Source organism: Methyloversatilis sp. XJ19-49 (assembly GCF_024580145.1).
GTDB lineage: Bacteria > Pseudomonadota > Gammaproteobacteria > Burkholderiales > Rhodocyclaceae > Methyloversatilis.
Genome location: NZ_JANINI010000006.1, coordinates 1 through 49537, shown reverse-complemented (window position 1 = coordinate 49537; position 49537 = coordinate 1). Strand labels below are relative to the sequence as shown.

Below are 49537 nucleotides of genomic sequence, written 5' to 3'. Positions count from 1 at the left end.
CTCGTGGTCCCCCGGCCCGTCGGGGGGCGCCACGTCGATCGGGCCGCCCAGCGCTGCTTCCCACGGCGTGACAGGTACGGTTTCATGCACGTCCCGGCCATCGATGCGATAGCGGGCGTCCGGTGTGAAGTGTATTTCGAGGTAAAGATCGCCCGCCGGTTCGCCGCCTTCGCCGGGCGCTCCCTGCCCGCTCAGGCGGATGTGCTGGCCTTGCTTCACGCCCTTCGGGATGCGCACTTCAAGCGTGTGGTCATCGAGCACGACCTGACCGTGTTCGTTCACACGCGGGCGGCGAAGGCTTATGGTTCTGATAGCACCCCGATAGGCGTCCTGCAAGTCGATGTCGACCTTCGCGTGGTGATCCTCGCCGCGCATCCGGTACGCGCCGGAACGGCGAGCCCCCCCGGCGCGCCCGAACAGGCTGGCGAAGAAATCGCTGCTGTCTGCCGCGTCGGCACCGGAGAACTCGAAATTGCTGTCCCAGCCCGGCTGCGGCTGGAACGGCTGTCCCGGTTGATGCCCGCTGCCCATCTGGTCGTAGAGCGCTCGCTTTTCCGGGTCCGACAGCACCGCGTTGGCCTCGTTGATCTCCTTCATGCGCGCTTCCGCACCGGGTTCCTTGCTGACATCTGGGTGGTACTTGCGCGCCAGCTTGCGGAAGGCCTTCTTGATGTCATCCGCGCTGGCGTCACGCGCGACGCCCAGTGTCTGGTAGTAGTCCTTGAAGTCCACGTACGCGCTCCCCTTTTGACGACTGCGCCGGCCCACGATTCAAGTACGTTGCGACAGAGGGTCGCAGACCAATGATGGTCCGTCGGTACGCCCGGATACATGACGCGGATCAATGAGGCGATGCACTGCCCGATGGCCGCAGGCGAATCACAGGCAGCCCGGTGACAAGGAAGAAACAGCCTGGCTGCGGAGCCAGCGCCCGGAGCGGCATCGGCCGCGCCGGTGAGCCGTGCGCCCGCGAACAGGCACGGTGTCTCATTTGTTACTGCGTGTGCTGGCGCACCGTCGCCGGGCGTCGCGTCTGCCAGACTGGCTTGTCGCACGCGGCTTGAGACATGCAGCCGCGGCCGGTCCTGAACGCATCAGGCAGGTGTCTGAATGGTCGTCACCCCGACGATCTCGAGAACACGGCGATTCACCCGGAAACAACATCATGAAGAAAACCCTCGCACTCATTTCGATCGGTGCCCTCGTGGCCACCGGTTGCGCCAACCTGTCGGAAACTCAGCAGCGCACGGCCATCGGCACCGGTGTCGGCGCCGCCGCGGGCGCCGCGCTCGGCAGCTCGGTCGGCGGAAGCGGTGGTGCAACACGCACCGGCGCCTTGCTCGGCGCCGCGGTCGGCGGCATCGGCACCTACATCTGGTCGAACCGGATGGAAGAACAGAAGCGGACAATGGAGCAGGCTACGGCCGGCACCGGCGTCGCCGTCGTGCAAACCGCCGACAACCAGCTGAAGCTGGAAATCCCGAGCGACATCTCGTTCGACGTCGGCCGTGCCGACATCAAGCCGAACTTCCGCCCGGTGCTCGAACGATTCGCGCAGACGCTGAACGCCAATCCGAATACCGAAATCCGCATCATCGGCCACACCGACAGCACCGGCAGCGACGCGGTGAACAATCCGCTGTCGGTGAACCGCGCGGCCAGCACCCGCCAGTACCTGACCGACCGCGGTGTCGCGCCGAACCGCATCGTCATCGATGGTCGCGGCTCGCACGAACCGGTAGCCGACAACGGCAGCGAACAGGGCCGCGCGCAGAACCGTCGGGTCGAAATCTTTGTCGCCGAACCGCGCACCTGAACGTCGCAGGCGGGTTGCCTACCCGCTTGCAACGGTGGCTTGAACGGAGCGACCGCATCGTCGCCCAGGGCCTGTTGATGCTCAATCGTGCGGACCTGATTGAATTTCGACAGGCCCTATCCGTTCCCGCCCCGCGCCCATCGACCAACGCAGAGGTGACCCGCGTGCCCGCCTTCCTTTCCCCGTTCATGCTGCCCCGCCTTGCTCCCGGCCTTGCGCCGCACCTGATCATCGTCATGTTCGGCGTCGCGCTGCTGTGCGCGCTGACCGGCTGCGCCGGTCTGGCCGCGCGCGATCCGGTCCGGGTCAATCTGGTCGGCGTCGAGCCGCTGCAGGGCGAAGGCTTCGAATTGCGCTTTGCCGTCAAGCTGCGGGTGCAGAACCCGAACGACAGCGTGATCGACTACGACGGCCTCGCACTCGAACTCGACGTAAACAACCGCTCATTCGCAACTGGCGTCAGCGACGCCAAGGGCAGCGTGCCGCGCTTCGGTGAAACGGTCATCAGCGTGCCGGTCACGGTATCGGCCCTGTCGGCCCTGCGCCAGGCACTCGGCATGACCGAGGGCAGCACACTTGAAAACCTGCCCTTCGCGCTGCGCGGCAAACTCGCCGGCGGCGCCTTCGGCACCGTGCGTTTCAGCGAGGAAGGCCGGCTCAGTCTGCCGGGGATGACTCAGGGTAACGGCAGCGCGCGCTGAAACCGACGGCTGATCATTCAGCCGACTGCGCGGTCCAGCAGCATGTCGAAGCCGGGATATCCCTCTGCCGTGAGCGCAAACTTGCTTGTCGCCCTGCGCCCCTTCCGGTTGTCCTTTTCACCCGACGTGAGCCCTTCGATGAAGGCCGCACTATCCTCGACCCAGCTGCCGCCGAGCAGGGTGACGCCGCGCGCGAACAGGGCGTCGGGCAGGCAGCCGGCGCTGGGGCCGACCATGGCGAACCAGCGGGCGGCGCGGCAGTGGGCGAGCATGCGGTCGAACGTGTCGTTGAGCAGCAGCGTGCTGGTGGACAGCACCTTGCCGCAGGACTCCAGTGCTGTGGCGTCGGTGGTGACCCGCCAGCCTTCGCGATCGCCGACGGCGCTCTCGTCCAGTTCGATCACGGTGAGCCGGGCGCCGGCGGCGACGATGCGCTCCACCAGCGGACCGAACAGGCCGATCATGCCGATGGCTTCTTCCGGCTGCGGATCCATCCGGCCGATGGAATCGCTGCTGCCGTCGGGCCGGTAGCCGGCACGGTCGTACAGGCAGCGCGTGATGGCGTTGGCGCAGACGAAACCCAGGGTGCGGTCCACGCCCTGCCCGCTCACGTAGCGACGCGCCAGCGCGAGTGCGTCGGCGCCTTTCAGGTCGGTGAGGCCGGGGCCGTTGCGCAGGCGCTCCAGCGTATCGTCGAGCAGCACATACGACAGGCCGATGCTGCCGTCGTCCAGTTCGAGCGCGCAGAACTCGCCGCGGGCGTGGCCGCTCGCGCCGTCGCGGCACGGTTCGTCGGCACGCGCCGGCGGCAGGTGCAGCGCGCGCACGCGCGGCAGTCGCATGCGTGCGGCGATGGTTTCGATCTGTGCGAGGTAGTCGGTGGCGAAGCTCATGGTGTGTCGGCCGGGTCGGGTTTCGGGAAGTGTCCGGGCTGCACCTGATCGCGGCGCAGCCCGGCGCGCACCGCGGACGATGCCGCTTCGCCGCTGACCGTGGCATCGCGGTTTTCCGGCGTGCGCAGGGCGCCCGGGAAATACAGTGCGGTGAGGCGGTGGGTGTGCAGCGGCGAGCCGCCACCGCCGTGGGCGTGGGCGTGGGCGTCGTCGCCATAGCGGCGCCAGTCGCGCACCGGATGGATGTCGTCGGCCACTTCGAGAAAGCCGATGGTTTCGCGATCGGCGATCAGCACGCCCTGCGCGCGCAGGCCGAGCGCCGCCTTCATCGCATCGAGCCGGGCGACCAGTCCGGGTGTGGCGCCGAATTCGCCGTCGGACGCGATCAGCAGGTCGGCGCGCTGCCAGGCCTGCTGTTCCAGCCGGGCGATGGCGCGCTCAAGTGGCCCGCAGATGTCGGTGCCACCGCGAAAGCCCTGTCCGAGAAAATGGATCAGCCGCTCGATGCCCGACGCATCGACGGCGACGTCCAGCTCAACCACCTCGTCCGGACCGCCGAAGGCGAACACGTGGCAGGCGCGACCCTGATCGTGCGCGGTGCGCACGGCTTCGAGCACCACCGCCTTGGCGACCTGACCGGCGCCGCCCTGCATCGAACCGGAGGTGTCGACGCACACCAGCAGCGGGCCCATTTCCAGCCGGCGATCGGATTGCAGGTCGGGGCGCGGCTGCAGTGCCGGCGCATCGAGCGGGCGCACCTCGTGCAGCCGGTCGTCGTCTTCGTAACAGAGCAGCGTGCGCTCGGCGAGACGCGCGTGCCACACGAGGCGCAGCACCGGGTGGCCAAGCAGCACGGCTTCGGCCGGCAGCATGCGGGCGATGCGATCGGCGCGATGAATGCCGCGTGTTTCGCCCGGCATGTCGGGCACGCGCACGCTGCGTGATTCGGTGCGACGCGCGACGGCGTCCTCGAGCACCGTCACCGGGTCACGCTGCGCGGCGTCGGTCTCGTCCGCCGGACGGGCACGCCCGAGCCGGCGGATGCAACGCGCCAGTTCAGGCAACCGTTGCAGCAGACGACGGATGCGCACCACCTCGCGCCAGCCCTCGCTGCGCAGCAGACCAGGAATCAGGTCCCAGCGCGCGTTCTTGCCGTCGTCCGGCAACTTGCCGAAGACATCGATCAGCTCGTCCATCTGGCCGCGCCGGTCCTGCCAGTCGGACTCGAAGGCCTCGACGGCCATCCGGATGGCGCGCGCCGCCGTGGCGCCGCGGTCGCGATAGTCGTCGATGAAATCGAGATGGAACAGCAGGCTCAGCACGACGGTGTCGGTGAGCTCCCGGCGCGCGCTGCAATACGCCGCAAGATCCAGCGTGCAGAACGTGTCGCACAGCGCGGCGACGATGTCGGGTGACGGCCAGCCCCAGGCATCGGCCGGCGGTACGCGGCCATCGAACAGTGCGTCGCGCAGCGCGACCAGCGCGGCCAGTCGCGGCTCGAGCGTGCCCTGCGCATGCGTCAGCCCGGACAGCCACAGCGTGCGCGGCAGCGCGTCGAGCGCCGCCAGACGCGCCTCGCGCGCTGCGAACAGGCGCTGTGGCTGTTCATTCATGTCAGCGGCTCGTGCAGCACCGGCTCGGGTACCGCATCGCCGACCGCGGTCGCGACATCGGCCGGCAGGCGTGGCAGGTTTTCGAAGCCGCGCCGCGCATCGCGGGCGCGGGCGACGAGATCGGCGAGCGCGGACGCGGTCGCCGCGAGATGGCGCTCGACCTGTGCCAGTTCCGCGTCGTCCAGCCATAGCGTGGTACGCCGGCAGTCCGCCAGGCTGGCACGTTCCGCCTCCAGCTCTGTCCGATAGCCGGCGATGCGCGCGAGCAGGTCATCGATCTGCGCTGTCCGCGCACCGATGTGGGCCGGTCCGTAGCGGCGCTGCCGGCTGTAACTCATGCGCAGCGCGCCGGCGCCCCCCTTGGCGTCGCCGATCTGCTCCGCGAGGTCGATGGCCAGCTCGGTGCCCGAGCCGGCCGACAGGTCCGACGCCGAAAAGCGCAGCCGGCCGGCGTCGTCGTAGTCGAGATCGTTCGCTTTCCGTTCGGCTTCCAGCTGTGCTTCGAACGCCTGCACCACGCGCGCGAGGCGCGCCGGTGCGCACGATTCGCCTACCCCGAGGTGCCGGGTCAGCCAATCGCCCACAGCGGCCTGGCGCGTCGCGTCCGGCGCGACGCAGGCGGGCAGCAGCAGCAGGTCCCACGCGCGCAGCGCGCTGCGACCTTCACTTGCCGCGGCCACGCGCAGCAACCACAGCGTTTTCACCCAGCGCCGGTCGGACACGTAGCCGCCTTCCGCAGCAAGATGCGTGCGCAGCGCGGACAGCACCGCCACGACGCCGGCCGGCAGCACCACCTGGCGCGCCGCGGCCGCCAGCGCGGCAAGGTCTGCGTCGGCCAGCGCCAGCGCTTCATCCGCCAGCGACCACGGGTCGGTGCAACCGGTGTCGAGCAGCGCGGCAAACCCGTCGGCACTGACCGGTGCAACCGGCAGGCGGGTCAGGAAGCGGTCGAAGAAGGCTTCGCCCACCTCGTCTTCCGGCACGTCGTTGGTCGCGCCGATGACGCTGACCAGCGGGCAGCGCTGGCGGCCGGCGCCATTGTCGAATTCGCGTTCGTTGAGCAGCGTCAGCAAGGCATTCAGGATGGCGCTGTTCGCCTTGAACACCTCGTCGATGAAGGCGATCGACGCATCGGGCAGGAAGCCCGCGGTGTGCCGCTCATAGCGGTCTTCTTCCAGCGCGCGGATCGACAGCGGGCCGAACAGCTCTTCCGGCACGGTGAAGCGGGTCAGCAGGCGTTCGAAATAGCGTGCATCGCGAAACGCCGCGCGCAGCCGGCGCGCCAGTTCGCTCTTGGCCGTGCCGGGCGGGCCGATCAGCAAGGTGTGCTCGCCGGCCAGCGCGGTGAGCAGGCAGCGGCGAACGACCACACGACGCTCGACCAGCCCGTGTTCCAGTTGCACGGCCAGCCCGCGCAGACGGTCGGGCAACGCCACAGATTCGATAGTGTTCATGACAACCAATCGCTATTCAGCAGAAAAACGTTCGTCGAAGAGGGCCTGCGCACGGTGCGCACATTCAGCGGTATCGATGCGTTCGAGTCCACCGGTGCCGACGCTGTGGATACCGGCTTCGGTGACGATGAAATCCATCGCAACATCGTGCGGTTGCGGATGGATGGTCTGTATGCGCGACAGTTCGAAGCCGATGCCGATCCGGAGTGGCTGGACGGTCTGCGCCGCCAGCGTACGATCGAAATAGCCGCCGCCATAGCCAAGCCTGAAGCCGCGTTCATCGAACCCGACCAGCGGAATCAGCAGCGCCTGCGGCTGCACGACCGCCGTGCCGTCCGGCACCGGAAGGTCGAACACCCGCTTCGTCATGGCCACGCCGGGCCACCACTCGCGGAACACCAGCGGCGTGGCGCGCGCCGCCACATCGGGCAGCGCGGCGCGTGCGCCAGCGATGCGCAAGGTACGGATCACGAAGCGCGCATCGAATTCGCCGCGGTAGGGCCAGCAGAAACCGACGATCAGCCGGCGCAGCGCCGGAAAGCCCTGGTCCAGCAAAGCGGTGATCACCCCGTTGCGCGCGGTACGCTGCCCGGCCGGCACGCCCTCGCGCGCGGCGATCAGTCGCTGCCGTTCGGTGCGCCGCCAGTCCGGCAGATCGGTATGCGCCTCCATGTTCAACGCCCGGGCAGATCCGGTCTCACGCCAGCCCGTGCAACAGCCCAAGCGGATGGTGCGCGCGGGCCACACCCAGCATGAAGGCGAAGGTCAGCAGTGCGGCGATGAAGCACACGAGGCGCGCCCGCGCGCTGCGCGCGCGTTTCAGCGCAAGACTGCCCAGCATGATATAGACCAAAAGCATTACGAGCTTGGTCGCCAGCCAGGGTACGGCGAACGGATTCAGCTGCAGCAGGGCGAGCAGCGACATCGCGGCGATCAGCAGGCCGGCATCGATGATCTGGCTCGCGATGCGCACGCTGCGCTGCATGCTCCAGCGCGCGCCCGACAGCACGCCGATGCCGCGCAGCGCGAACAGCGCTCCGCTGGCGATGACCAGTCCGATGTGGACCTGTCGCGCCAGCGGATACAGGTCGATCAGCTTCATGCGTCCGGCGTGTCGGCATGTCGCTCAGCCGACATCGACGGCTTCACCCGTGCGGTCGAAGGCGATCAGCTTGTCGAGGCGGCCGTTACGGATAGCGGTGATCATGCTTTCCAGCGGAGCGTCCGCATCCGCACTGGCGGGCGCCCGGCCGTCGCGCCCGGCCAGCGCGGCCACGAACACGATGGCCCACTGCGTATCGAAGGCGGCCGTCTCTTCGAGCAGGGCCGCGAAGCTCGGCAACTCGTCGATCGTCTTGTCCACACAGACATAGGGCACCAGCGCACCGCCCTGCCCGGCTTCGAAGCGCGCGCGCTCCTCGGCCGAGGCGTCGTCGGGCAGTTCGGCCACGGTGAACACCATCAGCAGTCGCTGCGGTTCGGATTCTTCGCGCATGGCCGCGATCAGGCCGTCGAAAGTCGCTGTCAAGAGAGGTCTCCGCAAGGTGGAGTGAGCACGGGAACAGCAAGAGGAACGAAGGGGACACGCCCGGACTGCATCATGACAGTTTGCGCCGGACCGCTGCGACCATCACGGCGCCGAACAGTACGATGGCCAGCGCATGTCCGACGCCGGTCAGTGCCAGCGCAGACAGATCGCCGGACGGGCTGGCGCCGAGGCGCAGCAGTGCCGGCAGCATGATGGGTGCGTGGCCGAACACCGTTGCGAGCACGAAGCCGAGCAGTACGGCGTGCAACCCGGCCGATGGCAGCGGGCCCGGCGACAGCACGCCGTGCAGCCCGAGCAGCGCACCCACCCGCAGCCACACACGGCCGACCGTCAGGCACTGCGCGACATGGCCGGGCCAGCCGGGCACCGACCCCTTGCGCGGCGCCATGTCCCAGCGCAGCAGCGATGCGAGGCCCGCCCGCACCGGTGACAGGACGACCGACAGCAGCAACATGACCACCGCCAGCACGAACGGCACGCGGGCAGACGGCGCGCAGCGCCGACGTCGCGTCTTCGATGAACAGCTCGGCCTTCGGGCAGGTCGCGCTGGTTGGAATCAGCACCACGTCGACGCGGGCCTCACCGATGGCAATAGACTTGACGAGTCCCAGTTCGACGATGCTTTCGACAAGTTCCGGGTCTGCCACCGTGTGCAGCGCGGCGCGCAGCGTGCCTTCGGTGGGCATCACGACACCTTCTGCAGGGTCGGCAGGGCAAACCCGGGTACGCCCGACGGCAGGATGTCGGCCAGCGTATGGCGGTCCAGGCGGGCCAGGAAGTCCTGCAGGGCGTCACTGAATATCCCGGCCAGACGGCAACCGCCCTGCAGGCGGCAGTGACCACCCCCATCGAGGCATTCAACCAGTCTGAAATCGGGTTCGACGCTGCGCACCACCGCACCGAGACCGATCGCTTCCGGCGCGTGCGCGAGCCGCATGCCGCCGCCCTTGCCGCGGACGGTTTCGATCCAGCCGGCCAGGCCGAGCTGGTGGGTCACCTTCATCAGGTGCGCCACCGACACCTGATGCGCGTGCGCGACTTCGGCAATCGTGCACAGGCGGTCCGGATGCTGGCCCACGTACATCAACAGGCGCAGCGCGTAATCGGTCATGGTCGTCAGACGCATGATTCAGTGCCACGGGCGGACGATGGTCACAGGCGTGGCCACCGGTGCGGCGGCCGGCGCCGGACGATCTGCACGCGGCCGGATCATCATCGGCACGAAGCGCCACAGATAGAGCGCGAACGCCGCCACCCAGAGCAGCGCGGCAACATGCAGCAGGTGGAGGGCGGCGGCGGATGGCTGCAGCGCGAGCAGCCTGAGCACGGTGGCCGCGATCACCAGCCCGTAGCTGGCGACCATGCTGCGATCGGCGTCCAGCGGACGCCCCAGATGACCCAGTGCGGTGCGTGTGATCATGCCGATGATGAGCAGCGAAAAACCGCCCATGGCAATCACGTGAATGTGCAGCGCCGGGCGCGCACCGAAGCCTGCAACGGATGCCGCAGCAAGCAGCAGGCCGACGCCGAGCGACAGGTAGCCCAGATACAGGATCCACAGCAGCGGCTTGCGCAGCACGGCCTGCGGCTTCCAGCTGACCCAGTGCTGCAGCGACAGGACGCCAGCCACCGCGAGGGCCAGCGCCTGCGCGATCGGCAGATCGGCCAGCAGGCACACCACGGCGATGCCGCTGGCGCCGAGCTGGATGTGGCCGCTGCGCAGCTGCATCGGAATCTGCAGGCCCGGCACGGCACGCGTGGCGAAGAACGGAATGACCCGGCGCGCCACCAGCAGCGCGATCAGCGTCATGATGAGCAGACCGGCGTTGAACTGGCGCATCAGCAGTGCGTAGTCGCCGTCATGCGCGGCCAGCAGGAACAGGGCGTCGGACACGCCCAGTGCCAGCAGCAGCACCGGGACGCCATAGTTGCGGGCATTGCGCGACACGACGACGGCGCGCAGCAGTGCTGCGGCGGCCAGTGCGAAGAACAGCAGCTCGGCGAGGGTGGCGATCAGGAATGGTGTCCCGTCACCGGCGAGAAAGCCGAGCCGCGCCACCAGCCACAGTGCGCACAGGATCGCCAGCGCGCGACCCTGCACCGGATTGATGCCGGTCCAGGCGGCGCCGGCCGTCATCAGGAAGCCGACCGCGATGGTGGCCACGAAGCCCCAAAGCATTTCATGTGCGTGCCAGGCCACGCCGGCGAGCGGGCCGTCAAGCCAGTGCGGCGCGAAGATCCACAGCCCGACCGCGATCAGCGCCCACAGCGCGCCGGCCAGATAGACCGGGCGAAAACCGAGTTCAAGAAAGGCGGACCACGAAGGCGCATGCGGCAGCGGCGGTTCCGCTTCCTGTATGGACAGCAGGGTGGCCATGATCGGGCTCCGGAGGTTGGATGCTGAAGACCAGATTGAACATATATTTTATATGTATCTTAAACCCCGTCTTCAAATATCGCTTGATCCGGATCAAGCCCGTGCAGCGTCCGGCGTCGGCGGCTCCAGATCGACATGCAGCGTCTGCGTCGGGAAAGCGATCTGCGCGCCGTGCCGCGCAACGATGTCGGCAATCTTCAGCAGCACATCCTGCTTGACCATGTGGTACTCGACCCAAACGGTGGTGCGGGTGAAGGTGTAGATCAGGATGTCGAGCGACGACGCGGCGAATGAGTTGAAATTGACGATCAGCGTCTGCTCGGTGTCGATGTCGGGATGCGCTTGCAGCATGGCCCGGATGTCGTTCACGATGGCGGCCACTTTCGGCAGGTCGTCGTAGCGCAGGCCGACGACCTCGCGGATGCGCCGGTTGGTCATGCGCGAGGGATTTTCCACCACGATGGTGGTAAATAGCGCGTTCGGCACATAGATCGGGTTCTTGTTGAAGGCGCGTACGCGCGTGTGGCGCCAGCTGATGTACTCCACGGTGCCTTCGATCGCCTTGTCGGGCGAGCGTATCCATTCGCCGACGCTGAACGGCCGATCGAGATAGATGGTGAGCCCGCCGAAGAAATTGGCGAGCAGATCCTTTGCGGCAAAACCCACCGCAATGCCGCCGATGCCGCCCAGCGTCAGCACCCCCGCGATACTCACCCCGAGCGTCTGCAGGCACAGCAGCAGCGCCGACACCACCACCACCAGCCGGCCGAGCTTGCTCAGCGCGTCGACCGTGGTGCGATCGATCTCGTCGCCGCGCACCAGTCGCACGGCGACGATGTTTTCGCTGACGCGTCCGATGAAGCGCAGCAGGAACCAGGCAAGGCAGATGACGATGCCGATGTTGCGCAACGGCACCACGTATTCGAGAAAGGGTTCGTCGACGTGGCGTCGCAGGATGTCAACGGCCAGTGACAACCCGATGAGCCAGATCACGACCAGCGTTGGCCGGCTGGCGCAGCCCACCAGCGCGTCATCCCAGACGTTGACCGTACGTACCGTGACACGACGGACGTGACGCAGCAGGAATTCGGCCAGCAGATTGGCCACTGCCGTAACCGCAAGAATGATGACGATGCGGGTGATCCAGGGCTCGGCGAGAAAACCCAGGCCGACGCGATGGACGAACTCTGTCATGAACTGTTCCGGACGGACGTTTAAGAAAAAAGAGCGCCGGGGCAGGCACTCCAGGTTGGCAGGGTGTGCAGTCAGCGCTCCGGCGGCGGTGGGGTATCGTCAGCGCGGATGACCTCACCCTCGATCACGCGTCCGCGGGGTTGCGGTCCTTCACTGTCGGAATACTGCGCCGAAGCGCCCTCACCGGCCGCCATGCGGGCTTCCATCTGTTCACGCATCTGCTGGCGCAGCGCACGCGTCTTCCACCACATCCAGCCCCAGATGACGAGGCCGAAGGCGATCGCGACGGCAATGATCACCACGGAAAACATCAGTCCGAGCACCAGCAGGGCAGCGCCGATCAGCGCGGCGAATATCTTGCCCAACGGCCCCGCCTGCTGAATGCCGGCGGACGCGTCATGCGCGCGGGGATTGTGCCTGTTACGTTCCATGACTGCGATTCCTGTTGTCTTCAACAGACAGGACAGTACATCGCAAGCGCGGTTCTCGCCTATCGGCGCCCGCTGACGCCGGCCGTCATGCGCCCGGCACCGGCCACGCGGGTCACAGGCGCTTGTGCGGCTGCTCCACCAGATTCTGGTAGACGAAGCTCTTCAGGAAGATATTGGTTTGCGCATTGACGTCGGAAAACTCGACACCGTACGCCGGCTCGCCGGTGTCGACGATGTCGTGCGTATTGCGGATGATCGCATTGACCACCACGCGGGTCCGCACCTTGTGGATGTCGAGAATCAGTTCCAGGGAAATCGTTTCCCCGATGGCGCGTGGTGGTTCCCACGCGCGCACTTCGGCACCGGTGGCACTGAGGTTGGTCACCGTGGTCGATACCGGATCGGCGCCATCCAGAACACGCGCGCTGATGGTTGTGGCAATCCGCTCCGCATTGCGGATCTGGCGCATCGTGATGCGGCGCGGAAACTGCAGGTGCAGGTATTCAAAAGGGTTGACGGAGCGCTTGCCCACGGTGGTCGAAAAACCATAAGCATGGCGGCCGGAAAACGCGCGTACCGCAAACTCGTCGCCTTCGATCGGCGGCCCGGCCCAGGCACGGGTGTCGGGCATCGTGACCAGCACACTCACGTCATTGACGTAACCGATCAGCTTGACCATTCCAAGCTGTTCGCCGAGTTTCGGTGGCGGTTCAAGAATGAGGCGGTCGCCGATCTTGAGACCGATGTCCTTGAACAGCACGTCCTTGACGACACCGGGCGCACTGACGCCCTGCGCCACCGCCTCGATCATGCCCGCTTCGCTGTTGTTCATCGTTTTGCCGGAATCAGTGGTCGATGCTGCGCGGCATCGGAGGTTCGGAACCAAAGCGCGGCTCACACCGCACCCGCTCAGGTCAGCACAACAAATTCTTCATCCATAACGGTCCGGATTGTGGATTCCTTTGGGAACTGCTCCTCAGAATGCAAGCTGACCCGAAAAATACCAGCCACGCTGGTTCGGCTTGTTTGCAACGTTCCCCAGATCGACCCGTGCCGCGGTCAAGGAAAAGCTCTTGAACGGAAACCAGGCCAGAAACACGTCTGTCGCAGCATCTTCACGGAAGGCGGACAGGTTGTTCGGCTTGTCGCGATACTCGGCGCCGAGCGCGAGGTTGTCGCGCAGCAGCACTGCCACGGAAGCGCCAGGCATCAGCTTGTAGGAATCCGAGCGGTCGCCACCGAAGCCCAGAATGCCGAACTGGTTGGCCCGGGTCGCCTGCAGCGTGACGTTGGTCAGTACGTTGAAGCCGGCTGCAAGCCCCAGATACACCTTGGTTGCGGCCACATAGCCTTCGATGTCCGATCGGCGCTTCGCACCCAGCAGACTGGGCACCAGACCGAAGTCGCTGTTGTGCTTCCAGCTCAGGCCGACCGACACCTGTGGCCACCACCGGTCCTGGTCATACACGGCGTCACCGAACAGGCGCACCTTGGCACCGATCACATCGACGTTGATCGATTCGCCGGGTACGGTATCCGAGAGGTCGAATCGCTGCGCCGCCGCCGACAGTTCGACCCGGTTGTAGAAGCCGACCGCAACGCCGGTCGATTCGAGTTCGAAGTCGCCTCGCGTGCGCACACGAGTGCGAAAGGCGGTCGCACCGATCTGTTCGCGCGTGCCATAGCCGGCGATCACCGCCCACGGATTCAGGCCGCCACCGGCTGCTCCCTCGATCTGCGTCACGCCACCCGTGGCGATCAGGCGGTCGCCAAGGCGCAGCCCGCCCGGCGCCGTCGGCTTCACGCGGGCATCGGTCGCCGCTTCACCCGACGCGGTCGTCGGAAGATCGATGCCGACGGACACGGGCAGGGGGTCGAGGCTGGCAAGGCGCGGCGACAGCTTGAGCCACGGCGCGGCCTCATCCGCCGCCAGCGCGTGCGACTCGCCGGACAGGAGCGGGAGCATCGCCAGCGCGGACAACAGAAAACGTGAAAGCGTCATGATCAAGCAGCGACATCCATCAAGGCATGCAATCGATATCGACTCAAGCTGGGCGAGCTTGAATCCGATACAGGACAGGACTGGACAACGGATGTCGCCATGAAAAGCCTTCGCCTCCTGCCGACCGGGTTCTGCCTGGCTCTATTGCTTTCCGGCTGCGTCCATACCGGGCCCGAACTCACGCTCTACCAGCGGCTAGGCGGCGAGCCGGGCATCGAGCGCATCGTCGGCGATTTTGTGGACAGGGCGACGACCGACCCGCGCACCCGCGAAGCGTTCGATGGCATCAGCACCAAGCACCTGAAGCACAGCATCACGCAGTTCATCTGCCTGGTGGCGGACGGGCCGAATGGCTACGAAGGCCTCGACATGAAGAAGACGCACGAAGACGCGCCGGTGACCGAGGCGCAGTTCGATTCGGTGGTGGAGTTGATGCGCGGCGCGCTGGACAACCATGTGTCCACGGCCGAGAAAAACGAATTGCTGCGTCGCCTTGCGTCGATGAAGCGTGACATCGTCGCAAGCTACTAGGGGCCTTCGTCGTCGATTGGAAGACCCTGATGTTCAGCGCCCGCGGAACACCGGCGCGCGCTTGTCGGCAAATGCCGTCACCCCTTCGACAAAATCCATCGTCGCCGCGCAACGCGCGAAAGCCAGCGCCTCGGCTGCGAGCTGCGCTTCAAGTGATGGACCTGCAGCCACCAGCAGCCGCTTGATTTCCGCCAGTGCGTGACGCGGTCCGTTGGCGAAGTGCGCGATGCGTGCCTGCGCTGCGCCATTCAGCCCGGCAACGGGCACCACCTGTTCGACCAGGCCGAGCGCCAGCGCTTCCGGCGCCGCGACGCGACGCGCAGACCACATCAGTTCGCGCGCGCGCCGCTCGCCCAGCGCCCGCATCAGGAACAAGGACTGGCCACCGTCGCAGGGCAGTGCAAGCCCGGTGTAGGCGGTGCTGAACACCGCATCATCGGCGGCGATCACGCAGTCGGACGCCAGCGCGAGCGACAGACCGTAGCCGGCGCAGGCGCCCTGCACCACCGACAGCACCGGCTGGTGCGCACGGCGCAGCGCGAGAATGACCGGATTGACCCAGTTTTCGATCAGCGCCCGGAAGGCATCAAGCCGCGCCGGCGCCTCCAGGTAAAGGGTGGCGCGAAAATCGTTGATGTCGCCGCCGGCGCTGAAGCTGCCACCGGCGCCACGCAGCACCAGCACTCGGCAGTCCGGATCGGCCAGACTCGCCTCGACTGCCTTGCGCATGGCCTGCAGCATGGCCACCGAAAACGCATTGCGTCGCACCGGGTTCGCAATGGTGATCGTCGCTACACCGTGTTCGCACGCGCTGAGAATGTGGCCGTCCGCCTGATCGTTCATCCAACCCTCCCTGTCATCCCGCCGCTTACGGCGGCGTGACGCCGACCGGCAGCAGCACCCACATGCGGCCCTGCTGGCGCATGCGGCCTGCCAGCGCACCGGCGTCGGGACCGAAGCCCCAGAAGAAATCGGCGCGCACGCCTCCCTTGATCGCGCCACCGGTGTCCTGCGCCATCATCAGGCGACGCAGCGGGTCGGCGCTGTTCGGACGTGTCGTGTCCAGCCACACCGGCGCACCCAGCGGCACGCTGCGCGGATCGACCGCGATCACCCGCTCGCCAGCGATCGGCACGCCGAGCGCACCGAGCGGCCCTTCCGGCAGCCCCGGGCCCTGCTTGCCGATCGGCAGTTCGCGAAAGAACACATAGCTCGGGTTGGCCGCCATCATTGTCGGCACACGCGAGGGGTTGGTGCGCGCCCATTGCCGGATGCCCTGCATGGACGCCTGTTCGAGCTTCAACTCGCCCTGATCGACCAGCCAGCGGCCGATCGACTGATAAGTGTGGCCGTTCTGGTCGGCGTAGCCCACGCGTACCCGGCTGCCATCCGGCAGCTCCACCTGGCCGGAACCCTGAACCTGCAGGAAGAACACATCCAGCGCGTCGGCCGCCCAGAACAGCGCCTTGCGGTCGAGTTCGGCGGCACGTGCATCCAGTTCGCTGCGCGACCAGTAAGGCACCACCTTGCGCCCCTCGACGCGGCCGCGCAGTCGCAGATGCTTCAGATCCGGATGCAGGCCGGCGACGTCGATCACCAGCAGATCGTCCGGTACGCCATGTATCGGGTGCATATACATACCGCCGCGCGAGCGGCTCGCCCGCAGCAGCGGTTCGTAATAGCCGGTCACCAGCCCCTGGTCGGTGCCGTCGCCATTGAGCAACTGCCACGGGCGAAAGGCGGATTCGAAGAACGCCCTCACCGCAATGCTGTCTTCCTGGGCGAGCGACGCGAGCGCGGCGCACGGCGCGCGCCAATCGGCGCGACTGGCCAGTGCGCTGCAGCTGGCGCGCAGTGCCGGCAAGGCCTCGCGCAGATCGTCGTCGGGCCAGCCTTCGAGCGCGGACCACTCGGCGGCGACCAGGCGCGGTGGCAGCTTTGCCTCGGGCACCGGTACAGCCGGCGGGCAGACCGGGCAGGCAGCGCATGCCGGGCAGATCGGGCAGACCTGCGGCGTCACGACGGCAGGTTGCACATCGGGGCACGACGGCACGACGGGAGGACTCGCCGGCCCTGGCCGCGGAGCCGTGCTGCAGGCGGCGAACAACGCGCTGGCCGAAGCGAGCGCGGCGAGCCGGACGCCGCGGCGGATTTGCTGGAACATCGTAATGTGCTTTAGATTGGCGCGCCCGCAGACGCTGAGGGTGCAATGATAACGAGCAGCGGTCCTGCCGGACCGCTGCATTGAAGACGGACGTTTCGCAGACACTTCACCCATGTGGATATTCCTCCTCGAAGCCGGCGTCGCGCTGGCCCTGCTGCTGTTCATCCTGTGGTGGACGCTGCCGCGCAAGGAAAAGGACGCCTCCGACACCGAGCCGCCGAAGGCGCTCACCGACAACAAGGATGACCATGACAGACCGTGACGGTTTCGAAAGCCTGATCGCCCGCGCGCATGCGCTGTTCGATCGCCTCGAGCACATGATCCCGGCGCCGCCGGCGCCACCCGACTGGAAGGCGACCGCCTACCGCTGGCGACGCAGCAACGGTCGCGGCCGGCTGGAACCGGTCGCCCACCCGCACAAGCTGCGCCTGTCCGACCTCAAGGACATCGACGTGCAGAAGGCGCGCATCACCACCAACACCAGGCAGTTCGTCGAAGGCAAGCCGGCCAACAATGTGCTGCTCACCGGTGCGCGCGGTACCGGCAAGAGCTCGCTGGTGAAGGCGTTGCTGAATGATTTTTCGAAGAAAGGCCTGCGCCTGATCGAGGTCGACCGCGACGATCTGGTCGACCTGCCGGACATCACCGACCTGATCGCCAACCGGCCCGAGCGCTTCATCATCTATTGCGACGACCTGTCGTTCGAATCCGGCGAGCCCGGCTACAAGGCGCTGAAGAGCATTCTCGACGGCTCGGTGTCGGCGGTGCTCGACAACGTGCTCATCTACGCGACGTCGAACCGGCGTCACCTGATGCCGGAATACTTCTCCGAGAACAGCGAAGCGAAACATGTCGACGGCGAAGTGCATCCGGGCGAAGCGACCGAGGAAAAGATTTCGCTGTCCGAGCGCTTCGGCCTGTGGCTGTCCTTCTACCCCTTCGATCAGGAGGCGTATCTGGACATCGTGCGGCACTGGCTGAAAAAGCTCGGCGTTCCGCCGGACCAGATAGAAGCCTGCCGCGCCGATGCGCTGCGCTGGACGCTGGAACGCGGCTCGCGCAGTGGCCGCGTCGCGTGGCAATTCGCGCGCGACTGGGCGGGGCAGCATGCTCAGCAGTGAATGTCCGGCTGCGGATTGAAAGTCGGCGCCTGACGGCGCCGTCGCCATCCGTTGGTCCAATGTTCATCCGCGGCAACAGGTTTTTTCGGACACCACAACCTTCATGACCGAACGCAAACAGGTCGCCGTCGCGGCGGCCGTCATTTTCCGGGACAGCGCACGCGGGCGCGAATTCCTGCTCGGCCAGCGCGCACCAGGCACCTTCTACCCTGGTTACTGGGAGTTTCCCGGCGGCAAGGTCGAACCGGGCGAATCGCCGGTCGATGCACTCAAGCGCGAACTGGACGAGGAACTGGGCATCCGCGTGCTCGAATGTTCGCCCTGGCTGACGCTGTCGCACGCGTATGAACACGCGCATGTGCGGCTGCATTTCTTCCGCGTCGAATCGTGGAGCGGCGAGTTGCGCGACCATGTGCACAGCGCGCTGAGCTGGCAACAGGCAGATGTGCTGACGGTCGGACCGATGCTGCCGGCCAACGGTCCGGTGCTCAAATCGCTGCGCCTGCCCGGTTTCATGGCCGTCAGCCACGCCTGGCAGATCGGTCATGCGGCGCAGCTCGACGCCATCGGCCGCGCCTGCGCACGGCAGAGGCTGATGCTGCAGATCCGCGAACCGGTCATGGATGACGCGACGCAGGCCTTCGCCGCCGAAGCGATCCGGCTGGCGCACGCCGGCGGCTCGCCGGCCATTCTCAACGGCGAGCCGGCGCTCGCGTGCACGCTCGGGGCCGATGGCGTGCATCTGAAGTCGTCGCAGCTTGCGGCGCTGAAGGCCCGCCCCGACTTCGAATGGGTGGGCGCGTCCTGCCACACGGCCGACGAGCTCGCGCAGGCTGCGCGGCTCGGCCTCGACTATGCAGTGGTCGGCCCCGTGCTGCCGACCGCCACCCACCCCGACGCAGCCGGTCTGGGCTGGGCTGCACTGACGGCGCTGGTTGCCGAATGCGGCATTCCGGTATTTGCCATCGGCGGACTCGACGCATCGCACAGGCAGGCTGCGCACGCCTGCGGTGCGCACGGCATCGCCGCGATCCGCGGCGCCTGGACGACATGACAGCGCGCCGCCTGTTCCTGCGTCAGTGCGGTGCCATGGCTCTGGCAAGCGCGCTGCCGACTGCACTGCGCGCCGCACCGAGCGGCCCCTACGATCACGGCCTGCTGTGGAAGATCACGCTCGGTGACGCGCTGGTGAGCCATCTGTTCGGCACGCTGCACAGCGGTGAGCCACGCGTGATCGACCGTGCGGCGCCGCTGTATACATATATAGACGCGGCACGCGTATTCATGCCGGAACTGGTGGCCGACGCCGATGCCGTGAATGCCTTCATGGCCGCCAGCACCTCGGACACCGACGATCTGCCGAAAAGGGTTGGCAGGAAGCACTGGCCGCAGGTGTCGCAGAGGTTGGCGCTGCACGGCGTCGACGAACGCGTGCAGACGCGGTTGCGGCCGTGGGCGGCGCTGGTGACGCTACTGCAGCCGGTCGGCGGTGCACAGCCCACGCTCGACGAAGTGCTGGTGCGCCGCGCACGTGCCGCCGGCCGGAAGATCCTGCCGATCGAGAACGTGCAGGAACAGATCGATGCGATCGCGCGCCTGCCCGACGCGACAGTCATGGCGCTGCTGATCGACAGCGCGCGCCGGCATGACGAAATCCAGGCCGGTGTGGCACCGATGACCGACGCCTGGCTGGCCGGCGACACCGGCGAACTGGCACGCATCAACAGCCGGTTGATCGGCGATGACCCGGCGCTGCGGCGTCATGCCGACCTGTTCATGCAGTCGCTGCTCGCCCAACGCAATGCACGCTTCGTCGAACGCCTGCTGCCGCAGATCCGCGAGGGCGGCGTATTTGCCGCTTTTGGCGCCTCCCACCTGACCGGACCGGACGGCGTGCTCGCACGCCTGCTGCAGGCCGGCTGCTCCACCGACCGAATCGCCTGACTCCAGTTTTCCGCGCCAGTGCCGTGAATCTCTTGGCGAATCGCCTCGCACGGCCACTCAAGGCACTGCGGGGCCCTACAGGAGACCTCTCATGAACGCATTCAACCGCCTTTCGGTGGTACATCAGCTTTCGATTTCGATCGGTCTGCTATGCGCAGTCATCTTTGCGTCGCTGATCCTCATCGTATCGATGTCCACCCAGCGTTCCACGCTGCAGCAGACAGAAGCCCATCTTGGTGAGCAGGCCGATGCCACCGTGAAACTGCTCGACCTGAGCTATCACAATGCAATGGCCAGTGCCGAAAAGGGCATGAGCGCACTGAAACGCGGGCTCGGCGGTGACGTCGTGGTCGGCGAGGACACGGTGCCAATGGGCAGCTACGGCGCGGTACGCATCGCGCGGGTCAATGGCGCGGTACTCAATGGAGACGCCGACCGCGTCAGCGGGCTGCGCGACCTGATCGGTGCCGATCCGGCCATCATGGTGCGCGTCGGTGACGAGTTCGTCCGTGTGGCAACGCTGCTGAAGGACAAGGACGGCAAGTCGATGGCCGGCAAGGCCATCAACAAGAGCAAGGAAACCGACACCCTGCTCGCCGGCAAGCCGTATTCGGGCGTCGTGGTCCGCAACGGCCGCTTCTACATTTCCTCGCTGGAACCGATCAAGGACGCCTCGGGCAACGTGGTCGGCGCGCTGTCGGCACGGGTTGACGTTCAACAGGGCATCGACCAGCTGTTCGCGTCGCTGAAAACCCTGCGCATCGGCGACACCGGCTATCTGCACATCCTGAAGCCGGGCGAGTCGGCAGACGCGAGCGAAATGATCATGCACCCCGAACACGCTGGAAAGTCGATCGCCGACATCGGCAACCCGGCGCTGACCGGCGTCATCGCACAGCAACTCGAAATGAAGAATGGTCAGCTGGTGTACGACTGGCCGCTCGCCGATGGCAGCCTGGCACCCAAGCTCGCCACGTTCCGTACATCGGATACCTGGGGCTGGATCGTTTCCTCAGGCGCGCATGTCGCTGAGTTCACGGCCGCCGGCGTCCAGCTGCGCAACCAGCTGATCATGATCTGCGTCGGCGCGGCGCTGCTGCTGGCAGCGCTTACCTGGTGGCTGGCACACAGCCGTCTCGTGCGGCTGAAGGATGTATCGGCGGCGATGACCCGACTGGGCAATGGCGATTTCAGCCAGCGTCTTGCAGTGCAGGCCGGCGAAAGCCGCAATGAACTTGACCTGATCACCGTGCAGATCAACGAAGCGACACGCAAGACGGCCGCACTGATCACCGCCACGGCAGACGCCGCCCGCGCGGTGGGCGCAGCGGCGCGTTCGCTGCGTGCCGGCTCGAGCGAAGTGGTCGAAGGCTCGACCGAACAGAGCAGCGCCGCTGCCGGCCTTGCCGCGGCAATCGAAGAACTGTCGGTCAGCATCACACACGTGGCCGACAGCGCCGGCATGGCCGATGCGGTCAGCCGCGAGGCGCGCAGCGCAGCGATGGACGGCGAGCGGCAGTTGCACGCCGTGGTTGATGGCATGCAGCACATCGCCCGCGACATCAATGACGCCTCGACCGCCGTGACCGATCTGGCCGGTCGCACACGCGAAATCTCGAACGTCGGCCGCATCATCCAGGAGATCGCCGAACAGACCAATCTGCTGGCGCTCAACGCGGCCATCGAAGCGGCGCGCGCCGGCGAGTCCGGCCGCGGCTTCGCCGTGGTGGCCGACGAAGTGCGCAAGCTGGCCGAACGCACGGCGGCCTCGACGAAGGAGATTGCCAGCATGGTCAGCAGCGTGCAGGCCGACGCTGACAAGGTCGTGCAGCGCATTTCCGAAGTCAGCGGTCAGGTCGCCACCGGCGTGAGCCGGGCAACCGAAGCCGGTGCCGTGCTGCGCGTGATCAGCGAGCAAAGTGAGCGCACCGCTGCGGCGATGAAGGAAATCGCCGCCGCCACGCGCGAACAGAGCAGCGCCAGCCAGAGCGTGGCGCAAGGCGTGGAACGCATCGCCGGCATGGCGGAACAGAATGCCGACGTCACCCGGCGCGCAGACGGCGAAACACTCGGTCTGGAAAAGCTGGCGGGCCAGCTGCAGGACAACGTCGGCCGCTTCGTGGTCTGAGTTTCGCGTACCGGTCGGGGGCGTTTCCGGACGCGCCCCGCGGCCGGCCGCGCCGGATCAGCGCCTCGGTGCCCTCCGGAAGAGCGGCGTCAGGTCATCAAGCGCTGGAATCAGCGCCAGCGCGACGAGCAGCGCCGCCAGAGGCAGCGTGGACACATAGCCCACGTGCTTGAAGCCCAGTGCCCCGGCAACACCCCCACCAAAGAAGCAGCCAGTCAGCGACAGCAGGACGCGCAGACGATCGCGATCGGCGCTCACCTGCTGGTCGGCGGCGCGCCCGCGGTTCCAGTAGATGAGCTTGCCCAGTTCGATGCCGATGTCGGTGATCACGCCGGTCAGGTGCGTCGTGCGCACTTCGCCGTGCGAAAGCTTGGTGATGATGGCGTTCTGCAAGCCCATGATGAAACACAGGAGCATGACGGTCAGCGGCACGAACAGTCCCTGGATTTCCGACAACCGCGCCCCGAGCAAGCCAAAGCACAGCAGCAGGCAGGCTTCCAGCAGCAGGGGCAGCGCATATTCGCCGTGCAGCTTCCGGCCACGCGAATAGTTGATCATGATGGCGCTGCAGGCCGCACCGGTCAGGAAGGACAGCAGACCACCGAGCCCGGCGAGCACGAGTCCGTACTCGCGCAACACCAGATCGTCGGCGATCGCAGAAACGATGCCGGTCATGTGCGAAGTGTATTGCGCGACAGCGAGAAACCCGCCCGCGTTGATGGCGCCTGCTACAAACGCGAGCGCAAAGCCGAGGTGACGGTTGGCGTCCGGCGTCCGGACACGTCCCGTCAGCTGGCGGACGTACTGAATAGGCATCGAAGCACTTCTTTCCCGAGCGGAAGGCAACCAGCCCAAGTCCTGATCGTATCGCATCGCCCCACAACGCCGGCCGGTGCATCGGGCGGCGACGTATACTTGCGCTCCACCACGCCCGCCCCGCCATGCTCAGCTACCGCCACGCCTTCCATGCAGGCAACCCGGCCGACGTGCTCAAGCACTTCGTACTCGTTGAACTGCTTCAGCACCTGAACCAGAAGGACAAACCCTACTGGTACATCGACACGCACGCCGGAGCCGGTGGCTACGCGCTCGACAGCGGCTTCGCGGCCAAGAACGCCGAGTACGCCGGCGGTATCGCAAAGCTGTGGTCGGCGCCCGACCTGCCGCCGCAGCTCGCGACCTATGTCGATCTGGTGCGCGCGTTCAACAGCGGCGCGAAGCTGCGCGCCTATCCGGGCTCGCCGATGATTGCGCGCGCGCTGCTGCGCGACGACGACCGGATGCGCCTGTTCGAGCTGCACACCGCCGACAACAAGTTGCTGAACGCCGCCTTCGCCGAAGCCGGCCGCAGCGTGAAGGTCGAGAAAGCAGACGGTTTCTCCGGCCTGCGCACCTTGCTGCCACCGCCGCCGCGCCGCGCGCTGGTGCTGATCGACCCACCGTACGAAATCCGCGAAGATTACCGGCTGGCCTTCGAAACGCTGCGCGACGCCAACACGCGCTTTCCGGGCGGCACCTACTGCCTGTGGTATCCGCAGCTGCACCGCATGGAATCGCGCGATCTGCCGGCCAAGCTCAAGCGCCTGCCGGTGCCGGCCTGGCTGCATGTGTCGATGACCACGCGCAAGCCGTCGCCGGACGGCTTCGGCATGCACGGCAGCGGCCTGTTCATCGTCAATCCGCCCTGGACGCTGCCGGCCACGCTGAAGACCGTCATGCCCTGGCTCACCCGCACGCTGGCGCTCGACGACGGCGCAAAATTCGAACTCGATTTCAAGATTCCGTAAGGCACGGCCATGGTTCTGCAGACCACCATCGACACCATCACGCACGCCATCGGCCTGGCCGTGGCGCCGGTTTTCCTGTTGACCGCGATCGCCACGCTGATCGGTACGCTGAACAACCGGCTCGGTCGCATCATCGACCGTCGCCGCGTGGTGCTGGCGCGTGGCGGCAAGCAGTGCGAAGACGAAACAATGAGCAACGCGACCGAACTTGCGCTGCTTTCGCAACGCGCACGCCTGGTCTATCTGGCGGTGCTGTTCGCCGTGCTGTCGGCGCTGATGGTCTGTCTGGTGGTGTCGTGCGCCTTCTTCGGCGTGCTGTTCACCGTCGTGCTGTCCGACCTGCTGGCCGGCTTCTTCGTGCTGGCGATGCTGTCGCTGATCCTGTCGCTGAGCCTGTTCCTGCGCGAAGTATTCGTGGCGGTGTTCACCGCCACCCACGCCAACCGCTAGCCCGCCGACGAACGGCAGCCGTCCCCCGCTTGAGGACATTCCGACGAGGATCGTGGGCCGATGCGGGCGGGCACATTGATTCGATCGATCCGGCGCAGCCCGCAGAGGAACCTGCTGCGCTGATTGCAGAACCCTGCATGAACGCGGCCCTGTTCGCCTGCGTTCCGGATTTCCACCCGCAAGTAATCAACACACACCTCGCGCCGCTGAACATTAAGCCGGGTTAACAAACGATGCGCCGATCGGACCAGTGGCCCCATCGATCCACATCACGGCAACATCACGCGTGCTGACTACCCTGCGGTCACCTTGTCGTTCGCAAGGCATTCAATCAGGGAGTCCAACAATGAAGTTCCGCAAACTCGCCATAGCCGCCGCAATTGGCCTGATGGGCACAACCGCCCAGCAGGCGTTTGCCGCTGACAACACCTATTTCGACAATTTCACGCCGGGCGCTGCCACCACGACCGTCCTGCCGGTGGGCTCGCCCGCCGAACTGACCGGACCTTTCGTCCTGTCGTCGCCGAACTTCAGCCAGACCCTGATTGCCAACCGTGCCAACCAGCTCGCGCTGGGCCAGAGCAACAGCGGCAACTGGGACATGATCGACACCAACCGCACCGGCCCGGACGCCGGCCGCTACCTGTTCATGCCGTTCGAAACCGGCACGGGCGGCGTACAGCGCGTCGATCTGTGGGACACCAACTTCGACACGCGCACTGTCACCATCGTCGAATCGGGCACCCAGGGCTTCGTGGCAGGTGACGCATCGCGTTGGACGCCGTGGGGCACCTACCTGACGGCCGAAGAATCGTGGAGCGAGCCCAACCAGGTTGCCAGCTCCAAGGGTCGCCTGTTCGAAATCACCAACGCCACTACCGCCGGCACCAACGGCGCGATCTTCGAACACCGCAAGATCGGCCCGGCCGACATCCGCGTGTCGCACGAAGGCCTGGCGTTCGACAGCAACAACAATTTCTACTTCATCGACGAGCGCAACGACAGCCACATCTTCAAGTTCACGTCGGCCAACCCGAACGCCACGAACGGTGTCGATTTCTTCGGTGCCGGTCAGACCTCGGTGCTGCGCGTCGGCGACGGCATGACGCAGGAAGCCACCGGCGCCTACACGTGGGTCGCGCTGACCAACGCCACCGGCGCTGCGCTGGCAAACACCATCGTGAAGACGGACGGCAGCGGCCTGCCGATTCTCGACGGTCGCGCCACACCGAACGTGGTCGATTTCGTCGGCACCAACTTCGATCGCCCGGAAGATCTGGAAATCCAGACCCTGGCCGATGGCAGCCAGCGCCTGTATGTCGCCACCACGACCAACAGCAAGGTGTTCTCGCTCGACCTCGCGAACGATTCCATCAGCCTGTTCGCCAGCCGCGACACCTTCGACGCCGCCACCGGCGCCGCCGTGGGTAGCGCCTTCACCAGCCCGGACAATCTGGCCATCGATGCGAACGGCAACATCTACATCATCGAAGATCAGGGCTCCGGTCGCGCCAACATCTGGATGGGTACCGACGCCGACCGTGACGGCATCGCCGAGAACCTCGCCGTGTGGGCCACGCTGGGCACCACGGGCGCCGAGCCGACCGGTCTTTACTTCGACCTGTTCGACCCGAACGTCGCCTACGTGAACGTTCAGCACCCGTCGAGCGGCAACGATGCACTGTTCCGCATCGCCGCCGTGCCGGAACCGGAAACCTACGTCATGTTCCTGGCAGGCCTCGGCCTGATGGGTCTGATGGCGCGTCGCCGCGCCGGCTGATCCTTCGCCAGCACCGCAGCAACGGGAGGGGGCTTCGGCCCCCTCTTTTTTCGTCCGTCATCTGCACACCGTGCGCGCGCGGCCGCGCGCATCATCATCCCGACATGCCTTCTGCAAGCGCTGCGATCTTGTCGCGCAGCACGCGCGGCAGCAGCGGTTTGGTCAGGAAATCGTTCATGCCGGCTTCGATGCAGGCCGTGCGGTCCTCTTCCAGCGCGTTTGCCGTCATCGCGAAAATGGGGACTGGCGGGCGCCGGAGTTCGCGCTCCATTTCACGAATGAGCCGCGTCGCCTCGACGCCGCCCATCACCGGCATCTGCATGTCCATCAGCACCAGGTCGAATCCACCATCGACCATCATCTCCAGCGCCTGCATGCCGTTTTCCGCCAGCGTGACCCGGTGACCGCTGCGCGTCAGCACCGCTTCCGCCACTTTCTGATTCACCGGATGATCCTCCACCAGCAGGATGCTGAGTGCAGGAACCGGCTGTTCCGACCCGGGGGCAGTCGCTTCGACCCGCATCGCGTTGCCACGCACGAGCGGAAGATCGAAGCAGAACACGCTGCCCTCTCCGGGTGTGCTGCTGAGGGCGATGTGACCGCTCATCAGCGAGGCGAGGCGGCTGGAAATCGACAGCCCCAGACCGGTGCCGCCGTAACTTCGCGTGGTCGAACTGTCCTGCTGTGCAAACGCTTCGAATACGTGACCCTGCTTGTCCGGTGCAATACCGATGCCGGTATCGATCACCGAAATGGACAGCCGCTCCTGCGCAGCGGATTCGACGCGCACGCCAGCCCGGATCGTGACGCCGCCCCGGGAGGTGAACTTGATGGCGTTGCTGACCAGATTGATCAGCACCTGACGCACGCGTACCGGGTCGCCGCAGATCAGCCGAGGCAGACCGGGATCGCACTCGAGCTTGAGCAGCAGGGATTTCTGACCTGCCTGCGCGGCCATCATGCGCACCACTTCACCCAGCAGGTCGCCGAGGTCGTACGGTACGGATTCGATCTCGACCTTCCCCGCTTCGATCTTGGAAAAATCCAGTATGTCGTTGATGATGGTCAGCAGCGACTCAGCGGAACTGCGCGCCACCGCGACGTACTCGCGCAAATCCGTCTCGCTTGCCGCGTCCTGCGCAAGGTCGAGCATGCCGAGCACGCCATTCATCGGTGTACGGATTTCATGGCTCATGTTGGCCAGAAATTCACTCTTGGCGCGGCTGGCCGCCTCGGCGGCGTCGCGCGCCCGGCGCAGGGCATCATTCGTTTCCCGCCGGGTGGTGACGTCGAGTGCCACCCCTGCGATCTGGTGCGCGGTCGCACGTCCGAGCACGCGTACGACCCTCACACTGCCGTCTGGCTGTTGCACGCCCAGGTCTTCATCAAGCGGTTTCCTTCCCGCCAGTGCCGTGTCCAGCCCGCTTCGCAGGCGCCCCACATCGATCGGCAGCAGGCGATCGAGCCAGGCGTCGAGCCGCTGCCCGAAAACCGTCGGCTCGACACCGTGCATGGCGCACATGAGTGCGTCCCAATCAAGCGCACCGGTCGCTGGCGTCCAGCTCCATACGCCCAGCGAGGCCGCTGACGTGGCCATTTCGAGCCGCTGCTTCTCGCGCTCGAGCGCCTCGTCGCTGAGGCATGCGCGGCAGGCATTGGCCAGCTTGCGGGCCAGGGCAAGAAAGCTGTCGAGGAAGCTGCTTTCCAGCACCGTGCCGCTGCGCTCGATTACCAGCAAGCCGAACTCGGGCAGATCGACCAGGTGGTGGACGACGCCATCCAGTGCCACATTCATCCACCCCTGAGCGGCCACATCGGCCGGCGAGGGCCAGCAGGCCCGCAGCGGCGGAAAGCGCACGCTGCGCTCAAGCGTACGCGGCAGCATGCAGACCGGTTCGAGCACATCGCCGCTGCGCATATACACGGCAGCACCACTGGCGTTGAGCAGACGCAGCGTCTCCGACAGCACGCGTCGCGTCATCGGCTCAAGCTGCGTGCTGTCGCCGATCGAAAGCGAAATGCGAAACAGGATTTCGGTCTCGAGAGCGAGCTTCATGTCGTTGCGCGCATCAGCCCTCGATCAGGGCCATGACGGACGTCTTGTTGTAGAACTCGAGAAACTCGCGTCCGCTGTTCGCGATCTCGCCCAGCGTCAGAGCGCCGAACAGCGGCTCGCCGCGATCCACCGCGTCCAGTTCGCGCCCGAAGTCTTCGCCGAGGTAGAGCACGCGCGAAATGCAGTCGATGAACATGCGCGTCGCGCACGCCGGCGGCTCACCGTCAAAGGCAGCGGCCGCCTTGCGCACGGTCTGGGCGGCGGCGGCGAGCAGGTTTTCCGGCGCACCACGCAGCACATGTACGAAGGCGCCTTCGGGCACCTCGCCGACACACACCAGCGCACCCTTCTCGCCCACCATCAGCGGGTCGCGGACGACCACCTCGCTGTCCAGCCGGCGTATGCCGAAGGGGAAGCCCTTCGCAATGTCGAAGAACCCGCCGGCATCGAGCGTTGCGCCCGCCAGCGGCTCGACATGTTCCCGATAGACGTCGAAGGCCGGACGACCATTCAGCGTGAGGATGGTGTTGCGGTCGGAGGCGGTCACCTTGAGTGCGTCGGACACCACCTGCCAGCCGTGCGCCACACCGATGCCGCTGCGCAGATCGGTGCCGGCCAGCACGACCGCGTCCTGCAGCAGCCCGCGCGGCGTGATCAGGCAAGGTTTCTGTACAAGGCTCAGCGAGCCGGCACCGCCACCGATGTAGTTGGGCAGCAGGCCGAAGTTTTCGAACAAGGCGGTGATGGTGGCGCCGATCCGCCTGCTGAAACCGTCGACGAACACGAACAGTGTGCTCCCGGGCGAGTCCAGTCCGGCGAGCGAGGCATCGATGTCGGTGGCCGCGTCACTCAGGTTCTCGATGATGCAAAGGCGCGGCGCGACTGGAAGACCCACCACCAGTGTGCCGCGTTCCAGGTGCTCGCGACCGTGGATGATCTGCGGAAAGAGGCCACCGAACACGGGGCGCGCGGCCGCGTGCAGCAACGGATCGAGCTGTTCCGACGTAAAGCCGTTGCCGTCGCAGGCCAGCACCAGCAGGCCTCCCACGCCCGGGCGGGCCGCCATATCGTCCAGCAGTGTAGCCAGCGCAGCAACGCTGCCACTGCGATCAAGTGCAATATCCATGTCTGCTCCACAGAATGGGGCGCTCGCACAGGAAGCGCCCCCACCTCTCCTTAACGGATAGGCCCTTCAGGCCTTGAGCAGATCCTCGCGCCCTGCCAGCCAGCGCGCCTGATGGCGCTCGGCCGCCGGCACGTCGTCGCGCAGCAGCGTGGCCGCCGCTTCGCGCGCCAGTTCGACCAGCGCCTCGTCAAGCAGCAGGTCGGCGAAGCGCAGCAGCGGCTGGCCGGACTGGCGGCTGCCGATGAATTCGCCCGGGCCGCGCAGCTTGAGGTCTTCGGCAGCGATCATGAAGCCGTCGGTGTAGGCATGGATGACGCGCAGCCGCTCGCGCGCGGTCTGCGACAGCGGGCCTTCGTACAGCAGCACGCAGGCCGACTCGCGACTGCCGCGCCCGACCCGGCCGCGCAGCTGGTGCAACTGCGACAGGCCGAAGCGTTCGGCGTGCTCGATCACCATCAGGCTGGCGTTGGGCACGTCGACGCCGACTTCGATCACCGTCGTCGCCACCAGCAGGTCGATGTCGCCGGCGACGAAGGCGGCCATCACCGCCGCCTTCTCGTCCGGCTTCATGCGGCCATGCACCAGGCCCACCTTCAGATCGGCGCAGGCGGCAACCAGTTGTTCATGGGTGTCGATCGCCGTCTGCAGTTGCAGCGTTTCCGACTCTTCGATCAGCGGGCACACCCAGTAGGCCTGGGCGCCGACCGCGCAGGCGTCGCGCACGCGGGCGATCACCTGTTCGCGCCGCGCGGCCGATATGAGTTTGGTCAGCACCGGTGTGCGGCCCGGCGGCAACTCGTCGATGACCGACACGTCGAGATCGGCGTAGTAGCTCATGGCGAGTGTGCGCGGGATGGGCGTGGCGCTCATCATCAACTGGTGCGGGCTGATGCCACCGGCCTTGGCGCGCAGCGCAAGCCGCTGGCGCACGCCGAAGCGGTGCTGTTCGTCGACCACCGCCGCACCGAGGCGGGCGAAATCGACGGCGTCCTCGATCAGCGCATGCGTACCGACCGCCACCGGCGCCTCGCCGCTGGCGATCAGCGCCTTCATCGCGCGCTTGTCGCGCACCTTCAGGCTGCCCGACAGCCACGCGACCCGGATGCCCAGCGGTTCCAGCCAGCCGGCCAGCTTGCGGTAGTGCTGTTCGGCAAGGATTTCGGTCGGCGCCATGAAGGCCGCCTGATAGCCGGCTTCGACCGCGCGCAGGCAGGCCAGCGCGGCGACCACCGTCTTGCCCGAGCCGACGTCGCCCTGCAGCAGCCGCTGCATCGGAAAGGGCTGCGCCAGATCGCTGGAAATTTCCTTCCAGGCCCGGGCCTGCGCGCCGGTCAGGCGGAACGGCAGCGCGGCGAGGAAGCGCTTGATGAGCGCCCCCCTGCCGGCCAGTGAAGGCGCGTCGCGGCTGCGCCGTGCATCGTGCGCGCGCTTCAGGCTGATCTGCTGTGCCAGCAGTTCGTCGAACTTGATGCGCCGCCAGGCGGGGGCGAGCCGTTCGTCCATGTCGCGCAGCGATTCGCCCGGTCGCGGCCGGTGCAGCGCGTCCACCGCCTCGGCGAACGGCATCAATCCGTAGTGCCGGCGCAGGGCGTCGGGCAGGCTGTCGTCGAGGCTGACGCGCGCCAGCGCCTCGTCGATGGCGCGGCGCAGGCTGGCCTGCGACAGGCCGGCCGTGGTCGGATAGACCGGCGTCAGGCGGTCGGGCAGCGGGGTGTCCTCACCCACGCTGCGCACGCGGGGGTGCAGCATTTCGGCACCGAAGAAACCGGGCGTGATGTCGCCGAACAGGCGCACCCTGCGCCCGACGGCGAGCTGCTTCTGCTGCGACGGATAGAAATTGAAGAAGCGCAGCGTGACCGTTCCGCTGTCATCGAAAGCGCTGACGATGAGCTGGCGGCGCGGCTTGAACTTCACCTCGCTGGCGCTCACCTCGACTTCGACCTGCACCGGCGCGCCGGCACGCGCCTGCGCCAGCGGCGTCAGGCGGGTTTCGTCCTCGTAGCGCAGCGGAAAGTGCAGTACCAGCGCCGCGTCCGCGCCGAGACCGAGCTTGTCCAGCGCTCCGGCGAGCGCTTCGCTCCGGGTGCTCACCGCACGACCGGCAACAACCCGGGCGAATTCAGTCGATCACCAGCACGCCGTCGATCTCGACCATGGCACCGCGCGGCAGCGCCGACACGCCGACCGCGGCGCGCGCCGGATAGGGCTGCTTCAGGTAGCGCGCCATGGCTTCGTTCACCTTGACGAAATTGCCGAGGTCGGTGAGGTAGACATTGAGCTTGACCGCGTCGTCGAGCGATCCGCCGGCAGCTTCGGCGACCGCCTTCAGATTGTCGAACACGCGGGCGATCTGGGCGTCGATGCCGTCGACCATGTCCATCTTGACCGGATCGAGACCGATCTGGCCCGACAGATAGACCGTGTTGCCGACCTTCACGGCCTGCGAATAGGTGCCGATGGCGGCGGGTGCGTCAGGGGTGGAAACGATGGTGCGCGACATGCGTATCTCCGGAAGTCTGCAAGGGGAATGCGGCACGGCGACCTGATGGTCGTGCGCCGGGCGATGCCGGATTATCGCGGATTCGCGGGCACACGGCGCAACGCCGCATGCCCGTCATGCAAAACGCTCAGTGCGGATGCCGGTGATCGACCGACTCGCTCATGCGGTCGAGCTGGCTGATGACGTCGATGCTCAGGCTTTCCATGCGGGCGATGCTGCTCAGCGCGGCATCGAAACGCCCGGCCCGGGCATGTTCGAGCGCCTCGATGCCGACGCGGTGGAAGGCCTCGTGCGGCCCTTCGAGTTCGCGGAACCCGTCCAGGTGGCTGTGGCAACGACGACCTTCGCCCTCGTAGTACCACTTGCCCAGCCGGCACTGCACATGACTGGCGAAACTGTCGGGCGTGAGACCCGACTCGCCGGACGCCGCCTGATAGACATCCATCTTGTAGGCCAGATGATCGACCTTTGCCAGTTCGGCAAAGGTCCGCAGCGAGGTCGCCGCCATCTGCGCACCGTTGGCGCCGGCCTGGCTGCTGAGCGCATCCAGCTGCGAACACGCGGCCAGCCCCTGGGCCGAATAGGCGTCGGCATCGGCTGAATTCGCCTGCATGCGTTCGGTTGCCTGCGCGGTGTCGTGCTGTATGCCATCGACCAGACCGACGATTTCGGAGGTCGCGGCACCGGTGCGTTCGGCCAGCTTGCGCACTTCGTCGGCCACGACGGCGAAGCCGCGGCCCTGTTCGCCGGCGCGCGCAGCTTCGATGGCGGCGTTCAGCGCCAGCAGATTGGTCTGGTCGGCGATTTCGCGGATCAGCCCGATGATGCCGCCGATCCGCTCGGCGCGCTCGCGCAGCGTATCGACGCTGAGAGCGGTGTCCTTCAGCCGCGCCGAATAGCCCTCCAGGCCAGCTGCGATGACACGGCTGCCTTCGGCCGTCTGCGATATGCGGGTTGCCGTGTCGGCCGCGCGCTCGGCTTCGCCTGTGACGATTCCGGCCAGCGAGGCCAGGGTGGTCCGGAAACGCTGGAACGAGCCGGCGTAAGCCGTCAGATTCGACAACAGTCCGGCGTTGAAGCCGCACTGGGCGCGGATGTCTTCGTTGGTTCGCTGCAATTCGGCCCGTTCGCCTTCGAGGCGCTCGATTTCCGCCCGCAATGCGCCGACCTCCTGGCGCAAACGCTTTCCCTCATCCGCCAGAGCGTCCAGCTCCGTCCTTTTCACCCAGCCCAGAAGCGCCATCGCAGCCTCGCATGTTTTTATTGATCGGGATCGGTTTTACGTCCGGATCGAACACGAGCTTTAGAGTCTGTCGGGATTCAGGGCGAGGCAGTGTTCAAGGGCGGCCGGTCGCGGCACGCACCGGCGCCGGAGCGCCACTGTCCATGCCCAGTGCGCGCAGCCTTGCGCGCGCCTGGTCGGCTTCTGCGCGCGTCTTGAACGGGCCGACATGCACGCGCGCCTCGATCTGCGATGGAATGCCCTTGAGCGCCAGTTTCGCACGCACGTCTTCCGCGTTGGCCACGCTGCTGAACACACCGACCTGCACCCGGTAACCGGTGATTTCGCCCTGGCCGGCTGCCGCGGGTGGTGGCGTGCGGGTGATCGGCTGGGCGGCCGGCGCTCGCGCTGGCAGCCGCTGCGTCGCCGCCGGCGCGCGGGGTTCGCCATCCCCGATCACCAGGCGACCGGGCGTGGCCGGTGCGGCGGCGGGAGCGGGTTCCGCTTCGGCGGTCCCGGCGGGCGCTTCAGGACGCGCCGTGCCTTCGGGCAGCGGTGGCGGGGTATCGGGCAGATTGACGGTCCTTGCCTCCGCCGCAGTCACGTCGGACGCACCCGGATCGCCCGTGCCTTCGTCGGCCGGGGGCAACGGCGGCAACGCGGTTTCTTCGGCCGGCGGTTCGGCTTCGGCTACGGCCGGCTCGGATTGCACGTCTGACATCGATGGCGGCAAGGGCTCGGCCGGCTTGCGACTCACATCGAACAGCGCCAGACCACCGATCAGCAGCGCGATCAGACCGCCTGCCACCACCACCCGGCGCAGCAGCGCACTGCGCTGTTCCGCCGCCTGCTCCTCGGCGTCGCTTCTCACGCCCAGACGCGCCCGCGCCACTGCCGCACTCATGTTTCCTCTCCCCCGCCCATGCCGCGGCTCTTGGCCAGCGTGCGCACCAGTTCAGCTTCTCCGACCGACATTTCGCATTGGTCGGCGATGTCTTCCGCACTCAACCCGCGTGCCGCGAGCGACAACGCCTCGCTGTATTGCGGCGCGACAGGCGGCAGTTGATTGACCGTTTCCACCCGGCGACCCAGTTCGTCGATGCGCAACTCGGCCTGATCGAGCCGGATTTCCATCTGCTGCATCAGCGGCGCCAGCCGGCGGTCCAGCAGGGTGTCGAGCAGAGCTTCGATCTCGTCAGAACCGAGGGCAGGCGCAACCGGCACGATGGTCGGCGGATCGGGGTCGGCAACCGGTTCCGGCTCGGGTTGAATGCGACGGGCGTTCAGCGTGGACAGGCGCATCAGTGCGTAACCCATGTATGTCGCGAGAATGACCAGCGCAACGAGCGCCGCTTCCTTCCAGCCGATAGCCGATACATCGATCAAGAGCACGCTCCGTTGAGGCGCCGTTCCGTGCAGTGGGGCGCCGTGGTCTTCCTGTCGCCATGAGGCGCATTGGCCCGGATAATAAGTCTTTTTGCCCGGATAGGCGCCCATGCTGGCTTCGCTGATGTTCGCCCTGAAGAAGCTGCTGTCTACCTTGCTGCTGCCGCCGGTCAGTCCGCTGCTCGCCAGCATCCTCGGGCTGCTGCTGCGCCGGCACCATCCGCGCACTGGCATGGTGCTGGCGTGGAGTGGTCTGATTGCGTTGTGGCTGCTCGCCACGCCGGTGGTATCGGGCTGGCTCGAGCGTTCGACCTATGCCACCGACGCTGTGGCCGACCTGTCGGACGCCCAGGCCATCGTCATTCTCGGCGCCGGCAGCACCGACAACCTGGTGGATTACGACGGACAGACGGTTAATGGCTTCGCCCTTGAACGTCTTCGCGCTGGCGCCCGGCTGGCCCGGAAGACCGGTCTGCCGGTGCTGGTCAGCGGTGGTGTGGTGTGGCAGGGCCAACCGGAGGCAGACCTGATGGCGGCTGTCCTGCAGGAACAGGATGTTCCGGTGCGCTGGATTGAGTCGGCATCGCGCGATACCGGCGACAACGCCGTACTGTCCGCTGCCACACTCGGCAACGAAGGCGTCACCCGCGTGGCGCTGGTGACGCACGCCTTCCACATGCGGCGCGCGATGGAACACTTCCGCCGCGCCGGACTGACGCCACTCGCCGCCCCCACCCTGATCCGCCGCACAGGCGGCGTGTCGCCGGGCGATCTGGTGCCGAGCATGCGCGCGCTGTCGCAATCAGGGGTCGCGCTGCACGAATGGCTGGGCTGGATCGCGATGAACCTGCGCGTGGCGTGAGCCGGCGCAGCCGCCGCGCTCAGAGCTTGGTGCCGCCGCTGACGTCGATCACCTGACCGGTTGTCCAGATGCCATCAGGACCGGCGAGGAAGCCGACGATGCCGGCCACGCGATCCGGACCTGCGATGCCCGACAGCGCCTGGATGGACTGCACGGCATCGGCGCCACCGCCTTCGAGCAGCCCGGTGGTGAGGCGAGTTTCGATGACGCCCGGTGCCACGGCATTCACGGTGATGCCGCGCGGACCCAGTTCGGCCGCGAGGTGCAGCGTCAGCACATCAACAAAGCCCTTGGTGGCCGAATAGGCGGGCATGCCGGGAAATGCCGTGCGCGCCACCACGGACGACAGGTTGATGATGCGGCCGCCGCTGCCCATGCGCGTCAATATCTTCTGCGTGACGAAGAACACGGACCGCATGTTGACCGCCGACAGTTCGTCGAAGCTGTCGACATCCATGTCGCTGATCGATGCGAAGGGCGCGATGCCGGCGTTATTCACCAGCACATCGACCTGCTGTTCAGCCAGGCCGGCGAGCAGTTGGTCGGCGCCGTCGCGCGCCGCCAGATCCGCCTGCACGACTGATGCACTGCCGCCCGCCTGCCGTATGCCTTCGCACACCGCCCGCGCCTCGTCCGCACCGCGGCCGTAGTGGACGACCACGTGAAAGCCGTCGCGTGCGAGCCGGCCGGCGACTGCCGCCCCGATACCGCGGGATGCGCCGGTGACCAGTGCAACCTTGCGTGTTCCTGCTGAAGACATCTGAATTCCTCCCTGTTCTTGTAGTGGGTGCTTCCTGCTGTACTTACATCTCTTGCATCTGGGTGATCAGTCCGACCTGCGGCGACGACGCCACGGCGCGGTACGGCACTGCGTCCATCCGCCCGGCCAGAAACGCCTGGCGACCGGCCGCGACGGCGTGGCGCATGGCGCTGGCCATCAGCACCGGATCACGCGCATGCGCGATCGCGGTATTCATCAGCACGCCGTCACAACCGAGCTCCATCGCCACGGCCGCGTCCGACGCGGTGCCGATGCCGGCATCGACGATGACCGGCACGCCGGCCTCGGCAATGATGATTTTCAGGTTCCACGGATTCAGGATTCCCATGCCCGAGCCGATCAGGCTGGCCAGCGGCATCACCGCCACGCAGCCCATGCTTTCGAGCACGCGCGCCTGTATCGGGTCATCCGAGCAATAGACCATCACGCGAAAACCGTCGCGGATCAGCACTTCGGCCGCGCGCAGCGTTTCCGGCATATCGGGAAACAGCGTCTTCGAGTCGCCCAGCACTTCGAGCTTCACCAGATCGTGGCCGTCGAGCAGTTCGCGCGCGAGCCGCAGCGTGCGCACCGCGTCATCGGCGGTGTAGCAGCCGGCGGAATTGGGCAGCAGCGTATAGCGACCGACCGGCAGCGCATCGAGTAGCCCGGGCGCGCCGTCGCGCGCCGTCAGCGGCACACGACGGATCGCCACGGTGACGATTTCGGCCGCGCTGGCGTCCAGCGCGCGTGCGGTTTCGGCGAGGTCGCGATACTTGCCGGTGCCCACCAGCAGACGCGATTCGAACGTCTGGCCGCCGATGACCAGCGAGTCACTCAGACAGGGGCTCAAGGGTGGATTCACTTCAACCTCCTCCGACTGCGACGACGATTTCCACGCGATCGCCGTGATTGAGCCAGGTGCAGTCAAACGCGCTGCGCGGCACGATTTCGCCGTTGCGCTCGACCGCGATGCGGCGTGTGCGCAAAGCCTTGCCGTCGAGCAGACTGCCCACGGACATCACGGCGTCCAGCCGCTCGATCTGCCCATTGACGGTGACCAGTGAAGGGCGCGGATCAGTCATGATCGGCATGCGCCTGATGCAGCACGTCGGCGCGGTAGGACGAGCGCACCAGCGGCCCCGCGGCCACCTCGCTGAAACCCAGCTCGAGCGCCTTTTCGCGCAGCGCATCGAAGCGTGCCGGCGAGATGTACTCGATCACCGGCAGGTGCGCTGGCGACGGACGCAGGTACTGACCCAGCGTCAGCAGGTCGCAGCCGTGCGCGCGCAGGTCACGCATCACCTCGACCACTTCGTCTTCGGTTTCGCCGAGACCGAGCATCAGGCCGGTCTTGGTAGGCACGCCCGGGAAGCGCGCGCCGAAATCGCGGATCAGCTTCAACGAGCCTTCGTAGCTCGCGCCGGGCCTGACCTCGCGGTACAGGCGCGGCACGGTTTCCATGTTGTGGTTGAACACGTCCGGCGGCGACACCGCCAGCGCGTCGAGTGCGGCCGCCTCGCGGCCACGGAAATCCGGTGTCAGCACCTCGATCGTGATGTTGGGCGACGCCGCGCGGATGTCGGCCATGCACTGCGCAAAGTGCGCAGCGCCGCCGTCGCGCAAGTCGTCGCGGTCGACCGAGGTGATCACGACATAGCGCAGCTTCATCGCCGCCACCGTGTGGGCCAGGCGCTGCGGCTCGTCGGCATCCGGCGCCAGCGGCCGTCCGTGCGACACATCGCAGAACGGGCAGCGGCGCGTGCAGATGGCACCGAGGATCATGAAGGTCGCGGTGCCGCGACCGAAGCATTCGCCGATGTTCGGGCAGGCCGCTTCCTCGCACACCGTATGCAGTGCGTGGTCACGCAGCACGCCCTGCAGCGCGCGCACGGCCGGCGTGTCCTGATCACGGCCGCGCAGCCAGGCAGGTTTCGCCGGCGACGCCACGTCTTCGCGGACCTTGACCGGAATGCGGGCCAGCTTGTCGCGTCCGCGCAGGCCTTCTCCCACGACTGCTGAATTCATTTCTTGTCCTTCGTCGGGTTGCTGCGGCGCATGCCGCAGCGAGGCGGAACACCCGCAACGGATGCTCCGCCCTGTCCATCCCCTGTTCGGGGCGGACGGTCTGACTGCTCAACAGGGGCCCGGGTCGGGCTCCGTTGGTGCTCCGTTCGTATTCAGCTTGTGAACTCGCCGATCAGCTTGTTCACTTCACTGGCCGATTCCATCTGCACCATGTGGCCCTGTGCCGGCAGCACCACCACCCTGGCCGACGGAATGGCCGAAGCGTGCGCGACCGGAATGATCCGGTCGTTCTCGCCCCAGATCACCAGCACCGGCTTGCCGCTTGCTGCCGCGACATCAGCCAGCACAGCCGACTGACGGCCAGCGGGGAACAGTCCGCCGGCCAGCGTCGCCAGTGCCTCGTCCACTCCTTCGAGCCGCTTGTACTTGAGCATGTCGTCGATCAGCTGACGCGTGACCAGACCGGCGTCCGAAAAGAGCTGCGCCAGCAGCGGCTTGAGTGCATTGCGCGTGTTGCCGGCGACGAAGCCGTCGATGTAGGCACCGTTGATGTCGCTGCCCAGAGCGGCACTCGCGATCAGCGTCAGTGACTTGACCTTCTGCGGCGCGCGGCGCGTCAGCGCAAGGCACACGCCGCCGCCCATCGAGTGACCGACGACGTCGGCGGATGTAATGCCGACCGCCTCCATGAACCCGCTCACCGCATCGGCCAGATCGTCGAGCGACGCCGCACCGGTGACCTTGGTCGATGCGCCATGACCCGGCAGATCGATCGCATAGACGGCGCGCGAAGCGGCCAGCGCTTCATGGTTGAACAGCCAGTTGTTCAGATCGCCACCGAAGCCGTGGATCAGCAGCAGCGGCGTGCCGCCGTCACCGCGCTTCAGATAGCGCAACTGCCGGCCATTGACCTGCACCGTCTGCGTCTGCGGTCCGGCATCGGCCTCGTCGTCGGTCGGCGGCACGAATTCCGCCTGGAAGCGGGCGATCAGATCATCGATCAGATCATCCGACACGTCGGCGTCGGCAATCACGCCGAGCAGGGCGCCAACCGGCAGCACCTCGTCCGGCTGGGCGACCTGCCGGCGCAGCACGCCGGTGACGGCCGCCTCGACGGCGCCGGAAATCTTCTCGCTCTCGACTTCGATGATTTCCTCGCCCGGAGCGATCGTGTCACCGACTTCCTTCAGCCACAGGTTGACCTTGCCCTCCTGCATGGACAAGCCCCACTTGGGCATGGTGACGGTCAGAATCGAGGACATCAGCGATACTCCTTGACGCGCATCACGGCTTCTTCGATGCGCGCCGGGCTGGGAATGTAGAGGTCTTCGAGCGACGCTGCGAAGGGCACGGGGACGTGCGGTGCGGTCACCATCTGGATCGGTGCCTTGAGGGCGCCGAACGCTTCCTGCGCGATGAAGCCCGACACGTCGGACGCCATGCTGCAGCGCGGGTGCGATTCATCGACGATGACCAGACGACCGGTGCGCTCGACGCTTTCGAGAATGGTGTCGAAGTCCATCGGCGAGGTCGTGCGCGGATCGATGATTTCGCACTGGACGCCCTTCTTGCGCAGGCTGGCACCCGCATCCTTGGCGTAATTGACCATGCGGCCGAAGGCCACGATGGTCACGTCGTCACCTTCCTGCACCACGGCGGCTTCGCCGAACGGCACGATGTAGCTCTCTTCCGGCACATCGCCTTCCATCGTGTAGAGGGCCTTGTGTTCGAGGAAGATCACTGGGTCGTTGTCGCGGATGGACTGGATCAGCAGGCCCTTCGCGTCATACGGATTCGACGGCAGCACCACCTTCAGCCCGGGGATGTGGGTGAAGATGTTGTAAAGGCACTGCGAGTGCTGCGCAGCGGCGCGGAAACCGGCGCCGTACATGGCGCGGATGACCACCGGCGTCTTCGCCTTGCCACCGAACATGTAGCGGAACTTGGCGGCCTGGTTGAAGATCTGGTCGAAGCACACGCCCATGAAATCGATGAACATCAGCTCGGCCACCGGACGCATGCCGTTGCAGGCTGCGCCGACCGCGGCACCGATGTAACCGGATTCAGAAATCGGCGTGTCGAGCACGCGCCCAGGGTGCTTCGCATACAAGCCCTTGGTGACGCCGAGCACGCCGCCCCACGAGTCTTCCTCGCCCGGTGCGCCGGCGCCGCCGGCCACGTCTTCGCCCATGACGATGACGCTCGGGTCGCGTGCCATTTCCTGATCCAGCGCCTCGTTGATGGCTTGCTGGTAAGTGATCTTTCGTGCCATCTGATATTTCTCCTGTCAGCGTGTGGCGTGGGTTCAGTAAGAGACGTAGACGTCTGCCATCAGGTCTTCGGGCAAGGGCAGCGGATCTGCCTTGGCCTTCACCACCGATGCGTCGATCAGGGTCTTCACCTCGACATCGATGGCTTCGAGCTCGGCCATCGACAGTTCGCCGCGAGACGTCACGCGACGTGCGAACTGCATCAGGCAGTCCTTGGTTTCGCGCAGCTTCTGCACTTCGCCCGGTGCACGGTAGGTCTGCTGGTCGCCTTCGAAGTGGCCGTAGTAGCGCGACAGCTTCACTTCGAGCAGCGTAGGTCCGCCACCTTCGCGGGCACGCTTGACCGCTTCGCCGGCCGCTTCATGCACGGCGAAGAAATCAAAGCCGTCGGTGATCACGCCCGGCATTCCGAAGGCTGAGGCGCGGTCTGCGATGTTTTCGCAGGCGACCGAGAATTTGCTGGCGGTCGCTTCGGCATAGCCGTTGTTCTCGCCGACGAAGATGACCGGCAACTTCCACACGGCTGCCAGATTCATGGCCTCGAAAATCGTGCCCTGGTTGGACGCGCCATCACCGAAGAAGCACACGCCGACGTTGTTGCTGCCGCGCAGCTTGGACGCCAGCGCGGTACCGCAGATCAGCGGGCCGCCACCGCCGACGATGCCATTGGCACCCAGCATGCCGACGTCAAGATCAGCGATGTGCATCGAGCCGCCCTTGCCCTTGCAGGTGCCGGTGCGCTTGCCCCAGATCTCGGCCATCATGCCGACCGGATCGACGCCCTTGGCGATGCAGTGGCCGTGGCCACGGTGGGTACTGGCGATGTAGTCGTCGCGGTTCAGGTGCATGCAGATGCCGGTTGCCGACGCTTCCTCACCGGCATACAGGTGGACGAAGCCGGGGATTTCGCCAGTGGCGAAATCGACGTGCAGACGTTCCTCGAATTCCCGGATCGTGCGCATGGTCCGGTAGGCCTGCAGCAGGCCTTCCCTGGTCAATGAACTGCTCATGGGTGCTCCTCGTTGTGGATGGAATGACAAGCCCGCTGATCTCCGGCAGTTGCGGGCGGTTGGCCGGACGAACCGGGCACGAAGGCGCTGGCGGCAGGCGCCGGCACCTCCGGGGAGAGACGGGACAGGGCGCGCACGCGGCTCATGCCGGGCTCCCTGCGTAGTGGCGCAGCACGCGTCGGCGCGCCGCGTTTTCGAGTACGGCGGCGACATCAATGGTCAGCGGGCCGTGCAGGTCGAGTTCGACGCTGATGCGGTTCGACGGATCGAATTCGATCTCGCGCTCGCCATCGAGCGCGATGGTGCCGCTCTGCGGTGCGAGCACGACCGGCTGCCCGGGCAGCAGACGACCGTACTCGCGGATGCCGACCGCGCTGATCAGTCCCGGGGCAATCGGCACGATCACCTGCTGCGGCGTAAGCGTCGTGTCGGCGCAGCGCACATGCAGGCCATGCGGCGCGCTGCGGGTGACCGGTTCGAGCTGACCGGCGATCGCCGACAGACCGATCGCATCGGCCCCGGCGAAGGCGACGAACAGTTCCTCCAGCAGCGCGCTGTCCCACACGGCGCGCGAACCGACGTAGTTGTGGCGCGTGACGCACAGATCGACCAGGGCGATGTCCGTGCGGTCATCGCAGCGCACGCGCAGCAGCTTGTTGCGCCGCAAGCCGACATCGGCCGGTACGGCGCCGGTGGCGAGCAGGCCGGCCGCCAGTCCGGCGACCGTGGCTTCACGCATTTCGGGAAAGGCGTTGTTGGTACCGGTGGACAGCGCAAGCAGCGGCACCTGGCCACAGCGCGCCGCCACGGCGCGATGCGTGCCGTCGCCGCCGAGCACGATGATCGCGCCCGCACCGGCCTGACACATCAGCTCGGTCGCCCGCAGCGTGTCGTCGGCCGAGCTGGTGACCGGCATGTCGATGAAGCGCGGCTGCACCGTGACCGGGGAACCGGTGGTCACCGACAGCGCCCGGAACAGCGGGCCGCAGATGCCGCCCGAGTCCGGCATGATCATGACATCGCGGACACCGGCCGCTTCCAGCCCGGCGATCGCCCGCACCATCATGCTGGCCTTCTCGGCGTTCGGAAACACCGACGCACGCGAAGTCAGGCGGCGGATGTCCCGACCCGATGCGGGATTCGCGATGATGCCGACGAGGGCAGGACGAGGTGGGGCGGACAGCACGACGATGCGACTCCAGGCGTTGGTTACCTGTGTCATTGCATCGGCCGTGCCAGCGCCATCCCGACAGTGTCACCCGAACCGTCAAGCGGATGATTCTTAAGCGCTCTTCGGGATGTTGTGCGCATCGGCGCAACACGCGGCCGCCCACCTGTCGCATCGGCGCTCGCTGCGACAACGAGCCATTGAGACACCTGTCTCACTTTTCGGAGACATTCGTCGCGTTGATTTCAGGCGGTACAGGGCTTACCCTCAAGTCACAAAAGTGAAACGCCACGGCAGACTTCGTCGCACGCGGTGTTTCGACAGATGTATATATTCGTGAGGAGAAAGACATGGACCGCGGACACTCGATCTCGGAACACGTCGGCCGGGTACTCAAGGCCATCGAAGCACCCAGTCGATCCGCTCCGCTTCATGCGGAACACGACCGGCTGAAGCGCTCGTGGCACCGGTCGTTGAACAAGCACTCGATCGACCCCGGACGGGCGACGACACCGAAGGTCGTCACCGCCTACGAGCTGCGCGAACATCGCGACCGTCTTGAAACCTTCATGCGCATCGCGCGCGAAGGCGTCGAGCGCCTGCATCAGCAGGTGCTGCTGGCCGACTACTGCGTGCTGCTGACCGACGCCCAGGGCGTGACGGTCGATTTCCGCACCGTGCCGCACCTCGAACGCGAACTGAAGGACGAAGGCTTCCGCAACGGCACCTGCTGGGCGGAAGAACACGAGGGCACCTGTGGCGTCGGCACCAGCCTGATCGACTGCCAGCCCACGCTGGTCCATCGCGGCGAACACTTCCGCGCCCACAACATCAGCTTCACCTGCAGTTCGGTGCCCATCGTGGGACTGGAAGACGAACCGATCGCCGTGCTCGATGCGTCGGCCCTGTACTCGCCCGAGCAGCGCGAAAGCCAGTTGCTGATCTACCGCATGGTGATCGACAAGGCGCGCCTGATCGAGGACGCCTACGCCCACTACAGCCTGCGCAACCACTGGATACTGCAACTCGGCCCGATCGCCGAATTCCTGCCGGTGGAGACCGACTACCTGATCGCGTTCGACGACAGCGGACGCATCGTCGGCGGCAACCGGCGTGCGCGCCACGAACTGATCAACCACAACGGGCGTCGCGCCGAGTACCTGCACGACCTGTTCGAATGCACCGCCAACGGCATCATGGCCGCCGCGCACGCCAGCCCGGGCGCACCGTTCCCGCTGCGCATGTTCGCCACCGGACAGCGGCTGTTTGCCGTGCTGCGCGCCCCGCACGCACGCACGCTGCCGCAGATTGCCGCCAAGCCGGTCGCCGAGGCGGAAGACCTGACGGCGCCACGCGGTTTCCGCCACCTGGCGCTGGGCGACCCGCGCGTGAAGTCCAATGTGGGCTGCGCAGTGCGCGTGGCCAACCGCGACATTCCGGTCATGCTGCTGGGCGAGACCGGCACTGGCAAGGAGGCGTTCGCGCGCGGCATCCACGATTTCAGCGACCGGGCCAAACAACCTTTCGTCGCGCTCAACTGCGCCGCGATTCCGGAAAGCCTGATCGAGAGCGAACTGTTCGGCTACCGCGACGGCGCCTTCACCGGCGCGCGCAACAAGGGCTCGAAGGGCAAGATCCTGCAGTCCGACGGCGGCACCCTCTTCCTCGACGAAATCGGCGACATGCCGCTGTCGCTGCAGAGCCGCCTGCTGCGCGTGCTGGCCGAAGGCGAAGTGGTGCCGCTCGGTGCCGAACAGCCCACGCCGGTGCGCCTGCACGTGATCTGCGCCACCCACCAGGACCTGCCGGAGCTGGTGCGCGAAGGGCGCTTCCGCGAAGACCTGTTCTACCGCCTCAACGGCGCCTCGTTCACGTTGCCACCGCTGCGCGAGCGCGAGGACAAGCGCGCGCTGGTCGAACAGGTGATGCTGGAAGAAAGCACCGCGATGGAACGCACCGGGCTTTCGATCGAGGCAGAGACGATGGATGTGCTGCTTGCCTACAGCTGGCCGGGCAACATCCGCCAGTTGCGGCACGCGGTGCGCTACGCCTGCGCCATTGCGGAAGGTCCGCTGGTGCGGCTCGAACACTTCCCGCACGAGCTGCGCGCCGGCAACAAGCCGACGCGCGCCGCCCTGCCGCCACCGCCCCAGCAGCAGCCGGTCGCCGCCACCATTTCGTTCGACGCCTGCGAAGACGACAGCGGCGAGCCGTTGAGTGAAGTGTGTCTGCAGCTGCGCCAGAAAATGCTGGAGGCATTGCGGCGCAATCACTGGAAGGTGACCGAGACGGCACGCCAGCTCGGCATGTCGCGCGCCACCTTCTACCGCAAGATGGCGCGTCTGCGCATCGTGGCGCCCAACTACCTCGACAGCGCAGAGCGGACCGCACAGCAGGGCTGAACCGGTGGCATCCGTCCCGCAGCAGCCTCACGCTGCTGCGGGACGGACACTGCAGCCCTTCCGGTCACGCCTTACTGCGTGCCGAGAAACTTGATGTAGGCCACCAGTTCCCAGATCTGATCGGTCGAGAACGCCGCGCCCCAGGGCGGCATGATGTCCGACGTGCGACGTCCGTGGAAGATCGTGCGGAAAGCCTCTTCATCTGCCAGATCGGTGCGTCCCTTGAAATCGGGGGCGCGCCCGCCGACGCCATCCGAACCATGGCAGTAGCCCGCGCAGGTCTTGTTGAAGCGCTTCTTGCCGAGGGCGATCCGCTCCGGATCGGTCAGATCGAAGGACGGTGCAACAATCGGGTCTTCGGTCGCCATGGCGGGTGACGGCGCGGCCCAGATCATGCCGAGGGCAATCACCAGTGCGGATACGGTCAGCCGGCCTTTGGCATTGCTGCGAGGAGTTTCATGAGTCATTGCTTCAAGTCCTGGTCGAGTTTCCGAATCAGAGTCTCGTGACATTCCATCACGTCCCGATTGAATGTCAGCAGACCCCAGCAACAGTGTGAACGAAAAAAAACAGGCAGCAACATGAGTAACCGCCTGTGAATGAGGAGACATGCCACCCCGGCGCGGAGCCACGCGCCGGGGGTTCCAACGTTGCTACTCCAACGTGAAAGCGATGAGTGCAGCGCCGCCCGGCAGATCCTTGATCTGCGGGAATGCACCTGCGAGGAAGCCCGGAGCATGCGAGCCCAGACCGGTCGGGAACACGATGTACTGCTTGCCCTTCACGGAGTAGCTGACCGGTCCGCCACGCAGGCCGGAGCCCGAATTGAAGGACCACAGTTCCTTGCCGGTGTCAGCGTCGTAACCGAAGATCTTTCCTTCCAGATCGCCGGTGAACACCAGGCCGCCGGCCGTGGTCAGCACCGACGACAGCGGGGGCATGTCGTACTTGATCGACCACTTGACCTTGCCGGTCAGCGGATCACGCGCGTCCAGACGGCCATGCGGCTTGCTGTTCGGCGGCGCCACCAGCTTGATCGACTCGATGCCCAGCGACAGCGCAGACACCGCCTTCAGGTTGTCCGGATCATCCTTGCCGGCGACCACTTCGTTGCAGACTTCCATCGCGTGCGAGTACCACAGGCCGGTGCCCGGGTTGTAGGCGCCGTGATTCCAGCTGCGCGCGCCGAGCAGGTTCGGACAGAAGGTCTTGGTCTTGTCGATTTCCGGGTAGACCGGATCGATCAGCGCACCGGTCTTCGGGTCGATGCCCTTGACCCAGTTCACGTTCTCGGAGAACTGCCACACGTTTTCGAGCGCGCCGTCCTTCTTGTCCATGACGAACACGAAGCCGCCCTTGTTCAGATGGACGATGACATCCTTGCCGTCCTTCTGCACGACCAGGGCTTCATACGCCGAGTCGTAATCCCACGAGTCGTTCGGGACTTCCTGACGGTGCCACTTCAGCTTGCCGGTCTTGCCTTCGATCGCGAGCAGCGAAGCCGTATAGAGGTTGTCGCCCTTGCGGTCGTAGTTGTAGTAGTCCGGCGCAGCGTTCGACGTACCGATGTAGATGGTGTCGGTCTTCGCGTCGTAGGTACCCGGCATCCAGGCGCTGCCGCCACCGACCTTGCCACTGTCGCCCGGCCAGCTCTTCGGATCGTTCTTGATGACGTCGAAAGTCCATGCCGGCTTGCCGGTGTCGGCATTAACCGCGTAGATCTTGCCCGAGATCGGCTGGTCGCCGCCGGTGGTACCACCGAACAGCACGTTGCCGGCCAGTTGCGGAGGCGCCGAGAATAATGCGCCGTACTGCGTCTTCGGGTTGGTCAGCTGGGTCGACCACAGCTCCTTGCCGGTCTTCTGATCGAGCGCGATGAAGCGGCCGTCCAGCGTCCCCAGAAACACCTTGCCGCGGCCCACGGTCACGCCGCGGCTGGCTGCACCGTAGAACACCTGGTCGACGATCTTGTCGAGCTTCGGCGCGTAGTTCCACAGCGTCTTGCCGGTGGCGGCATCGATCGCCCACACATTGTTGTTGGCCGAGATCGAGTACATCACGCCATCGATCACGATCGGCGTCGCCTGCAGGCCGTGCGTGATGTTGCCCGGCTGATGCACCCAGGCGACCTTCAGTTTCTTCACGTTTTCGCGCGTGATCTGGTTCAGCGGGCTGAAGCGCCAGGCATTGCTGGTGCGGTGATACTCGGGCCAGTTGTTCGGGTCTTCAAAGCCGGCCTTGCCCTGCGCCATGGCAGGTACTGCGGTCATGAAGGACAGCGCCGATCCGGCCAGCAGAGCGGCAGACAGGCGGAACATGTTGCGTGAGGCAGTCATCTATCAATCTCCATTCACTTGGGTTCATACACCCGGGTGCAGCCCCGGGTGGTCAAGCAGTCGCTTTGCTTCAGAACATGAAATTCAGGCCGACATTGAGCAGCGTGCTCTTCTCGCCCGCGGTCACGCCTGCAGCGACGATGCTGGTGCGCAGCGTGGCGCCCGCATCGGCATCGGCGTACGCGAACTGCACGTACAGCGTCGTGTCCGGCCGCCACTGGTAGTCATTGCTGATGACGAGGAACTTCGTTTCGTCGGTCTTGTTCCTGTCGTCCTTGTTGATGTAGTACGCCACCGTGGCCGAATTCTTGGCGTGCCACTTCCAGTCCAGGCCCGTGCCGAAGCCGTTGATGTCGGCCAGTTCGGCGCCGGTGCGCGCGTCGTTCTTGGCATTCATCCAGTTGTTCTTCCAGATGAAGTCGCCGAACGGAATCGCGAAGCCGAGCGACGTGTGCTCGATGTTGCTCTTGCCGGTCTGTTCGTCATTCATCGCCTGGTAGGACGCGGACAGCGTGATCGGCCCGTTGTAGGTCGCGCCCACGGCATACGAGCTGTTGTCCTTGGCCGAACCGGGCTGACCGCCGAACGCGTACAGCACGCCGAAATTCACCGGGCCGACAGTATGTCTGTACTGCACGGCATTGCTGAAGAAAATACCCACATCGTTGTTGGTGTTGCGATCGCCGCCCGCGGCATTGGCGGTCGTGAACAACTGACCATAGGCCCACGCATACAGGTTGGAGAACTGCTCCTTGAAGGCACGCGGTTCGGTACCGATGTGGGCCAGCAGTGCCGGGCCGTATTGACGGCCGACCGTCACGCTACCCCAGTCGCCGCGCACACCCAGATTCGCCTGACGCCGGAACAGCGGCGTGTTGTTCGTACCGCCGCGCGGCGCATCACCGGTGCCGTGCAGGAAACCGTCGTTGGTGTCGAAGTGCGATTCGAGATTGAAGAACGCAGTGAGATTCGGCTGCAGTTCGCGTTCGCCCTTGAAGCCGATCACGGTCTGACGCAGACCGCTGGTTTCCATCGAAGTCTTGCTGTCGCCGCTGGCGTTGGCCTTGCTGTTGTACAGCAGACCAACGTCGATGATGCCGAACATCGACAGCTTGGTACCGGCCACTTCACCGATCACGATGTCGGCTTGCGCCGCACCGGGAACCATCATCATTGCCGCAGCGACTGCCGCTGCCAGCGTGCATGCGTTGCGTGCGCCCTGCGCCGACGCGCCAGAGATCTTCTTTTTCATACTCCCCTCCGATTGTTGATGTCGAAACTTCGAGCTTCGACGCGGCGCCGCTTTCGGCGACACCTTCGTCGGAGAACACAAGGGCAGAATCCATGCCAACCTTCACAGCATTGAATTGACAGGGTATTTTTCCCGGCCCTTGAGATTCACCCGGAGAGACATGCGACAGATGTCTTGGCGAAGCTCGAGAAACTGCGACATCTGTATCGACCGCACGAAGGGCGTCGCAGGTGTCTCGCGAGACACCTTGGCGTGCGTCCGATGACCGTTGCGCAGGCGGATGACAACTCACCCGGTGCGCCCGGCAGACGCCGTTCCGGCGCCGGAATCGAATGACGGCTGCGCTGTGTGTCCTCGCGCTGCCGCCGCGTCATGCGCCCGCTTCGTGGACTGGAAATTGCTGAACCGTACGGACGCACACCGTGCGCCTGTGGTGACATCACCGCAGCCGCACCCCACAGGAGCTTTCATGAACGCCAAAGACCCGCTTTCTCCCGACTCCCGCGATAGCCGCGACACCTTCCTCGCCGCGCAGGCGCACGTCGACTCGGCGGCCATCGCGCCGCTGCCCAATTCGCGCAAGGTCTACATCGAAGGGTCGCGCCCGGACATCCGCGTGCCCATGCGCGAGATTTCCCAGTCCGACACCCCCGCCTCCTTCGGCGCCGAGAAGAACCCGCCGGTCTATGTCTATGACTGCTCCGGCCCCTACTCCGACCCTGCCGCCTCCATCGACATCCGCTCCGGCAAGCCCGGCGAGCGCTCGGGCTGGATTGCCCAGCGCGGCGACACCGAACAGCTCTCCGGCCTCTCGTCCGCCTTCGGCACCGAACGCGCAATGGATGCGGCCACCGCCCATCTGCGCTTTCCCGGCCTGCACCGCGCACCGCGCCGTGCCATCGCCGGTGCCAATGTTTCGCAGATGCACTACGCCCGGCGTGGAATCATCACGCCCGAGATGGAATACATCGCCATCCGCGAGAACCTGCAGCGGCGTGAATACATCGAGTCACTGAAGGCCTCCGGCCCGACCGGCGCCAAGATGGCCGCCCTGCTCGGTCGCCAGCACCCGGGTCAGAGCTTCGGCGCGTCCATCCCCGCCGAAATCACCCCCGAGTTCGTGCGCGATGAGGTCGCCCGCGGGCGCGCCATCATCCCGGCCAACATCAATCACCCGGAGAGCGAGCCGATGATCATCGGCCGCAACTTCCTCGTGAAGATCAA

48 protein-coding genes and 3 pseudogenes are annotated in these 49537 nt (G+C 66.2%); 14 read left to right on the top strand and 37 right to left on the bottom strand.

Translation table 11 applies throughout. From position 1 onward, the window contains the following. Nucleotides 1-768: DnaJ C-terminal domain-containing protein (locus NMQ16_RS19375; RefSeq protein WP_257080175.1), on the bottom strand; the 768-nt coding region annotated here is incomplete at its 3' end. A gap of 397 nt (nucleotides 769-1165) precedes the next feature. Here NMQ16_RS19375 and NMQ16_RS08690 point away from each other — a divergent pair. Both NMQ16_RS08690 and NMQ16_RS08685 read left to right on the top strand, forming a co-directional pair. After that, a complete protein-coding gene (locus tag NMQ16_RS08690) occupies nucleotides 1166-1816 on the top strand; it encodes an OmpA family protein (RefSeq protein WP_257080174.1) in 651 nt (216 codons plus the stop codon). A 164-nt stretch (nucleotides 1817-1980) separates the two neighbouring features. Then, nucleotides 1981-2517 (top strand): LEA type 2 family protein, encoded by a 537-nt coding sequence (locus tag NMQ16_RS08685; protein WP_257080173.1) that lies wholly within the window; start codon nucleotides 1981-1983, stop codon nucleotides 2515-2517. Between the two features lie 17 nt (nucleotides 2518-2534). On the opposite strand, the gene NMQ16_RS08680 is transcribed toward NMQ16_RS08685, so the two are convergent. The 14 genes and pseudogenes from NMQ16_RS08680 to NMQ16_RS08615 all read right to left on the bottom strand — a co-directional run bounded on the left by NMQ16_RS08680 (nucleotide 2535) and on the right by NMQ16_RS08615 (nucleotide 14030). Beyond that, nucleotides 2535-3410: a Rossmann-like domain-containing protein gene (locus NMQ16_RS08680; RefSeq protein ID WP_257080172.1), complete on the bottom strand. Its 876-nt coding sequence runs from the start codon at nucleotides 3408-3410 to the stop codon at nucleotides 2535-2537. After that, nucleotides 3407-5023, bottom strand: coding sequence for a VWA domain-containing protein (locus NMQ16_RS08675; protein ID WP_257080171.1), 1617 nt, complete (start codon nucleotides 5021-5023; stop codon nucleotides 3407-3409). The genes NMQ16_RS08680 and NMQ16_RS08675 overlap by 4 nt, the downstream gene beginning before the upstream one ends. Then, nucleotides 5020-6477 (bottom strand): AAA family ATPase, encoded by a 1458-nt coding sequence (locus NMQ16_RS08670; protein WP_257080170.1) that lies wholly within the window; start codon nucleotides 6475-6477, stop codon nucleotides 5020-5022. The genes NMQ16_RS08675 and NMQ16_RS08670 overlap by 4 nt, the downstream gene beginning before the upstream one ends. Before the next feature lie 12 nt (nucleotides 6478-6489). Next, nucleotides 6490-7149: a 5-formyltetrahydrofolate cyclo-ligase gene (locus tag NMQ16_RS08665; RefSeq protein WP_257080169.1), complete on the bottom strand. Its 660-nt coding sequence runs from the start codon at nucleotides 7147-7149 to the stop codon at nucleotides 6490-6492. Nucleotides 7150-7174: 25 nt separating this feature from the next. After that, complete coding sequence (locus tag NMQ16_RS08660; RefSeq protein WP_257080168.1) at nucleotides 7175-7579, bottom strand: SirB2 family protein; 405 nt, start codon at nucleotides 7577-7579, stop codon at nucleotides 7175-7177. Nucleotides 7580-7603: 24 nt separating this feature from the next. Further along, nucleotides 7604-8005 carry a ribonucleotide reductase subunit alpha gene (locus NMQ16_RS08655; protein WP_257080167.1) on the bottom strand — a complete coding sequence of 134 codons (402 nt, stop codon included), beginning with the start codon at nucleotides 8003-8005 and terminating at the stop codon, nucleotides 7604-7606. 70 nt (nucleotides 8006-8075) lie between these two features. Then, nucleotides 8076-8504 carry a hypothetical protein gene (locus tag NMQ16_RS19370; RefSeq protein ID WP_257080357.1) on the bottom strand — a complete coding sequence of 143 codons (429 nt, stop codon included), beginning with the start codon at nucleotides 8502-8504 and terminating at the stop codon, nucleotides 8076-8078. A 16-nt stretch (nucleotides 8505-8520) separates the two neighbouring features. Continuing rightward, nucleotides 8521-8712 (bottom strand): annotated as a pseudogene (locus NMQ16_RS19365) (metal-sulfur cluster assembly factor); the annotation flags it as partial. Then, entirely contained in the window at nucleotides 8712-9152 is a 441-nt protein-coding gene (locus NMQ16_RS08640) for an Rrf2 family transcriptional regulator (RefSeq protein WP_257080166.1), read from the bottom strand. The pseudogene NMQ16_RS19365 and the gene NMQ16_RS08640, both read right to left, overlap by 1 nt. Nucleotides 9153-9155: 3 nt before the next feature. Then, nucleotides 9156-10403: an NnrS family protein gene (locus tag NMQ16_RS08635; RefSeq protein WP_257080165.1), complete on the bottom strand. Its 1248-nt coding sequence runs from the start codon at nucleotides 10401-10403 to the stop codon at nucleotides 9156-9158. Between the two features lie 93 nt (nucleotides 10404-10496). Beyond that, nucleotides 10497-11597: a mechanosensitive ion channel family protein gene (locus NMQ16_RS08630; RefSeq protein WP_257080164.1), complete on the bottom strand. Its 1101-nt coding sequence runs from the start codon at nucleotides 11595-11597 to the stop codon at nucleotides 10497-10499. A gap of 71 nt (nucleotides 11598-11668) precedes the next feature. Next, nucleotides 11669-12028: a hypothetical protein gene (locus tag NMQ16_RS08625; protein WP_257080163.1), complete on the bottom strand. Its 360-nt coding sequence runs from the start codon at nucleotides 12026-12028 to the stop codon at nucleotides 11669-11671. A 112-nt stretch (nucleotides 12029-12140) separates the two neighbouring features. Continuing rightward, nucleotides 12141-12860, bottom strand: a complete 720-nt coding sequence (locus NMQ16_RS08620; protein WP_257080162.1) for a flagellar brake protein — start codon at nucleotides 12858-12860, stop codon at nucleotides 12141-12143. 144 nt (nucleotides 12861-13004) lie between these two features. Further along, on the bottom strand, nucleotides 13005-14030 hold the full coding sequence (locus tag NMQ16_RS08615; protein WP_257080161.1) for a DUF3034 family protein: 1026 nt from the start codon (nucleotides 14028-14030) through the stop codon (nucleotides 13005-13007). Nucleotides 14031-14129: 99 nt separating this feature from the next. Here NMQ16_RS08615 and NMQ16_RS08610 point away from each other — a divergent pair, with 99 nt between their 5' ends. Continuing rightward, on the top strand, nucleotides 14130-14561 hold the full coding sequence (locus tag NMQ16_RS08610) for a group 1 truncated hemoglobin (protein WP_257080160.1): 432 nt from the start codon (nucleotides 14130-14132) through the stop codon (nucleotides 14559-14561). Between the two features lie 33 nt (nucleotides 14562-14594). Here NMQ16_RS08610 and NMQ16_RS08605 read toward each other — a convergent pair whose 3' ends face one another. Both NMQ16_RS08605 and NMQ16_RS08600 read right to left on the bottom strand, forming a co-directional pair. After that, complete coding sequence (locus NMQ16_RS08605; protein WP_257080159.1) at nucleotides 14595-15404, bottom strand: enoyl-CoA hydratase-related protein; 810 nt, start codon at nucleotides 15402-15404, stop codon at nucleotides 14595-14597. A 25-nt stretch (nucleotides 15405-15429) separates the two neighbouring features. After that, nucleotides 15430-16725 carry a murein transglycosylase A gene (locus NMQ16_RS08600; RefSeq protein ID WP_257080158.1) on the bottom strand — a complete coding sequence of 432 codons (1296 nt, stop codon included), beginning with the start codon at nucleotides 16723-16725 and terminating at the stop codon, nucleotides 15430-15432. 112 nt (nucleotides 16726-16837) lie between these two features. Here NMQ16_RS08600 and NMQ16_RS08595 point away from each other — a divergent pair, with 112 nt between their 5' ends. From NMQ16_RS08595 to NMQ16_RS08575, 5 genes are all read left to right on the top strand, one after another. Then, nucleotides 16838-16987, top strand: coding sequence for a hypothetical protein (locus tag NMQ16_RS08595; RefSeq protein ID WP_257080157.1), 150 nt, complete (start codon nucleotides 16838-16840; stop codon nucleotides 16985-16987). Further along, nucleotides 16974-17846, top strand: coding sequence for an ATP-binding protein (locus NMQ16_RS08590; protein ID WP_257080353.1), 873 nt, complete (start codon nucleotides 16974-16976; stop codon nucleotides 17844-17846). The genes NMQ16_RS08595 and NMQ16_RS08590 overlap by 14 nt, the downstream gene beginning before the upstream one ends. Nucleotides 17847-17949: 103 nt before the next feature. Continuing rightward, on the top strand, nucleotides 17950-18900 hold the full coding sequence (locus NMQ16_RS08585) for a Nudix family hydrolase (RefSeq protein WP_257080156.1): 951 nt from the start codon (nucleotides 17950-17952) through the stop codon (nucleotides 18898-18900). Beyond that, nucleotides 18897-19790 carry a TraB/GumN family protein gene (locus tag NMQ16_RS08580; RefSeq protein WP_257080155.1) on the top strand — a complete coding sequence of 298 codons (894 nt, stop codon included), beginning with the start codon at nucleotides 18897-18899 and terminating at the stop codon, nucleotides 19788-19790. The genes NMQ16_RS08585 and NMQ16_RS08580 overlap by 4 nt, the downstream gene beginning before the upstream one ends. Before the next feature lie 91 nt (nucleotides 19791-19881). Beyond that, entirely contained in the window at nucleotides 19882-21918 is a 2037-nt protein-coding gene (locus NMQ16_RS08575; protein ID WP_257080154.1) for a methyl-accepting chemotaxis protein, read from the top strand. Nucleotides 21919-22008: 90 nt separating this feature from the next. Here the strand turns inward: NMQ16_RS08575 and NMQ16_RS08570 are convergent. Next, a pseudogene (locus NMQ16_RS08570) lies at nucleotides 22009-22734 on the bottom strand (YoaK family protein); the annotation flags it as partial. A gap of 125 nt (nucleotides 22735-22859) precedes the next feature. On the opposite strand from NMQ16_RS08570, the gene NMQ16_RS08565 reads away from it, so the two are divergent. The 3 genes from NMQ16_RS08565 to NMQ16_RS08555 all read left to right on the top strand — a co-directional run bounded on the left by NMQ16_RS08565 (nucleotide 22860) and on the right by NMQ16_RS08555 (nucleotide 25935). Continuing rightward, a complete protein-coding gene (locus NMQ16_RS08565; protein WP_257080153.1) occupies nucleotides 22860-23705 on the top strand; it encodes a 23S rRNA (adenine(2030)-N(6))-methyltransferase RlmJ in 846 nt (281 codons plus the stop codon). A gap of 9 nt (nucleotides 23706-23714) precedes the next feature. Beyond that, nucleotides 23715-24155, top strand: a complete 441-nt coding sequence (locus tag NMQ16_RS08560) for a DUF2721 domain-containing protein (RefSeq protein ID WP_069038415.1) — start codon at nucleotides 23715-23717, stop codon at nucleotides 24153-24155. Nucleotides 24156-24501: 346 nt separating this feature from the next. Further along, nucleotides 24502-25935, top strand: coding sequence for an alkaline phosphatase PhoX (locus NMQ16_RS08555; RefSeq protein ID WP_257080152.1), 1434 nt, complete (start codon nucleotides 24502-24504; stop codon nucleotides 25933-25935). Nucleotides 25936-26029: 94 nt separating this feature from the next. On the opposite strand, the gene NMQ16_RS08550 is transcribed toward NMQ16_RS08555, so the two are convergent. The 8 genes and pseudogenes from NMQ16_RS08550 to NMQ16_RS08515 form a co-directional block, all read right to left on the bottom strand. Further along, nucleotides 26030-27991: an ATP-binding protein gene (locus NMQ16_RS08550; protein WP_257080151.1), complete on the bottom strand. Its 1962-nt coding sequence runs from the start codon at nucleotides 27989-27991 to the stop codon at nucleotides 26030-26032. Between the two features lie 13 nt (nucleotides 27992-28004). Continuing rightward, nucleotides 28005-29117 carry an FIST signal transduction protein gene (locus tag NMQ16_RS08545; protein ID WP_257080150.1) on the bottom strand — a complete coding sequence of 371 codons (1113 nt, stop codon included), beginning with the start codon at nucleotides 29115-29117 and terminating at the stop codon, nucleotides 28005-28007. Between the two features lie 66 nt (nucleotides 29118-29183). Next, entirely contained in the window at nucleotides 29184-31208 is a 2025-nt protein-coding gene (gene recG / locus NMQ16_RS08540; protein WP_257080149.1) for an ATP-dependent DNA helicase RecG, read from the bottom strand. Between the two features lie 28 nt (nucleotides 31209-31236). Further along, entirely contained in the window at nucleotides 31237-31617 is a 381-nt protein-coding gene (locus tag NMQ16_RS08535) for a RidA family protein (protein ID WP_069038424.1), read from the bottom strand. A 127-nt stretch (nucleotides 31618-31744) separates the two neighbouring features. Next, complete coding sequence (locus NMQ16_RS19360) at nucleotides 31745-32125, bottom strand: CZB domain-containing protein (protein WP_257080352.1); 381 nt, start codon at nucleotides 32123-32125, stop codon at nucleotides 31745-31747. Between the two features lie 99 nt (nucleotides 32126-32224). Further along, nucleotides 32225-32467 (bottom strand): annotated as a pseudogene (locus tag NMQ16_RS19355) (methyl-accepting chemotaxis protein); the annotation flags it as partial. Between the two features lie 487 nt (nucleotides 32468-32954). Then, nucleotides 32955-33743 (bottom strand): SPOR domain-containing protein, encoded by a 789-nt coding sequence (locus NMQ16_RS08520; RefSeq protein WP_257080148.1) that lies wholly within the window; start codon nucleotides 33741-33743, stop codon nucleotides 32955-32957. Continuing rightward, nucleotides 33740-34225, bottom strand: coding sequence for a DUF2802 domain-containing protein (locus tag NMQ16_RS08515; RefSeq protein WP_257080147.1), 486 nt, complete (start codon nucleotides 34223-34225; stop codon nucleotides 33740-33742). Before NMQ16_RS08515 ends, NMQ16_RS08520 begins: the two co-directional genes overlap by 4 nt. Before the next feature lie 109 nt (nucleotides 34226-34334). On the opposite strand from NMQ16_RS08515, the gene NMQ16_RS08510 reads away from it, so the two are divergent. Beyond that, nucleotides 34335-35087, top strand: coding sequence for a YdcF family protein (locus tag NMQ16_RS08510; protein ID WP_257080146.1), 753 nt, complete (start codon nucleotides 34335-34337; stop codon nucleotides 35085-35087). 19 nt (nucleotides 35088-35106) lie between these two features. Here NMQ16_RS08510 and NMQ16_RS08505 read toward each other — a convergent pair whose 3' ends face one another. The 8 genes from NMQ16_RS08505 to NMQ16_RS08470 all read right to left on the bottom strand — a co-directional run bounded on the left by NMQ16_RS08505 (nucleotide 35107) and on the right by NMQ16_RS08470 (nucleotide 42377). Further along, a complete protein-coding gene (locus NMQ16_RS08505) occupies nucleotides 35107-35847 on the bottom strand; it encodes an SDR family NAD(P)-dependent oxidoreductase (protein WP_257080145.1) in 741 nt (246 codons plus the stop codon). A gap of 43 nt (nucleotides 35848-35890) precedes the next feature. After that, nucleotides 35891-36712 (bottom strand): thiazole synthase, encoded by an 822-nt coding sequence (locus NMQ16_RS08500; protein WP_373457159.1) that lies wholly within the window; start codon nucleotides 36710-36712, stop codon nucleotides 35891-35893. Between the two features lies 1 nt (nucleotide 36713). After that, nucleotides 36714-36932, bottom strand: coding sequence for a sulfur carrier protein ThiS (gene thiS / locus NMQ16_RS08495; RefSeq protein WP_069038430.1), 219 nt, complete (start codon nucleotides 36930-36932; stop codon nucleotides 36714-36716). Next, on the bottom strand, nucleotides 36925-37875 hold the full coding sequence (lipA, locus tag NMQ16_RS08490) for a lipoyl synthase (RefSeq protein ID WP_257080144.1): 951 nt from the start codon (nucleotides 37873-37875) through the stop codon (nucleotides 36925-36927). Before lipA ends, thiS begins: the two co-directional genes overlap by 8 nt. A 152-nt stretch (nucleotides 37876-38027) precedes the next feature. Next, nucleotides 38028-39137 carry an acetoin dehydrogenase dihydrolipoyllysine-residue acetyltransferase subunit gene (locus NMQ16_RS08485; RefSeq protein WP_257080143.1) on the bottom strand — a complete coding sequence of 370 codons (1110 nt, stop codon included), beginning with the start codon at nucleotides 39135-39137 and terminating at the stop codon, nucleotides 38028-38030. Beyond that, nucleotides 39137-40147, bottom strand: a complete 1011-nt coding sequence (locus NMQ16_RS08480) for an alpha-ketoacid dehydrogenase subunit beta (RefSeq protein ID WP_257080142.1) — start codon at nucleotides 40145-40147, stop codon at nucleotides 39137-39139. Before NMQ16_RS08480 ends, NMQ16_RS08485 begins: the two co-directional genes overlap by 1 nt. Before the next feature lie 33 nt (nucleotides 40148-40180). Then, the gene (locus NMQ16_RS08475) at nucleotides 40181-41155 is read right to left on the bottom strand and encodes a thiamine pyrophosphate-dependent dehydrogenase E1 component subunit alpha (RefSeq protein WP_305634076.1); all 975 of its coding nucleotides are present in this window, start codon (nucleotides 41153-41155) and stop codon (nucleotides 40181-40183) included. A 142-nt stretch (nucleotides 41156-41297) separates the two neighbouring features. Continuing rightward, nucleotides 41298-42377 (bottom strand): ATP-NAD kinase family protein, encoded by a 1080-nt coding sequence (locus NMQ16_RS08470; protein ID WP_257080141.1) that lies wholly within the window; start codon nucleotides 42375-42377, stop codon nucleotides 41298-41300. A gap of 296 nt (nucleotides 42378-42673) precedes the next feature. On the opposite strand from NMQ16_RS08470, the gene NMQ16_RS08465 reads away from it, so the two are divergent. Beyond that, nucleotides 42674-44725 carry a sigma-54-dependent Fis family transcriptional regulator gene (locus NMQ16_RS08465; protein WP_257080140.1) on the top strand — a complete coding sequence of 684 codons (2052 nt, stop codon included), beginning with the start codon at nucleotides 42674-42676 and terminating at the stop codon, nucleotides 44723-44725. Between the two features lie 71 nt (nucleotides 44726-44796). Here NMQ16_RS08465 and NMQ16_RS08460 read toward each other — a convergent pair whose 3' ends face one another. The 3 genes from NMQ16_RS08460 to NMQ16_RS08450 form a co-directional block, all read right to left on the bottom strand. Next, nucleotides 44797-45192, bottom strand: a complete 396-nt coding sequence (locus NMQ16_RS08460; protein ID WP_257080139.1) for a cytochrome c — start codon at nucleotides 45190-45192, stop codon at nucleotides 44797-44799. Between the two features lie 186 nt (nucleotides 45193-45378). Then, the gene (locus NMQ16_RS08455; protein WP_257080138.1) at nucleotides 45379-47061 is read right to left on the bottom strand and encodes a PQQ-binding-like beta-propeller repeat protein; all 1683 of its coding nucleotides are present in this window, start codon (nucleotides 47059-47061) and stop codon (nucleotides 45379-45381) included. A 70-nt stretch (nucleotides 47062-47131) separates the two neighbouring features. Continuing rightward, nucleotides 47132-48313 (bottom strand): porin, encoded by a 1182-nt coding sequence (locus tag NMQ16_RS08450; RefSeq protein ID WP_257080137.1) that lies wholly within the window; start codon nucleotides 48311-48313, stop codon nucleotides 47132-47134. A 469-nt stretch (nucleotides 48314-48782) separates the two neighbouring features. Here NMQ16_RS08450 and NMQ16_RS08445 point away from each other — a divergent pair. Then, on the top strand, nucleotides 48783-49537 hold a 755-nt coding region (locus NMQ16_RS08445; protein WP_257080136.1), incomplete at its 3' end, for a phosphomethylpyrimidine synthase ThiC.

Excerpts from the sequence above, each read along its gene's own strand:
- NMQ16_RS08620 (WP_257080162.1), bottom strand. The coding sequence starts at position 12,860 with ATGAACAACAGCGAAGCGGGCATGATCGAGGCGGTGGCGCAGGGCGTC.
- NMQ16_RS08520 (WP_257080148.1), bottom strand. The coding sequence starts at position 33,743 with ATGAGTGCGGCAGTGGCGCGGGCGCGTCTGGGCGTGAGAAGCGACGCC.
- NMQ16_RS08475 (WP_305634076.1), bottom strand. The coding sequence starts at position 41,155 with ATGAGCAGTTCATTGACCAGGGAAGGCCTGCTGCAGGCCTACCGGACC.
- NMQ16_RS08665 (WP_257080169.1), bottom strand. The coding sequence starts at position 7,149 with ATGGAGGCGCATACCGATCTGCCGGACTGGCGGCGCACCGAACGGCAG.
- NMQ16_RS08460 (WP_257080139.1), bottom strand. The coding sequence starts at position 45,192 with ATGACTCATGAAACTCCTCGCAGCAATGCCAAAGGCCGGCTGACCGTA.
- NMQ16_RS08585 (WP_257080156.1), top strand. The coding sequence starts at position 17,950 with ATGACCGAACGCAAACAGGTCGCCGTCGCGGCGGCCGTCATTTTCCGG.
- lipA (WP_257080144.1), bottom strand. The coding sequence starts at position 37,875 with ATGAATTCAGCAGTCGTGGGAGAAGGCCTGCGCGGACGCGACAAGCTG.
- NMQ16_RS08565 (WP_257080153.1), top strand. The coding sequence starts at position 22,860 with ATGCTCAGCTACCGCCACGCCTTCCATGCAGGCAACCCGGCCGACGTG.
- NMQ16_RS08575 (WP_257080154.1), top strand. The coding sequence starts at position 19,882 with ATGAACGCATTCAACCGCCTTTCGGTGGTACATCAGCTTTCGATTTCG.
- NMQ16_RS08630 (WP_257080164.1), bottom strand. The coding sequence starts at position 11,597 with ATGACAGAGTTCGTCCATCGCGTCGGCCTGGGTTTTCTCGCCGAGCCC.
- NMQ16_RS08455 (WP_257080138.1), bottom strand. The coding sequence starts at position 47,061 with ATGACTGCCTCACGCAACATGTTCCGCCTGTCTGCCGCTCTGCTGGCC.
- NMQ16_RS08600 (WP_257080158.1), bottom strand. The coding sequence starts at position 16,725 with ATGTTCCAGCAAATCCGCCGCGGCGTCCGGCTCGCCGCGCTCGCTTCG.
- NMQ16_RS08470 (WP_257080141.1), bottom strand. The coding sequence starts at position 42,377 with ATGACACAGGTAACCAACGCCTGGAGTCGCATCGTCGTGCTGTCCGCC.
- NMQ16_RS08505 (WP_257080145.1), bottom strand. The coding sequence starts at position 35,847 with ATGTCTTCAGCAGGAACACGCAAGGTTGCACTGGTCACCGGCGCATCC.
- NMQ16_RS08480 (WP_257080142.1), bottom strand. The coding sequence starts at position 40,147 with ATGGCACGAAAGATCACTTACCAGCAAGCCATCAACGAGGCGCTGGAT.
- NMQ16_RS08635 (WP_257080165.1), bottom strand. The coding sequence starts at position 10,403 with ATGGCCACCCTGCTGTCCATACAGGAAGCGGAACCGCCGCTGCCGCAT.
- NMQ16_RS08660 (WP_257080168.1), bottom strand. The coding sequence starts at position 7,579 with ATGAAGCTGATCGACCTGTATCCGCTGGCGCGACAGGTCCACATCGGA.
- thiS (WP_069038430.1), bottom strand. The coding sequence starts at position 36,932 with ATGACTGATCCGCGCCCTTCACTGGTCACCGTCAATGGGCAGATCGAG.
- NMQ16_RS08640 (WP_257080166.1), bottom strand. The coding sequence starts at position 9,152 with ATGCGTCTGACGACCATGACCGATTACGCGCTGCGCCTGTTGATGTAC.
- NMQ16_RS08555 (WP_257080152.1), top strand. The coding sequence starts at position 24,502 with ATGAAGTTCCGCAAACTCGCCATAGCCGCCGCAATTGGCCTGATGGGC.
- NMQ16_RS08670 (WP_257080170.1), bottom strand. The coding sequence starts at position 6,477 with ATGAACACTATCGAATCTGTGGCGTTGCCCGACCGTCTGCGCGGGCTG.
- NMQ16_RS08595 (WP_257080157.1), top strand. The coding sequence starts at position 16,838 with ATGTGGATATTCCTCCTCGAAGCCGGCGTCGCGCTGGCCCTGCTGCTG.
- NMQ16_RS08625 (WP_257080163.1), bottom strand. The coding sequence starts at position 12,028 with ATGGAACGTAACAGGCACAATCCCCGCGCGCATGACGCGTCCGCCGGC.
- NMQ16_RS08510 (WP_257080146.1), top strand. The coding sequence starts at position 34,335 with ATGCTGGCTTCGCTGATGTTCGCCCTGAAGAAGCTGCTGTCTACCTTG.
- NMQ16_RS08615 (WP_257080161.1), bottom strand. The coding sequence starts at position 14,030 with ATGACGCTTTCACGTTTTCTGTTGTCCGCGCTGGCGATGCTCCCGCTC.
- NMQ16_RS08675 (WP_257080171.1), bottom strand. The coding sequence starts at position 5,023 with ATGAATGAACAGCCACAGCGCCTGTTCGCAGCGCGCGAGGCGCGTCTG.
- NMQ16_RS08535 (WP_069038424.1), bottom strand. The coding sequence starts at position 31,617 with ATGTCGCGCACCATCGTTTCCACCCCTGACGCACCCGCCGCCATCGGC.
- NMQ16_RS08590 (WP_257080353.1), top strand. The coding sequence starts at position 16,974 with ATGACAGACCGTGACGGTTTCGAAAGCCTGATCGCCCGCGCGCATGCG.
- NMQ16_RS08690 (WP_257080174.1), top strand. The coding sequence starts at position 1,166 with ATGAAGAAAACCCTCGCACTCATTTCGATCGGTGCCCTCGTGGCCACC.
- NMQ16_RS08605 (WP_257080159.1), bottom strand. The coding sequence starts at position 15,404 with ATGAACGATCAGGCGGACGGCCACATTCTCAGCGCGTGCGAACACGGT.
- NMQ16_RS08680 (WP_257080172.1), bottom strand. The coding sequence starts at position 3,410 with ATGAGCTTCGCCACCGACTACCTCGCACAGATCGAAACCATCGCCGCA.
- NMQ16_RS08450 (WP_257080137.1), bottom strand. The coding sequence starts at position 48,313 with ATGAAAAAGAAGATCTCTGGCGCGTCGGCGCAGGGCGCACGCAACGCA.
- NMQ16_RS08560 (WP_069038415.1), top strand. The coding sequence starts at position 23,715 with ATGGTTCTGCAGACCACCATCGACACCATCACGCACGCCATCGGCCTG.
- NMQ16_RS08465 (WP_257080140.1), top strand. The coding sequence starts at position 42,674 with ATGGACCGCGGACACTCGATCTCGGAACACGTCGGCCGGGTACTCAAG.
- NMQ16_RS08550 (WP_257080151.1), bottom strand. The coding sequence starts at position 27,991 with ATGAAGCTCGCTCTCGAGACCGAAATCCTGTTTCGCATTTCGCTTTCG.
- NMQ16_RS08485 (WP_257080143.1), bottom strand. The coding sequence starts at position 39,137 with ATGTCCTCGATTCTGACCGTCACCATGCCCAAGTGGGGCTTGTCCATG.
- NMQ16_RS19360 (WP_257080352.1), bottom strand. The coding sequence starts at position 32,125 with ATGGCGGCGACCTCGCTGCGGACCTTTGCCGAACTGGCAAAGGTCGAT.
- NMQ16_RS08580 (WP_257080155.1), top strand. The coding sequence starts at position 18,897 with ATGACAGCGCGCCGCCTGTTCCTGCGTCAGTGCGGTGCCATGGCTCTG.
- NMQ16_RS08610 (WP_257080160.1), top strand. The coding sequence starts at position 14,130 with ATGAAAAGCCTTCGCCTCCTGCCGACCGGGTTCTGCCTGGCTCTATTG.
- NMQ16_RS08545 (WP_257080150.1), bottom strand. The coding sequence starts at position 29,117 with ATGGATATTGCACTTGATCGCAGTGGCAGCGTTGCTGCGCTGGCTACA.